This window comes from Aquimarina addita, from assembly GCF_039539305.1.
In the GTDB taxonomy this organism is placed as follows: Bacteria; Bacteroidota; Bacteroidia; order Flavobacteriales; family Flavobacteriaceae; genus Aquimarina; species Aquimarina addita.
This window is the reverse complement of record NZ_BAABCW010000003.1, coordinates 346,029-399,824: the sequence shown is the minus strand read 5'-3', so window position 1 is coordinate 399,824 and position 53,796 is coordinate 346,029. Positions and strand designations below refer to the sequence as shown.

Below are 53,796 nucleotides of genomic sequence, written 5' to 3'. Positions count from 1 at the left end.
ACGTACTACTAATAAAGACTCAAGGTGGTTATAGCATCGGGGCTCACCTCTTACCATTCCGAACAGAGAAGTTAAGCCCGTTAGCGCCAATGGTACTACAATCGTGGGAGAGTAGGTCGCCGCCTTCCTTAAACCCTTCATAAAATATTATGAAGGGTTTTTTTATATCCGAAAATTAAAAAAATAAAATTATTCACTTTTTTATGACGAATCAAACTCAATAACTAACTTAATCAATGAAGAATCACTCTGAATATTCCATTTATTATGAATTTGTTAGCAAAAACAGGAAATTAATTTTGATAAAATAACCCCAGGTTACTGACTAAAAGCTTTACTTTGATAAACGACACAAAAAATCAGGAAATATTATGAGGAAGACGTTGGTATATTTTATGGTAGCTATGATTATTGTTTTTTGTCTTTTTTACGCGTATACAAGCTACAATGAAGTAAGTAGAGGAGAGCAAGCTCCGAATTTTAAGGCAGAATTAATAGATGGTACACCATTTCAACTGTCGGATTTACAAGGGAAATATGTATTACTTGATTTTTGGGGATCCTGGTGTCCTCCATGTCGCAAAGCAAACCCAAAATTAGTTGCACTTCATCAAAAATATCCTGATAAATTGACAATAGTTACTGTAGCTTTAGAGAAGGATTCTACATCTTGGAGAAAAGCTGCGGATAAAGACGGGTTTACTTGGAAAAATCAAATTGTAGATCAGAATAAATTCGTTATGTTATCTTCTATCGCCAGAATGTATAGCGTACGGGGAATTCCTTCAAAATTTTTGATCTCTCCTAAAGGTATGTTGATGGAGAAGTATTCATTTGCACAAATTGATAGTGTGCTTTCTATAAAATAAAGAGAAAGATAACGATTTAGATGGTTTGATGTATTATGAATTATCGCATCTTTTTTTTAAATTTATTATTTTCAGTAATTTATTATTTTTGCAAACTTAAATTATCTATCAATAAAAAGAATCAGTTATAAGAATTTAAAAATTAAAAAAATATTATAGATTATTTGTGTCAGTGTGTAAATTATAATTATAAAGATTGAGTTATTCTACGAAACAATTTTTTAGACTTTTGGGTAATGCTATTTTATTTTGGTCAATTGCATTATGCTTATTTATTGTGATTCGATACTATGCTCTTGGTGATGAAGAGGGTCTTGATAATTCTGTTGTAGAAATTCAGGATTGGCTAAAAATAGGAATTATTTATGGTACAATCATAGGATTTTTTTATACTATTATTGAGTTTTTATTTGATAATTATCTTTCTAAAAGATTACCGTTATGGGTTGTTCTTGTTCAGAAATCTATTATTTACCTGGTTGTTTTGATTTTGTCTACAAGTCATGTTTTTGAGCTTATGGAAACAGAATTGGAATTAAATTATTTACATGAAGGGTATTGGTGGTTTTCTAGTAAAATTTTTTGGATTATAGTTACATATTTTATCATAGCTTCTTTGATATTTTCTTTTATTAAGATTGCAAATGAAAAATTTGGCAGAGGTGTTTTTGTAAAACTTTTATTAGGAACCTATAGAAAACCAAGAGAAGAACAACGAATTTTTATGTTTCTAGATTTACAATCATCGACTGCGATCGCTGAGAAACTTGGACATTTTAGATACAGCGAATTAATTCAAGACTGTTTTTTTGATTTAAATAGAGTTTTAGGTGCTTATGATGCAGATGTTTATCAATATGTTGGTGATGAGGCTGTATTACATTGGCCATATAAAAGCGGTGTTAAGAACCTGAGATGTATTAAAATATTTTTTGCTTTTGAAAAAAGGCTGATTCGAAATAAAAAGCGCTACATAGCTAAATATGGTTTATTGCCAAAATTTAAGGCAGGTGTGCATGGTGGTAAACTTATTGCTACTGAAGTTGGAACCGTCAAAAAGGAAATAGCATTCCATGGTGATGTAATTAATACAACGGCCAGAATACAGGAAAAATGTAATACCTATGGAGAGTTACTGCTTATTTCAGAAAGTTTGTTACACGCTTTAAAGTTAAAATCTCGTTTTGAGGTAAAATCAATGGGTAGTATCAACCTTAAAGGTAAAGAAGAAGATGTAACTTTATATTCGATAAAAAAGATAAAGATAAAATAAATTATAATTAAGCGTTAAGGAATAAAGAGACACTAAGCACTAGAAATATGGATCTGATGTTCTAATTGCGATAGATATCTATTTTGAAATAACAGAATCTAAAAAGACCCAAATGCAAATAGCGATTTGGGTCTTTCCTTTATTATATAATTATTTTGTAAAATAATTAATCTTTAAAAACGCTTCTTGAAATTACAATTTTCTGTATTTCGCTGGTTCCTTCATAAATCTGAGTGATTTTAGCATCTCTCATCAATCGCTCTACATGATATTCCTTCACAAAACCATTGCCTCCGTGGACTTGAACAGCTTCTACAGAAACCTCCATGGCAACTTGTGATGCGTATAATTTTGCCATTGCTCCAGATAAATCGTAATTTTCGTCATTATCTTTGTCCATAGCGGCTTTATATACTAACATTCTTGCTGCTTCAATTTGAGTGTGCATATCAGCAATTTTAAAAGCAATCGCTTGATGATTCATAATTTCGGTTCCAAATGCTTTTCGAACTTTAGCGTAATCTTTGGCTAGTTCGTAAGCTCCTGCAGCAATGCCCAATGCTTGAGCAGCTATTCCAATTCGACCTCCTGCTAGAGTTTTCATAGCAAATTTAAAGCCAAAACCATCTTCGCCAATTCGGTTTTCTTTAGGTACTTTGACATCATTAAAAATAAGAGAATGAGTGTCACTTCCTCTAATCCCCAATTTATCTTCTTTTGGACCAATTTCGAAACCTTCCCAGCCTTTTTCTACGATAAAAGCATTAATTCCTCTGTGTTTTTTTTCTTTATCGGTTTGAGCGATGACCAGATAATAATCTGCTGTACCTCCATTAGTGATCCAGTTCTTAGTGCCATTAATCACATAATGATCCCCTTTGTCTATTGCGGTAGTTTTTTGTGAAGTAGCATCACTTCCCGCTTCTGGTTCTGATAAACAGAAAGCTCCAATAGATTCGCCATTAGTAAGTTTAGAAAGATACTTAGCTTTTTGTTCTGGGGTACCATAGGTATCAAGACCCCAGCATACTAATGAGTTGTTTACAGATACAATGACAGAGGAAGAGGCGTCAATTTTAGATAATTCTTCCATCACTAATACATAAGATAAGGTATCCATACCTCCGCCACCATATTCTGGAGAAGCCATCATTCCTAAAAAACCAAGTTCTCCCATTTTTTTTACTTGTTCTTTTGGGAATTCTTGTTTGTTATCTCTTTCTATTACTCCAGGAAGTAATTCTGCTTTGGCAAAATCGCGAGCAGCATCGCGTATCATTAGTTGTTCTTCGGATAATGTAAAGTCCATATTAATTGTTATTTACTGTGCGTGCATAACACGCGTTTTGTATGTTTTGATGAAAATAAATTGTAAAATCACCTTAAATTTTGATGATTTTACAAATATACGCTATAAAAATATAGTTTTAATGTTTTTTTAATTTTTTGATGTTTTGATTTTTGTAACGTATAATCTAAATATGTTAATTTTTTGTTTTTCTCCGGTTAGGCCCAAAATGAATATATTAAATTTGAGCTCATAAATTTCTTTAATTTCAGGGCTAGCCCTATTTAGTTTTTTATATTTGTGAAGTTACTTTTTGATATAAACTCAGTTTACTAAAAATGATATTTTAATGAGACAGCACTAACTCCTTTATGGAGGTCTATTTTTAATTATAAAATCAGTATTGGGATTTGATCCTAATAATAAGTTGTTGTTTACATAAAATATAATTTTAAAAATGAAAGAATTATTAAAGAAATACGAAGATAAAGCACCCGAAATAGTTTTTAACTGGAGAGATTCTGAAACTGAGGCTGAGGGCTGGACTGTAATCAATTCATTGAGGGGTGGTGCAGCTGGAGGAGGAACCAGAATGAGAAAAGGTTTGGATATGAATGAGGTTTTATCGTTGGCAAAAACGATGGAAGTTAAATTTACAGTTTCTGGACCTGAAATAGGAGGGGCAAAATCGGGTATTAATTTTGACCCTTCGGATCCTAGAAAAAAAGGAGTGTTGGAACGCTGGTATAAAGCAGTTTCTCCGTTATTAAAAAGTTATTACGGAACGGGAGGCGATCTTAATGTAGATGAAATCCATGAAGTGATACCGATCACCGAGGATTGCGGAGTTTGGCATCCTCAAGAAGGGGTTTTTAATGGTCATTTTCAACCATCGGAAGCAGATAAAATAAATAGGATTGGGCAATTGCGTCAAGGAGTGATTAAAGTATTGGAAAACACAATGTTTTCACCTGATGTAGCTAGTAAATATACAGTTGCTGATATGATTACGGGGTACGGTGTAGCGGAAGCAGTACGGCACTATTATGATTTATATGGAGGTCATATAAAAGGAAAAAGGGCAGTAGTGCAAGGATTCGGAAACGTAGGGTCAGCTGCCGCTTATTACCTTTCTGAAATGGGAGTGAAAATTGTGGGTATTATTGACCATGCAGGTGGGTTGATTAATGAAGAAGGCTTTTCTTTTGAACAAATAAAAGAATTATATCTCTCTAAAAAAGGAAATAAATTATTTAGTAAAGAACTAATTCCTTTTGAAGAACTGAATGAAAAAATATGGGCATTACAAACAGAAGTATTTGTACCTTGTGCAGCATCTCGATTAATTACAAAAGATCAAATTACCCAAATGATCAATTCAGGATTAGAGGTAATTTCTTGTGGTGCTAATGTGCCTTTTGCGGATAAGGAAATATTCTTTGGTTCAATTATGGAATATACAGATGCAAAAGTGAGTTTAATTCCGGATTTTATTTCTAATTGTGGTATGGCAAGAGTATTTGCCTATTTTATGGAGCGTAGGGTGCAAATGACGGATGAAGCTATTTTTAAAGATACTTCACAGACCATTAAAAATGCTTTAGAAAAAATTCATAATAAAGATTATTCTAAGACAAATATAAGTAAAACAGCGTTTGAAATAGCTTTTAAACAATTGGTATAATTATACAAATCAGCTAAAACCAAAAAACAATTATGTTCAAATATTTTTTAGGCAATAGTCCTACTTGGTTCAAATCCGTAATGATCGGATTCCTAATTTTTAATGTATTTTCTTATTTTGCTCTGGGTCCTATGGTCACTGCCTGGATTTTTATTGCTGAATTTATTTTCACATTAGCTATGGCATTAAAATGCTATCCTTTACAATCTGGAGGGTTATTAGCGATACAAATATTAGCATTAGGTCTCACAAGCGCATTTCCTACTCCCGCATTTGATAGTAATCATAATCCGATCTTGGACGCAAATGGAGAAGCAAAGCTCAGCGGAGTGTATGTGGAGGTGGCTCAGAATCTGGAGGTTGTATTACTATTAGTATTTATGGTTGCAGGAATTTATTTTATGAAACCATTGCTAATGTTTATTTTTAGTAAGGTTTTTACCAAAATAAAGTCAAAATTAGTTTTATCTCTATTATTTGTCTTTCTATCTGCATTACTGTCTGCATTTTTAGATGCACTAACGGTTACTGCCGTTCTAATAAGTGTAGCAGTTGGTTTTTATGGTGTATATCATAAAATTCATTCTATGGATTCATCAGATTATGACAAGGATGGTACACTTGATAGAAAAGAACTAAGTGGAGAGACCTTAGAGCAGTTTAGAAGTTTTTTGAGAAGTCTGATTATGCATGGTGTAGTAGGTACTGCCTTGGGTGGTGTTTGCACGTTAGTAGGGGAACCTCAGAATTTACTTATTGGAGAGCGAATGGGATGGGATTTTATACAATTTTTCATTAAAATGGCTCCTATTACAATACCTGTGTTATTTGCGGGGATGTTAACTACTGTTGTTCTGGAAATGACAGGTACATTTGGTTTTGGAGCAAAATTACCAGAAGTAGCGAGAAGAATTATAGAAAGTTATACAGAGGAAGAAGATGCTAAGAGATCTAAACAAGCTACCTATGGATTAATAGTACAGGCGGTTTCTGCTATTTTATTAATTATAGGGTTGGCACTTCATATTGCACCGGTGGGTTTTGTAGGATTAGGGTTGATTATTATTCAAACCGCTTTTATGGGAATTACTGATGAACATCATTTGGGACCAGCATTTGAAGAAGCGTTACCATTTACCGGGCTTTTAGTAGTCTTTTTTGTAATTGTAGCTATGATTCATGATCAACATTTATTTTCCCCGATTATTCATTGGGCATTACAATTTGATCCATCACAACAGCCATCTATCTTTTATCTGGCAAATGGTATACTTTCTATGATAAGTGATAATGTTTTTGTTGCAACCGTGTATATTGGAGAAGTAAAGCAAGCTTTTGATGCAGGAGAAATAACAAGAGATCAGTTTGAAAAACTGGCGATAGCAATCAATACAGGGACTAACTTACCAAGTGTTGCGACACCTAATGGTCAGGCAGCATTTTTATTTTTGCTAACATCATCATTAGCACCGTTGATTGATTTATCTTATGGTAGAATGGTAAAAATGGCACTTCCGTATACAATAGTGTTAGGAGGTATTGGTTTATTAGGAATAATTTATATCTTATAAAGCCCCATCTGAAACATACTTAACCTGTATAATTAACGTTAGTATAGTACATACTGAAAATAATAAGAATATCTATGACTCATTTATTACTGCTTAGTGCTTTTGTTCAAAACACTAAAGAACTTCCTCCAGAAACAGAGGAGCCTGCTTTATCAATAATCGATTTGTTATTAAGTGGAGGACCCGCTGGAGTCTCTATTATCGCAATTCTTTTTGTATTACTTTTTGTAGCAGTCTACATTTATTTTGAGCGTATTTTTGCAATCAAAGCTGCTTCAAAGATCGATGAAAGCTTTATGGATCAAATTAGAGATCACGTAGCCAGTGGTAAAATAGAAGCTGCAAAAATTTTATGTGCGCAGACTAATAATCCAGTATCAAGGTTGACAGAAAAAGGAATTTCTAGAATTGGTAGCCAGTTAGATGATATTAATACGGCAATAGAGAATGCGGGTAGATTAGAGGTATATAAATTAGAGAAAAATGTAAGTGTTTTGGCAACGGTTGCTGGTGCTGCACCTATGATTGGTTTCTTAGGTACCGTAATTGGTATGATCTTAGCGTTTCATAATTTAGCGTCCAGTTCAGGAAGTGCAGATATGGGGTCATTAGCAGAGGGTATTTATACGGCAATGACTACTACTGTTGCAGGGCTAGTGGTAGGAATTATCGCGTATATTGGATATAATCATTTGGTAGTTCGTACGGATAAAGTTGTGCATCAAATGGAAGCTACCGCTGTGGATTTCCTTGACCTGTTAAACGAACCGGCTTAGTATGAATTTAAGAGGAAGAAATAAGGTAAGTCCTGAGTTTAGCATGTCTTCAATGACAGATATTGTGTTTTTATTGTTAGTGTTTTTTTTATTGACATCGCCTACAATTACTCCAGAGGCGCTTGATTTGATTTTACCTAAAGCAAAGGGAAAAAGCTCAAGTGTTCAGAATATATCTGTAAGCATTACTAATAAGTTACAATATTACATAGATGATGAGCGTATAACTCAGAGTACATTAGAGTCAACCTTAAAATCCAGACTTGCTGGACAGAAAGAACCAACGATTATTTTAAGAGCAGAAGAAGGAGTGCCGATTGAGAAAGCGGTCAGTGTTATGGATATCGCAAATAGAAATAAATTCAAGGTCATTTTGGCAGTAAAACCCGAATAATGAATGCTAAAGTTAGATACAAAACATAAAAAGAAATCTTTTATACTCACCACAATATTACATGTGTTGATTATACTACTATTGTTTTTTCTTGGGTTAAGTCAGATCGATCCTCTGGAAGAAGGAGGGATTTCAGTTAATTTTGGAACAACAATAACTGGGTCAGGTGATTTACAGCCTGAGGAAGCTATCCAATCCTCTCCAAAAGAAACAACCCCAGAACAACCAAAAGAAAATATACCAGAACCAGAACTGGAAAACCCTGAAATTACTGATAAGGTAATCACTCAGGATATGCAAGATGCGCTAGCGATAGAAGAAAAACCCAAAAAAAAGCCAAAGGAAGAGGTAGAGAAACCGAAGGAAAAGCCTAAAGATAAACCAAAAGAGCAGAAGCCTGTAGAAAAACCAGTAGAGAAACCTGTTGAAAAGGTAGAAGAAAAAAAGCCTGATCCTAAACCTGATAAATCTACATTGGATATCCTAGATAGTTTTTCTAATGGTCCTAAGAGTGATGGTACTACACAAGGAGGAGAAGGAGATGACACACAAGCTGGAGATAAAGGAAATCCGAATGGAAATCCTTATGCTACTAGTTATTATGGGCAACCAGGTACGGGTGGTAAAAATGGAATCGGTTATGGGCTGAATGGAAGAGGAAGACCTTCAAATTCCAGTGTACAACAAAATTGTAATGAATCTGGGATTGTAGTGGTAAAAATAGTAGTAGATAGACAAGGGAAAGTAATTCAAGCCACTCCTGGTGTAAAAGGTACTACAAACAGTGCTTCTTGTCTTTTGGATCCGGCTAAGAAAACGGCACTGACATTTAAATGGAAACCAGATTCTAAGGCACCTACCAGACAAATAGGATTTGTAGAAATCAAATTTGGATTAGGAGAATAAAATCATGAATTACAGGGAAACGCTGGATTGGATGTTTGCTCAATTACCCATGTATCAGCGTGAGGGGAAAAGCGCATATAAAGCGGACTTGTCTAATACATTTCATCTAGCTTCTTACTTAGGGAACCCAGAAAAGGCTTTTAGGAGTATTCATGTAGCTGGAACTAATGGAAAAGGTTCTACAAGTCATATGTTAGCTTCAATATTTCAAGAGGCAGGATATGTGGTGGGTCTATATACTTCACCACATCTTAAAGACTTTAGAGAACGTATCCGTATCAATGGGCAAGAAATTCCGGAAGGCTATATCATTGATTTTATAAAAAAGCATAAAGAATTCTTTGAAAAATCTCGCCTATCTTTTTTTGAGATGACGGTAGGGTTAGCATTTCAATATTTTGTAGCATCAAAAGTAGACATTGCGATTATTGAAGTAGGGCTAGGAGGAAGGTTAGATTCTACTAATATTATTACTCCAGAAATTTCAATAATCACTAATATTGGAATGGATCATACTCAGTTTTTAGGAACTACCTTGGCACAAATAGCATCAGAAAAAGCAGGTATTATTAAACAAAATATTCCTGTAGTTATTGGAAGAACAACTCCTGAAACCAAAGTTGTTTTTAAGGAAAAAGCGAATGAAAAAGAAAGTGATTTGTTTTTTGCGGAGGAATTTAATGGCTTGCTGTATAGTACAGATCTAAAGGGAATGTATCAAAAAGAAAACATCAGAACGGTAATGACTGCTTGCCGCGTTTTGAAAAAAAATGGATGGAGAATTGAAGAAAAATCCGTTAGAAAGGGGCTGAATAATGTTGTTAGCAATACAAAACTGTTAGGTAGGTGGCAAATTCTAAAGCAACATCCCAAAGTAATTTGTGATACTGCACATAATGTGGATGGATTAACACAAGTTATGAATCAACTTTTAGAAGAGAAGTTTGAAATATTACATATTGTTCTGGGGGTTGTCAATGATAAAGATTTGAAGACTATTTTACCATTATTTCCTTCTGAAGGAATCTATTATTTCTCTAAACCTGATAATAAACGAGGATTAGATCCAAAAATTTTACATAAAGAAGCATTAAATTTTGGACTAAAAGGAGATTGCTATAATTCAATTAAAAAGGCGTATCAAGCTGCGTTACAGAGTGCTACTGATAAAGATGTGATTTATGTGGGTGGTAGTACTTTTGTGGTAGCAGAAATAATTTAATTTTTCTTTGAAATTCTTTTGGTAGACTGTAAAACTGTCTTATATTTGCATCCGCAATCAGGAATAAGATTGATTGTTATAGTAGGGCGCTTAGCTCAGTTGGTTCAGAGCACTTGGTTTACACCCAAGGGGTCAGGGGTTCGAATCCCTTAGCGCCCACAGAAAAATCCTAAAGTTTTAAACTTTAGGATTTTTTATTTTTTTCTGTTTAAACACAACTTTCAAGAATGATTCATTATGAATACTATGAGATATATGCAGATGTGTAATGAATTACGCTTTTTGCAATATATTGTTGGGTATTTCATTTTCTTGATCTTGTTTGATTGATTCCAGAAAATTAATAAAAATGGTTAAATCTTCTTCTTCAAGTATTGTTTTGAGCATTTTAACCGTTTGTCTTTTACCTGTATTGTCTATATAATCGATTAATATTTTTTTGTTTTCAATTCTAATTATTTGAAAATTTTGATTCTTTATTAATTTTGCTGATCCGGCAACACCAAGTTTTATTTCAAAATGTTTCGGAAAAATCTTAATTATCTTATGAGTACTGTTTAGTGCAACCATAGTTAATTTTAGTACAGCCAATACTAGAAATAGTATGATTACTTTTTTTAGGATAATAAGTCCGGCTATAAATAGGAGCAACATCAATCCTGTTAAAAAGTACCCTTGGTTTTGAAGTTTTTTACTAAGTCCAAATGATCTAATTGCTTCCATATTCTTGTTCTATAAATTTTTGTTCTTTTACTTCATTCATTGCTTTTTTGACTCCTACTACACCTACTAGTCCGATAGGAACAAAAAGGATACAACCAACAATATATAAAATACCTCCAATTTTTATTTTATTAATAGACATCAAAATAAATCCTATTACGCTTATAGCAACTGATATTAATGAAGGTATGGCGAGAATACTATATCTGTCTGAACTAAACATGAAGAGCGTTATAAAGCTGTTTATTATAAGTCCTAATATTAGAAGAGGTAAATTATTTTTCATCTTTTTTGTTTTGATTATTAATTCTTAGCTAAGATATCTATGGTTTCTTATATATAAAATACTAAAAATAGAAACGCTCTAAATTGATCGATATTCGATTTGATTTTTAAGTTATCTGTAGTTAAGGTAGAATATGGAATTACGAGGTTACTTTTTGGATTTACCTAGAATTGCATAGTGGTGGCAGTAATTGAATTGTTTAAGATTTAGATAACTAAATTACGAATTGCATGATCAGTATAAGAATTACGGATAGTATTATTGCAGGCTCGAACATCTTTCTTGTTCAGTTTAATCAATAGAATTTCTCGAGACTAAGCCTCGAGTATAGTGCATAGAATCAGTATAAAGGAGTCTTGTTTCCTAATTCTTGTAGCGCAGCGGTCTTGTTTTTGACACCTCGCATCCTTTGGTTGAGGCGCTTAATTTCTGTAATAACACATTACATCTCATGTTACTACAGAGAAGCGGTACGAAGTGTATTTACTATACTAGGATTTTTGAGATATATGATGTTTTTACAGTATATACCTGTTGTTGCACTCAATCTGGTTTATGTGTATTAACAACTAATTATTATTGTATTAGGAGCTAAAACTAAGAGATGAACCCAACTAAATGTATTAGCTGTTTTGGTTTTTAAAAATCAGGAACCTGTGATTTAAAAATTTATATATTATAGCAATTCTAAAATGCGTTCTAGTTTCATGCCTCTGGATCCTTTTATGAAAATAGCTTGTTTTTCTGTCTGTGGAGACCAGTGGTTAGCTAAACCTTCGTAGGAATTGAATTTTTTAATACGAGCGTCGTCGGATTTAGTTGCGTAGAAATTGTGACCGATTAAATAAATAGTGTCAAAAGAGAGGCTTAAAGCTTGGTCTACTATTTTCTGGTGTTCCTTTTCTGATTCGTGGCCTAGTTCAAACATATCGCCTAAGAAAACGGTTTTAGAATCATATTGTTGTTGTTCAAAATTATCTAAAGCCACACTTATGCTTGATGGATTGGCATTATAAGCATCTAAGATGATTGTGTATTGATTTTTGTTGATAATCTGAGAACGATTGTTCTCTGGAATATAGGACTCTATAGCTGTTTTGATATTTTTTTCTTCGATTTTAAAGTAATTACCAATCGCGATTGCAGCAGCTACATTTGTGAAGTTATAGGATCCAATTAAGTTACTTTCTATTATTTTATTTTTATATAAAACAGATACCATTGGATTCGATTTCAATAATTTTATAGTAACATCACTTTCGTCTTTTTGGGAAAATGTATATTTTTTTATAGCTGCAGCTGCTTTAGAAAGTTTTTGATCTTCAGCATTTAAAAAAATGAGGTTATTATTCTTTCTTAAATGTTCATAGAGCTCTGTCTTTCCTTTTAAAACTCCTTCTATTCCTCCAAAACCTTCTAGATGTGCTTTTCCTATGTTGGTAATATACCCATAATCAGGATTAGTTATATCAGATAAAAAGGCAATTTCTTTAATATGATTTGCACCCATTTCTATAATCCCCATTTGTGTGTGTTCACTCATGGATAGTAATGTTAGTGGCACACCAATATGGTTATTCAGATTTCCTTTTGTGGCAACTGTGTTAAATTTAGTAGATAATACGCAATTAATAAGTTCTTTTGTGGTTGTTTTTCCATTACTGCCTGTGAGTGCAACTATAGGTATTCCTAATTGTTTTCTGTGATAGGAGGCTAATTCCTGCAGGGCGCTTAATGCATCGTTCACAAAGATATGCCTTTCTGATTCATCATATTTTTTTTCATCTACTATCGCATAGGCAGCTCCTTTTTTTAAAGCTTGACTAGCATATTCATTTCCATTGAAATTAGTTCCTTTCAGGGCAAAGAATAAGTTGTCCTTTTTCAAGCTACGGGTATCTGTACAAACTCCGCTACTTTTCAAAAACAATTGATATATCTGATTAATTTTCATCGAGTATAAGGTATTAAAAAGCCCTAACAGTTCTGCTAGGGCTTTTTTTATAACGAATTTTGAAAACCTTTATTAATTAGTCGGTTTATTATGTTTTGGTGTTTTCTTGTTTTTAGCTTTTTCTCCAACTCTGGACATTGCATTTCTAAAACCTATGTAATCTGTTGACATATCCTGAGGGAAAAATCTTCTTTGAGCAGGATCTAACCAGTATGCTCTATCTTTCCAAGAGCCTCCTTTATAAACTCTTACTTCTTCACTTACGATAGTACTTCTTTTACTAGATTCATCGTAACGTCTATCTAACTTAGTACTGTCTTCTTCGTTTGGCTCTACACTATGAACCGGAGAATTGTACATTCTTCTGTTTGGAATACTACTATCCTGAAAACCTTCATAATATCTGGAAGAACTTTTATCACCATCTCTAAAGTTACGATTATCACTTTGAGTAAAGTTTGTTCGTAAATATGTTTCATTTTCATCTACAGGAGTCTGTAAAATCCCTCCTGGTAATACTCTTGCTACAATTTTTCCATTACTTAACGTATCGTATATAATAGAATCTGTAGTTACTATTTTTACAGTTCCGTCAGGATTAATAGCATTTTTAGTATATACATTTCCTCTGTAGTAGTTAAAATCGTTGTATTCATCATCAACAATAGGTCTGTATACATCAGCTACCCATTCTGCAACATTACCAGCCATATCATATAAACCATAATCATTAGCCTCGTAAGTTCCTACAGGGGCAGTGATATCTGCACCATCATCACTCCATCCAGCGATACCACCATAATCACCATCACTTTGCTTAAAATTTGCTAATTGATCACCACGTGTTCTTCTTTTTCCAGAACGCGTGTACTGACCATCCCATGGATATTTTTTTCTTCCTCTATAGATATTGTAACTTCTTAGTTCTACAAGTGCAAGCGCAGCATATTCCCACTCTACTTCAGTTGGAAGCCTATACTTTGGCAATAATAGTCCATCTTTACGTTGGATGTATAAACCTGTAGAATCATTTCTTTTTTCGTATTGCTCAGATGCTCTACCACCTCTCGTAGCTTCATCGTTACCTCCATACGTTTGTGAAGGAGCATTTAAATAAGTTTCAGTATCAAATGTGCTCTCTGCAGAAACGTCTTCAAAAGGAGCATTTTCTTTAATAACCCTTTCTTCTTCTAATATTCTTTCATTAGTACGATTGGTTCTCCAATTACTAAATTCTACTGCCTGAATCCAGTTTACACCTACTACAGGATACTGCATATATGCAGGGTGACGTAAATAGTTATTAGTCATCATTTCATTGAAGCCTAATCTGTTTCTCCAAACCAAAGTGTCAGGAAGTGCTCCATGATATATATTCTTGTATTTTGGCTCGGTAGGAGGATATACTCTTTTTAACCAATCTAAATATTCCAAATACATAATATTGGTAACTTCGGTTTCATCCATATAAAATGATTGAACGTGCTGTTGATTAGGAGTATTGTTCCAATCATGCATTACATCATCTTGTACACGACCCATAGTGAAGGTTCCTCCTTCTATAAAGGCTAAACCTGGTCCGGTCTCTTGTTCCTTGTAATTTGTGTTTACCTGAAATCCACCATCTTTGGAATTATACTTCCAACCAGTGGCTCTGGAGCTGCTGCCATAATCAGTCTTGTTACAACTAAAAAGTAAAGTACTTATGGTAAGAACCAGTAGCAACTTATAAACTAACGCGTTTTTCATAATCTTAAATTCGTTAAAGTAGATATTAGGGATCGCAATATAATAATTAACGTTAAATTTACCCTAATATTTTTAAAATAATATCAAATCATAAAAAAAAAGTGATTTTATGATTGACTTTGGTTTAACGTATTATTTTTGTGTTTATTATTATTAGGTGCTAAAAACTAAAATTAACAGCGTACTAAAAGTGTGTGAATCCCGTTATATGCTATGATGAAGAAAATTATAATTTTATTTTTACTTTTAATTTCGAAGCTGGTTTCGGCACAATCCAAGCAAAACGTTGTCATTACTTGGAAGGATATACAAATTAATACAACTACTACTACTGCAATAATTCCTGGTTTTGATGAAGAAAATTTTGAATATCGTGAGGATTTGGGCGTCATTTTTACCAAACGATGGGAAGAATCAGGCGATATTAATCCATCTACTGCAAAAATCACCAATGTCGTTTATGAAAATGTCTCCAGATCACAATTAAAGAGTTTGAGAATTGATCAAATTCCTGAAAACACAAATTATAAAATAAAATCTTCTCAATCCAGAACAAAGAAATATGGTTTTATTAGTCTTAGTCCTATTATAAAAAACGGGAATACCATCAGAAGGATTGTGTCATTTGATATAGAATATCAAAATGTGAGTAGAAAATCAATAGTTCAAAAACAAGCAATTAGTAGTTCTGTATTGTCTTCTGGAGATTGGTATCGATTCTATGTTAGTAAAACGGGTGTTTTTAAAATAACACCTTCTTTTTTGAATAGTTTAGGGATGGATGTTTCTTCGGTGAACCCTGCAACTATTAAAATTTATGGTAATGGTGGACAAATGTTACCACTTACCAATCAGGATAATACAGAGTTTGATCTTAGGGAAAATGCTATTACTGTTGTAGGTGGAGAAGATGGGAGTTTTTCTGGGGACGATCATATATTATTTTATGGAGAAGGAACCGAAGGGTTTGGGTATAATGACGAAAATATGACAAATATTAATTTGTATGCTGACAAGTCCTATTATTATATCACGGCTGGTGGAGTAAATGGTCGAAGAATATCAAGTTATGTAGAGCCTTCGGGCGCTGCATCTACTCAGATAAATTCATTTACAGAATACCAATTTTATGAAGTAGATGAATATAATTTGTTAAATGTAGGGAGGCGTTGGTTTGGTGATCGTTTTGATATCGAGTCGGATCGAAGTTATGAATTTGATTTCCCAAATTTAGTTACTACTGAACCTGTAGAATTAAATGTAGTAGCTGTAGCAACATCTAGTTCTGTTTCTACAATGAATATTGCGCTTAATGGATCACAAAGAGGGACATTAAGTTTTTCTGCAATAGCAGGAAATACTTTGGGCTCAGAGAGAAGTTTTACCGAAGAGATATCTTCTGCTTCTAGTAAAATTGTTGTTGGGCTTACCTATAATAATAATGGTAATCCATCTGCTCAAGGATATTTAGATTTTGTTAGTGTAAAGGCAAAAAGAAGGTTGATAGGAACAGGTAATCAAATTTCTTTTTTTTATGAAGATGCTGCAATATTAGATGGCATAGGTGGATATACAATTTCTGATGCAGCTTCTATTTCTCAAGTATGGGATATTACTAATCCCTCAATGATTTCCAGAATTGTGAGTAATAATGCTGCTACTATTACTTTTAAAGCAATCTTAGGGGAGTCAAGAAAATATGTGGCCGTAGTGCCAGATGATTATTATGAACCATCATCAGATGCTATTACGAGAGTAGAAAATCAAGATATCAAAGGGACTATTTTTCTAAATTCTCAAGGGCAATTTGAAGATGTTGATTATGTAATTGTAACTAATAATGAATTGTTTCAAGCAGCAAATAAGTTGGCAGATCATCATAGGCAGGTTAATAGTTATAATGTAAAGGTGGTAGCGTTAGATCAAATTTATAATGAGTTTTCCAGTGGAAAACAAGATATTGTAGCTATCCGAAATTTGATAAAGTATGTATATGACAATGCATCAGATCCTTCTAAAAGATTAAAGTATCTATGTCTTTTTGGAGATGGATCGGTGGATTATAAGGATAGAGTGAGTACGGGTGGGTGCGAAAACAGCAATATTGTACCGGTTTTTGAAAGTTTAAATAGCTTCTCACTAGTGAGTTCCTTTGCGACCGATGATTTTTATGGTGCTATGGACGCTGAAGAAGGGTTAATGGGTGCTGGTGATCAACTGGATATTGCAGTAGGAAGGGTTTTAGCAGATACACCACAATTGGCGGATGCAATGGTTTCCAAAATTATAAATTATGATGATGAGCAGGCTTTTGGGAGGTGGAGAAACTCTGTGTTGTTAATAGCAGATGATGTAGATGAAGATTGGGAAGAAACCATTCAGCTTACTCTGGATGAATTAGGAAATGATCTTAATGAGAGAAAGCCTTTTGTGAATCTCAATAAAATTTATGCAGATGCATTTGATCAGGAGTCTTCAGCATCAGGAAATAGATATCCTGAAGTGAATGAGGCTATTACCAGCGCTATAGAAACAGGAGCTCTCCTTGTTAATTATTTTGGGCATGGAGGAGAAGATGGATTGGCAAAGGAATTTATCTTTAATAAATCGGATGTCATAGAATTAGAAAATTCTAGTAAGTTACCTGTGATGATTACTGTGACCTGCGAGTTTACTAAATTTGATAACCCTTGCAGAGAAACTGCTGGAGAGTTAATGTATTGGAATACAGAGGGCGGGGTAGTAGGTTTAGTGAGTACAACAAGAGAGATTTTTGTAAGAGTTGGTATTACGGTCAATGATCGATTATCTGAGTTTTTATTTCCTGAAGGTGATACGTATCCTTCAGTAGCAGATGCTGTTAGGTTGATGAAGAATTCTTATACTGATAGTAGTAGGAGGGTTGTTTTCTTTTTTGGAGATCCGGCTATGAAGCTAGCGATTCCTGAGCCAAATATTCGTCTCACAGCAATTAATGATCAACCTTTGTCTCAGCCATTAGATACATTAAAGGCATTAAGCAGGATTACAATGGCAGGTGAAGTAGTGAATGCTTCTGGGACACTGATCTCTGATTACAATGGAGTTTTGGAAACTACGATTTATGATAAGAAGATTGATAAGGTGACATTAGCTAATGATGGTACCGTAAATAGTGAAGGTGATATTATTAGGCTTAATTTTGAAGCCTTGGGGGCAACTATATTCAGAGGTAAAGCATCAGTGACAAATGGTGTTTTTGATTTAGAATTTGTAGTGCCTAAAGATATTGGTATTCCTGTGGATACCGGGCGGATTAGTTTTTATGCATCTAGAAATGGTGTGTTAGAAAATCAAACAGGAGCAGATGAAACAATTTTGGTAGGAGGATTAAATGAAAATGCTCCAGAGGATCTTGTTGGTCCTGAGATACAATTGTTTATGAATGATGAAAGTTTTGTGTCTGGCGGAGTAACTGATGCTTCTCCTATTTTGATCGCAAAATTACAGGATGAGAACGGTATCAATACAGCAAGTGGAATTGGTCATGATATCTCTGCAGTATTAGATGGAGATGAATCAAATCCATTTATTTTAAACGATTTTTATGAAACAGAAATTGATGATTTTACCAGAGGGGTCGTTAATTTTAAATTTAAAGATTTAGAACCTGGATTACATACATTGTTATTTAAAGGGTGGGATGTGTATAATAATTCTGCTACTCAGGAAATACAGTTTGTAGTTGCAGAAGCTGGTGGTTTTAGTTTAAGCAATGTGCTTAATTATCCTAATCCATTTGTTAGTCATACGGAGTTCTGGTTCGAGCACTCCAGTTCAGCAAATGATCTTTTAGAGGTGCAGGTACAAGTTTTTACTGTATCAGGAAAAGTGATTTGGACAAAAAACCAAACGCTCTCGGGGAAAACAGCGTATAAGGAGGATATTCTCTGGGATGGAAAGGATGATTTTGGAGATAAATTAGGAAAAGGAGTGTATGTATATAAGATTTCTGTAAAATCAACGTTAAGTAATGAGCGAGTTGAAAAATTTGAAAAACTTGTAATATTGTAAAACTAAATAACTTTATATTTGTCTAAATCAATTTTCAATATGAGAAAGATCATCATGCTTGGGGCGGTGTTTTTGTCACTTTATAGTGGTAAGGTACAGGCACAAGAACAAAACAGGGCTATAACTACAGCTACACCATTTTTATTAATTGCAGCAGATGCCAGAGCAGCGGGTATAGGTGATCAGGGGGTGGCGACATCAGCAGATGCATTTTCACAGCAATGGAATCCGGCTAAATATGCGTTTTCATCTAAGCAACAAGGGGTGGGAGTGAATTATACTCCATACTTGAGTAGCTTAGTTAATGATATTTTTTTAGGAAATGTTAACTATTATAATCGTTTTAATGAAAGAAGTGCGGTGGCTGCGAGTTTTAGGTACTTTAGCCTTGGTGAGATAGAATTTAGACAAGGAGCGGATGATGAAGGAAACATACAGAAACCAAATGAATTAACGTTTGATGTGTCATATGCATTACAGTTAAGTCCTGTTTTTTCTATGGGTATTGCTGGTCGCTATCTACGTTCTGATTTACGATTACAGAATGCAGACAATGACGCTAGTGCTGGTACTAGTTTTGGCGTTGATGTAGCTGCGTTTTATAGAAGTGAAGAAATTGCGTATAATTCTTTTAACGGAAGATGGAGAGCAGGGGTTAATATCTCTAATATTGGACCAAAAATGAAATATGATGATGCTGGGCAAGAGAGTTTTATTCCTACGATCTTTAGAGCAGGAGTTGGTTTTGATTTTATGTTAGATGAGTATAATAAAATAACACCTTCTTTAGAATTTGCAAAATTATTAGTGCCAACACCGTTAGATCCAGATGTTAATGGAGATGGTGATATTACAGCTGAAGAACAAAACGATGCTAATGAGGAATATGAGAACATTGGTGCATTTGGGGCTATATTTTCTTCTTGGGGAGATGCGCCAGATGGTTTTAGTGAAGAGCTTCAGGAATTTACCTGGTCGTTAGGAACAGAGTATATGTACCGTGATGTATTTGCTTTTAGAGCAGGATATTTCAACGAGAGTGAAGAAAAAGGAGCACGTAAGTTTGTTTCTCTTGGAGCTGGGTTTAAGTATACCATTGTTAATATAGATATTTCTTACTTATTTTCTACCTCTGCAGTAAGAAGTCCATTAGAAGGAACACTTCGTTTTGGTTTATCATTTAATTTTGGTGAAGACTACTACGACAGATAGCGTTTTATTAAGATATGAAATACAGAAAAAAGTATCAGGCGATAATGTTTGATACTTTTTTTGTTTGTGCTACATTGGGATTAATTTTAGAATAAATATCACAGAATCTTAGCTGCTACATTTTACAATTAAAAAGTTAATAACAGTATCTTGTTTCTAGACTTTGATTTTAATAGGCAATGTTTTGGTTTTTTAAGGAATAAGAAGAAAAAAAACGGTTGAGAGGTTTTGGAGAGGGCAGGAAATAGCTTTTGGTGGTTTTTTAAATTATAGTAAAGAATGAAGGAATTAAAAATTACATCAACATTACAGATTTATGATGCATTTGAAGAGTTGCCAGAAGATATTCAGCAATTAATGCGACAATCCTTTGAGATCAGAGATAAAGCATATGCACCTTATTCAGAGTTTCTTGTGGGAGCTGCTATATTGCTAGAGAATGGAGAAATCATTCTTGGTAATAATCAGGAAAATGCATGTTATCCTTCTGGTTTATGTGCAGAACGAACAGCGATTTACTATGCTGGAGCAAATTTTCCAAATGTTCCAGTTTTAAAAATGGCATTATCTGCAAAATCATTAAAACATTCTTTGTTAACACCTACGCCTCCATGTGGTGCTTGCAGGCAAGCTATTGCGGAGTATGAAATAAAGCAGAAGGCTCCTATTGAAATCTTTTTTATGGGAGAAACAGGAAAAGTGGTGAAATCTTGTTCTTTAGCCAATTTATTGCCGCTAATTTTTGATAATTCATATTTATAACGTTTTCGTAAATTTTTATCACTAAACTCCTTTCTCTTTACTAATGAATATATTATTTTTGTTTTTCGCTTAATTGAGAAATTAACAATAAAATTCTATAATTTTTAGAAGCGTTGGCAACAAAGCTGGCTTAATTTTGAAATATCATTACAATTCTAGATGAAAAAAGTTACTAAAGAAGTTTACCTGAAGTGGTATGAGGATATGCTTTTCTGGAGAAAGTTTGAAGACAAACTTGCACAAGTATATATCCAGCAAAAAGTAAGAGGTTTTTTACATTTATATAACGGTCAGGAAGCTATTTTAGCCGGAGCGTTACACGCGATGGATTTAACTAAGGATCGAATGATTACTGCATACCGTAATCACGTACAACCTATCGGTATGGGAGTTGATCCCAGAAGAGTAATGGCAGAATTGTACGGTAAGGGTACTGGTACTTCTCAGGGAATGGGAGGTTCTATGCATATTTTTTCTAAAGAGCACAGGTTCTATGGAGGTCATGGTATTGTAGGAGGTCAGATTCCTCTAGGAGCAGGATTGGCTTTTGCAGATAAATATGCAAAACGAGATAATGTTACATTAACTTTTATGGGAGATGGAGCTACACGTCAGGGATCTCTACATGAAACATTTAACTTGGCAATGCTATGGAATTTACCAGTTGTTTTCTGTGTAGAGAATAATGGATATGCGATGGGAACTTCTGTAGAGCGAACTGCTAATCATACTGATATCCATTTATTAGGAGAAGGTTATAAAATGCCTAATTCTGCTGTAAATGCAATGGATCCGATAGCAGTCGCTGAGGCTTTTGATGTAGCAATTAATAGAGCACGTACAGGTGGAGGTCCCACCTTTTTAGAATTAAAGACCTATCGATATAGAGGACATTCTATGAGTGATGCTCAAAAGTATCGTACTAAAGATGAGGTAGCAGAATATCAAAAAATTGATCCTATTACACAAGTTCTTGATGTGATCAAAGATAAGAAGTATGCTACGGATGAAGAAATAGCAGTTATAGATAAAAGAGTAAAAGATAAAGTTTCAGAATGTCAGAAATTCGCTGAAGATTCTCCGTTTCCGGAAAAGAATTTGATGTATGACGTTGTATATGAACAAGAGGACTATCCATTTTTATCACATAAACCACAATAGATTATGGCAACAGTAATTAATATGCCGCGATTGAGCGACACCATGGAAGAAGGCGTTGTCGCGAAGTGGCTTGTTAAAAAAGGAGATACGATTAGTGAAGGAGACATTCTTGCAGAGATCGAAACTGATAAAGCAACCATGGAGTTTGAGTCTTTTTATGATGGAGTGTTACTTCACATTGGGATTGAAGAAGGAGAAACTGCTCCTGTAGATCAGCTTCTTGCTATTATTGGAGAAGAAGGAGAAGATATTTCGGGATTATTAAATGGTAGTGAAGCTTCAAAAACAGAGGCTCCAAAAGAAGAGAAATTAGAAAAAGCAACGGAGGATTCCTCTACGAGTACCCAAGCAGAAATACCAGAAGGAGTTACTGTGATTACCATGCCTCGTCTTAGTGATACTATGGAAGAAGGTACGGTAGCTACCTGGCTTAAAAAAGTAGGTGACGCTGTAGAAGAAGGAGATATCCTTGCAGAGATCGAAACTGATAAAGCAACAATGGAGTTTGAATCTTTCTACACAGGTACATTGTTGCATATTGGTATTGAAGAAGGACAAACTGCACCTGTTGATCAATTATTAGCTATCATAGGTCCTGCAGGAACAGATGTTTCTGGTATTAAAGAAGGTGGTGTTCCAAAAGCTGCATCAACTACTGAGGTTAAAAAAGAAACAAATTCAAAAGAATCTGCACCTGAGACATCTAAGGAATCTTCAAATCAGAATGCATCAGGAGGCAGAATATTTGCTTCACCACTTGCTAAAAAAATTGCTGCAGATAAAGGGATAGATTTATCACAGGTTAAAGGTACAGGTGAGAATGGACGTATTACTAAAAAGGATATAGAATCATTTACACCGGCTGCTGCGAGTAAGCCAACTCTAGCAAAAACTGAGAATACTGCGCCTTCAGTACAGGTGTATACTCCTGCTGGAGAAGAAAGTTTTGAAGAGGTGAAAAATTCGCAAATGCGTAAAGCGATTGCTAAAAGTCTTTCAGGATCAAAATTTAGTGCACCACATTATTATTTGACCATAGAGGTTAATATGGGTGATGCTATGGCATCTCGTAAAACTATTAATGCAATACCAGATACTAAAGTTTCATTTAATGATATGGTAGTAAAAGCATGCGCAATGGCACTACGTAAACATCCACAAGTGAATACACAATGGACTGATACTGCAATGAAGTATGCTAAGCACATTGCTATTGGGGTAGCTGTTGCGGTTCCTGATGGTTTGGTAGTACCAGTATTACCTTTTACAGATCAGATGTCACTTACGCAAATAGGAGCTAATGTAAGGGATCTTGCCGGTAAAGCAAGAAATAAAAAATTAACTCCGCAAGAAATGAGTGGTAGTACTTTTACTGTATCTAACCTTGGTATGTTTGGTATACAAGAATTTACATCAATTATTAATCAACCTAATTCTGCTATTCTATCTGTCGGTGCAATTGTAGAAAAACCAGTGGTTAAAGATGGTCAGGTAGTGGTAGGAAATACTATGAAAGTAACACTTGCTTGTGATCACAGGACAGTTGATGGTGCCACAGGAGCACAGTTCTTACAGACATTAAAACAATATCTTGAGAATCCAGTGACTATGCTGGCATAAGCTGGAAGTATTCATTTATTTTACAAATGAATATTGAAAAGCTTTATAATATTTTACAAAATCCCACGCTTACGGTGGGATTTTTTATTTTTAATGAATTCCTAAGTAATAATTAAACTATAAAAGTTATATCTCCATCTTTATTTTGGTTAATTAGGGAGCCTGCATTATGTAATAGATATAAAATGAATAAAAGAATACATAATCTTAAATCAAAAGTAATTTCTGATAAAACATTCTTGCTTAAAGAATATGTTTTTGATTATACTTATGATGAATGTTTTGAAACAGAAAAACATCTGCGTGAGGTATACGATCACGGCGATGGTGCTTCTGTTTTGTTATATAATTTGATAAAGAATACTGTGATTTTAACCAGACAATTTAGATTGCCTACCTTGTTGAATGGTAATACATCTGGTATGAATATTGAAGTTTGTGCGGGTTCTCTGGATGGGGATAGTCCAGAAAAATGCGCTATCAAGGAAGTGCTAGAAGAAACTGGCTATGCTGTACAGAAAGTAGAAAAGGTTTTTGATTGTTATGTTTCTCCTGCAATAATGACAGAAATAGCGTATTTATTTATTGGAGAATATGCAGATGATATGAAAATTAATGATGGAGGTGGCCTTAAGGAAGAACAGGAACATATAGAAGTGTTAGAGTTAAATTTTGATAAGGCATTTGATATGATTGCAGTTGGTGAAATAAAAGATGCTCGTACGATTATGTTATTGCAACATCTTAAAATAAAAGGAATTATGGATACTTGATATGAAAGTTATAGTTTGTTGATAAGTTACTGGTGAATAAACGTTTTTAAGTATCTTTATCAAGATTTAAAACCAATTGAAGATCATAGATTATCGGTCTAAATTTTTATAACAAGTAACCGAAAAGAATCTTACGAGTTTTATTTATTCTGTTTTCGTTATAAAGAAGCTATTATAGTTAACTTAAGTAAGATCAATAACTAATAAAGTATAAAGACTAATTAATAAACAAATGAAACATATTTTTTTAATTGCAATTTCTATTTTATTTATAAACTTTAAGCAACCTGTAGCAGCTCAACAAAATAAAAAGATGGGAGTGCCAGATGAAGCTGGTGTGTATCCAAAAGGAACTATTACAAAAGCAGATGTCGAGGAGGTAGTTACTTTTTTGGCTAGTGACGCATTAGAAGGTCGAGATACAGGAAGTAAAGGGTTAAAAAAAGCAGCTGAGTTTGTAGAGGCTAAGTTTAGTGAATATGGTGTTATTCCATACTTTGATTCGTACCTTAATACATTTGATGCTAAAGGAACTGAAACTTTTAATGTGATTGGGTACCTGAAAGGAACAGATCCAGTATTATCAAGTGAATTAATAGTTATAGGAGCACATTTAGATCATATAGGAACCGCAACGCCTGTAAATGGAGATGTTATTGCTAATGGAGCAAATGATAATGCTGCTGGTAGTGCTGCGGTAATTTTATTAGCGAAACATTTTGCGAGTTTAAAAAGTAATAAGAGAAGTATACTGTTTATTTTATTTGGCGCAGAAGAAAAAGGGTTATTAGGATCTAAGCATATCGCTAAGGTTTTAAAAGAGAAAAATGTGAATTTGTATACCATGGTCAATTTTGAAATGATAGGTGTTCCATTACAAGATAAAAGTTATAAAGCATATATTACAGGATACGAAAAATCGAATATGGCTGAAAAAATGAATGCTTATGCAGGAAGTAAGCTCATAGGTTTTTTGCCAAAAGCAAAGGAGTTTCAATTGTTTACGAGAAGTGATAATTATTCTTTTTTTAAAGAGTTTCAGATTCCTGCTCAAACTATTTCTACTTTTGATTTCACCAATTATGATTATTATCATCACGTAGATGACGAAAGTTCAGAGATGAACTTTGAATTTATGTCGGAGCTTATTAACGAGTGCGTTCCCGTGATAACAAGCATGTCTAATACAGAGATCAAGGAAATTAAATTAAATTAGTATTGATTATTTATGAATAGTAAAAATGTAATTGTTACGGGAGCTAGTAGGGGTATTGGGTATGAATTAGCGCAATTATTAGCAGATGAAGGACATCAAGTGTTAGCGTTATCCAGAAATGAAAAGCCAATAAAGGCACTGAATCATAAAAATATTCATACATTTTCATTTGATATCTGTGATCCATCTGATCTGGAGACACTGGTCTCGTTTATTGATGCCTCCTGGAAATGTGTGGATGTCTTAATAAATAATGCAGGTAGGTTGCTAAATAAACCGTTTGAAGAAACAACTTTACAGGAAGTCGAATCAGTATATCGAGTTAATGTATTTGGTGTGGCAGAACTAACCCGTAAATTATTGCCATATATGGTATCCGGGACGCATGTAGTAACGATTAGTAGTATGGGCGGAATACAAGGCAGTATGAAGTTTCCCGGTTTATCCGCATATAGTTCTAGTAAAGGTGCTGTAATTACATTAAGTGAGTTATTAGCAGAAGAGTATAAAGAAAAAGGAATTGCTTTTAATGTTCTGGCATTGGGCGCAGTACAAACAGAAATGCTTGAAGAAGCTTTTCCTGGATATCAGGCATCACTGACTGCGGTAGAAATGGCGACTTATATTAAGAACTTTTCACTTACAGCTCATAAATTTTATAATGGTAAAGTATTACAGGTATCTAATAGCACCCCATAATATTCAAAAGAATAATAGATTCTCTATGTAATTATAGATCCGATTCACCATTATTTTTCTTACCTATAGAATTAGAATAATTAGTACATTCTGTATTAATCTGAACTAACAGATTATAAATATATTTAGTTCAAAAAACGATGAAGGTAATAAGGGAAAAAATCTACATCTAAAATGTAGTCTTTTTCCTTCTTTTTAGATTCTGGATATATTATATGTAAATAATTGATAATCAGTATTTTATTTTTAATCTATATCTTTTTTAACTTTTTATTAGTATTTAATTAGGTTTACATGTCATTTTATCGATATATTTGATCTTTTTAACGATCAAATTTATCAAGAATTATGAAAAAATTAGTACTTATTGCGTGTGTAGCGCTTTTTGGATTTAGTGCAAACGCACAAGTAAAATTAGGATTTGGATTTGGATATGCAGTTCCTTCTGGAGATATTGCAGATTTTACAGATGGTGGTCTTTCAGCACATTTTGAGTTAGGATATGGAGTAACAGATAATATTGATGTTTCTCTTCTTTATCACGGCGAATTTCTTGCCGGTGGTAGTACAGATGTATCTGGGCAAACAGTATCCTTTGGAGCTGTAGCTATAGGAAGTTATATGCTTAACGGGCGCTACTTTTTTACAGATACTAAATTCAGACCTTATGGTAGTCTTGGGTTAGGTCTTGCTAGTGTTGGATCTGTATCTATAGAAGATGATGGTGATGAAACAGAGGCTAGCGAGGGTACCTCAAACTTTGCTTTCCGTCCTGCTTTAGGTTTTAAATATGGTATTCTTAATATGAATGCTGCTTATTTAAGTGCTGGTAAATCTGGAGAAGCTTCTATAGCAGATATTACATTAAATATTGGCCTTCTATTTACTTTTGGAGGTAACTAAAATTTTTACTTTACATCAAATACATTAGTATTGAACTATAAATTGTTTGATGCTTATAAAACAGAAAAGACCATTCGAAAGGATGGTCTTTTTTTTGTCCTGTAAAATAATCTTTATTACAATATAGGTGTATACCTTATTAAAATGCTAAACACAATAAAAATGATAAGAAATCATATAAAAGTGGCTGATTGATATTAATGTAGCAGTAGAATTTTAAATCCTGACTTTACTTTTGTTAATAGCACGTCATCTAATTAATAGCAGGAGCTAAATATATGATCTAATTTAGATTAGAATCTTTTAATTTAAGGTATTTGTAAAATTGTTCAACTGTTAGCACATCTTTTAATTCTTCATTCTGAAAATAAATGAGATTACTTAAAGTTTTCGTCTTTTCTTTTATAGGTAAGTCTGATTGAATGATTCTATTAGCTTTGATTGAATAGTCAATGATTGATTTCTGAACAACTTTGCTTGTGTAATTTGTTAGGTTTAGCTCCTTTTGAAGTTCTGTTGCGCGCTTGATTGCTAATTCTGTGATAGCATCTTTTTCATTTTCTTCAACTGTTTTAGAAGCTTTTTCATCAATTTTTTCCTGTTCTTTTTCAGAAACTTCTACTTGAGTTTGAGCAATACTACCACTAGTAAAAATAAAGAGGATTACTAAAAGTGTAAAGTTTCTCATAACATTGAGTTTGTAAACAGACTGAATAAAATTACAAAATAAAAAATATCAATAGTGGATTAAGAATGTCTTGAACACTAATATTTTTAGATTAAAACTATTTATAAACGATATATAGGGACGTTTTATTGTTGTTAGATCAGTAAAATCAACCAAAAGTTCCTTTTGGAACTAGGAGCTTACCTCTCTGTACTATTACAATATACTAAATTTTAAAAATAAGAAAAAAAACTTAGTTGTTTTTAAACGTGATTTTAGAAGTCTTAAATAAAACCTCATCAATACGAACCGTAGAAGTTGTTATATATGAGGTGATAGTGTCAGTTTGCGTATTGGAAAAACGGACTTTAGTTATCAGTTTTATTACAGAATCCGACATTGTTTTGGGAGGTCCTATAAATTCCACCTGCAAAACTTCTTTTGCTTCAGTAGTTTTAAATAATTTTTCTATCTCATTTTTAGGGTTAAATTCCGGATGCTTTTTTGCTAGTATCTGTTTGTCAAGATAATCTTGTAATTTTTCTGTAATTACTAATGAGTAAGAGGCTTCCAGAGCTTCAAATACTTCTTCCTCTTTATTATCAAGGATAGTTTCGGTAGGAATAGCCATTTCCATACTTTTTTTAGATACTGGATTTGCACAACTAACAATGATCAAGGACGCTATGAAATAAATGATCTTTTTCATGATTTTACCCTGAATTTAAGTTTAACAATTAATCCTTTAGACCATTCTGATTCAATAATTTCTATACCCTTTAAGCTTTTAGTGGGCGTAGTTAATTTATTAATAAACTCTTCTTTAGAATATATTTCTATACCCAGTCCAGACGGTAATAGTTGAAAGATAGTCGCTTGGGTATCTATCATTCTGGATAATTCATTTCTTCTGTTTTTCCAGTCTGCCACTTTACCATTAGCATAATAATGAAGCATTAATGCATAATCATCCGTATGAACCTTTATATGCTCATTCATTACGGAAGGAGTTGTCCTAAAAATAGTATCTGTTTTGTAGTATGGCGATTTAATAATAAAATGTATAAAATCATCTTCTGTAGTCCAACTAAAACACCCTAAACTATCACTCTTAGCATAAGAAGGAGATTGTTTGTTATTAAGAATAATAATATTAATAGGTGTATTGGTAATAGCTTGATTTCTATCCTGATCTATAAAACAAAAAGTATAGGTATTGCTCGTGGGGATTAGAAAATAAGCAGATGTTATCACAATGATACCCACCAGTAGAAAAATCATCCACTTAGAAATACGAGATTTTTTGTCATCTTTTATTTTTGATGTATGATTCGTTTTAAAATTATTCCAATCTGTATAACCGCAGTATTGAGATAACATATTAAGAATATCAATACGTGGTAGCTTAACTGTTGTGTTCTTAAAATAATTATAAAACGATTTTTCACTAATATTACCTTTTACCCGTTGATGAAGATCCTCTTTAAATAAGGTAATATCTTGTCCTTTCCATTGAGAAATATCGGTACTTGAAGCCACATTTTCTTTTAAAAACTGTTTAGAAACGGCTTTTTTAAGCAGTGTAAATGATATGTTCTCTTTTGATTCTATGATTATATATTTTTGATAATCAGTTAGTTGTTTTTTGTAAAATAGTTTACAAGTATTTTACAAGTCCTCTACAATAGTACGTGTCGCTCTGATACTATGTTTGTTTCAGAATAACAATATAAAGACTATAGAAATGAAAACAAAGATGATTAAAAAAATTGGAGTATTATCAGTAAGCTTATTCTTTTTAGGAATGAGTTCTTGTGATCAATATCCTAAACGGATGCATTCTATCCAGGAAAATATCGTTTTAAAAGAATCAACAACTTTTGATCAAAGTGATGAATTGATACAAATACCTGATGACAATTCTGAATCTTATAAAGAGATTGTAGAAAATAGATTTGAAAATGTGTCATTATCACCATTATCTACATTTTCTATTGATGTAGATAAAGCATCTTATAGCAACATCAGAAGAATGATTAATAATGGACAAGACATTCCTGAAGATGCAGTGAAGATTGAAGAAATGATTAATTATTTTACATACCAATATGAACAACCATTAGATGAACATCCTTTTGCAATTCATACAGAATCAGGAACAACTCCTTGGAATCAAGAAACGCAATTAGTAAAAATAGGAATCAAAGGAAAAGAAATTCCTACGGACAATATTCCGGCTTCTAATTTGGTTTTTTTAATTGATGCTTCTGGATCTATGGAAGATGAAAATAAATTACCATTATTAAAAAAGGCATTTAAGCTTTTAGTATCTCAATTAAGAAAAAAAGATAAAGTATCTATAGTAGTGTATGCAGGTGCAGCAGGTGTTGTTCTAAAACCTACTAGCGGTGATAATAAAGAAAAAATTATAGAAGCTCTGGAACAATTAGGAGCTGGAGGTTCTACTGCTGGTGGAAAAGGAATTAAACTAGCCTATAAGTTAGCAGAAAAAAACTTTGTGAGAAATGGAAATAATAGAGTAATTCTGGCAACCGACGGAGATTTTAATGCAGGTGCGAGTAGTGATAAGGCTATGGAGAAGCTTATAGAAGAAAAAAGAGAATCCGGGGTGTTTCTCACTTGTCTTGGTTTCGGGATGGGTAATTATAAGGACAGTAAAATGGAAACACTGGCGGATAAAGGGAATGGAAACTATGCTTATATTGATAGTATGCAAGAAGCACAAAGAGTATTGGTTACTGAATTTGGTGGTACTATGTTTACAATCGCAAAAGATGTTAAAATACAGGTAGAGTTTAATCCAATGAAGATAAAGGGGTATCGTTTACTAGGGTACGAAAATCGATTATTGAATGATGAAGATTTTATGGATGATACTAAGGATGCAGGAGAATTGGGAAGTGGTCATACTGTGACAGCGTTATATGAGGTTATACCGGTGGGTGTAGATAGTAAATATCTTAAAAATGTAGCAGAACTAAAATATACTGATCAGAAGATTCAAGATAACTTTGGAAATGAATTACTAACTGTAAAATTTCGATATAAAAAACCTGTAGAAACTGAAAGTATAGAAATGACTCATATATGTGAGGCAAGTAAAGAAGAATCGATGTCTACAGATCTTAAGTTTGCTGCTTCTGTAGCATGGTTTGGTATGCAGTTAAGAAATTCTGAATACATCAAAAATACAAACTTACAGGAAGTGATAGCATTAGCTAAAAATAACAAAGGGATAGATGATCAAGGGTATAGAGCAGAGTTTGTTAGATTAATGGAAACCTACAATAGTATCAACTAAATAAGCTTACTGTGAATTTTGATATTGAAATCTTTAATAAGCGTATCTTGTAGATGCGCTTATTTTTGTATTTTGCGCTGGTGAAAGATATATTGGCAAGATACATCCCGGAGCGAGCTGTGACGTCAGCATTCGATTTAATAGTGCATTACAAAGTGCATCTGAAAATTGTAAACGAAAGGGTTACTCGTCATGGAGATTATCGAAAACTCCCTAATGGAGGACATCAGATTACTGTTAATGCTTCATTAAATACCTATCGTTTTCTGATAACACTGATTCATGAGATTGCGCATCTGGTAGCTTTTGAGAAGTATGGGCGTCATATAAAACCACACGGAATAGAATGGAAGCAAACGTTTCAACAATTAATGCTACCATATATTAATCCTGATATTTTTCCTTCTAAATTATTACCGTTAATTGCAAGACATTTTAAAAATCCAAGAGCCAGTAGTGATACTGATGAAAAATTAGCCTTAGCCTTAAAACAATTTGATCCTGAGAACGATAAAAATTATATATTTGAATTACCCTTAGGAAGCAGGTTTAGATTATATAATGGAAAGATTTTTCAAAGGGGAAATAAGCGTATTAAGAGATATGAATGTCTGGAGCTAAACACGGGTAAAGTATACCTGTTTAATCCTAATGCTGAGGTTGAATTATTAAATTAACTATGAACAAAAATTATTACGCCATATTGATGGCAGGTGGTGTAGGATCAAGATTCTGGCCAGTAAGTACAACAGAATTTCCTAAGCAGTTTCACGATATGCTAGGTACTGGTGAAACACTCATCCAGAGAACCTTTAGTCGATTGGCTAAAAGCGTTCCAACAGAAAATATTTTTATTTTAACAAATGAGCGTTATAATGATTTAGTGTTGTCACAACTGCCAGAAGCAAAACAGCGTCAGGTAGTCACAGAACCTGCAATGAGAAATACAGCACCTTGTATTCTGTATGCAGCATTAAAAATTCAAAAAGAAAATCCGGATGCTGTTATGGTGGTCGCTCCTAGTGATCATTGGATAGAAGATGAAGATGCTTTTAGTAATAACCTTAATCAGTGTTTTGAAGCGTGTACAGAAAAAGATATATTAATGACTTTAGGAATTCAGCCAGCTTTCCCTAATACTGGATATGGATATATTCAATATGACAAAGGAGCTAATGGAATCAAAAAAGTAGCTCAGTTTACTGAGAAACCTGATTATAATACTGCTAAACAATTTATTAGTGAAGGTAATTATCTCTGGAATGCTGGAATTTTTATATGGAGTGTGAATAGTATTGTAAAGGCCTTCACAGAATTTCAAGAAGAAATGACCAATTTGTTCGCTAAAGGTGTGTCTTTGTATAATACGAATAAGGAAAGTGAATTTATCACAGCAAATTATCCTTTGGCAGAAAATGTATCTATTGATTATGCGATTTTAGAAAAAGCAACAAATGTATTTGTGCTTCCAGCTACTTTTGATTGGAATGACTTAGGAACTTGGGGATCTTTATATGATAAATTAGATAAAACAGCTACAAAAAATGCAGTAGTTAATGCCCGAGTTTTAGCTGTGGAGGCTACGGGTAATATGATCCGTACCGCTACAGATAAAATTGTCGTAGTTGATGGATTAGAAGATTATATTATAGTGGATAAAGAAGAAGTATTATTGATTTATCCTAAAAAGAAAGAACAAGACATAAAGAAGGTTCTCAAAAAAGTTAAAGATACATACGGTGAAAAATACGGATAATTATGGCAGAGAACACTCAGAATCCCGGTGAACAAAATCAAGATAAAAAAGTAGAAGAACACAAAGAGACAGTTAAAAAAGATGCAAAAGGTCTTTTTACCAGTGTTATTACCTTTTTAAGGGAACTATTAGATATTCGTTCTGATACAGATAGAGATAAGACGATCGAGGATGTTAAAAATGACATTCCGTTTAAGGGTCACAATGCGTGGATTCTTATTTTTTCCGTATTTGTGGCTTCTATTGGTCTTAATGTCAGCTCTACCGCAGTAGTAATAGGAGCGATGTTAATCTCACCTTTAATGGGACCAATTGTAGGAGTAGGTCTGTCTATTGCTATTAATGATATAGATACTCTAAGAAGATCTCTGGTTAATCTGGGAGTGATGGTAGGTTTAAGTTTGATCACTGCTACTATTTATTTTGTCATCTCTCCTCTTACAGAACTGACCCCTGAGTTAGCCTCTCGGACAGCGCCCACAATACTAGATGTCTTTGTGGCTATCTCTGGAGGATTGGCATTAGTAATTGCTAAAACTAAAAAGGGAACCATGCCTAATGCTATAGCAGGAGTTGCTATTGCTACTGCGTTAATGCCGCCATTGTGTACTGCAGGATATGGTATAGCTGTATGGAAACCATTGTTCTTTCTGGGCGCTATGTATTTATTTTGTATCAATGCGATTTTTATAGCTTTGTCTACCTTTATCGTAGCAAAATTATTGCGCTTTCCTATGATTAGGTATGCTAATTCTGCTAAGCGAAAGTTTGTAGCGAGAATAGCTTCTTTTGTTGCAATATTGGCTATGATACCAGCTACATATACCTTTTATTCAGCGCTAAATCGAAGTAAAGCGGAACAAGATTATAAGAATTTTATGGCAAATGAGATTGATAATAATGAAAATCTTATTCTTAGAAAACCCTTTTATGACTACGAAAATAAATCAATTCGATTGTATTTTGATGGAGAGATAGCGGATGCTACCGTTAGTGATTTACAAAATGAACTTAAAAAATATGAAGAAATAAAAGGATTTACATTAAAAGTAAGTGGTAATAAAGCCAGAGGTTTAGAACAGATATCTAAAGCAAATGATCGATATATTGTAGAATTAAATCGTATGGAAAGAGAAAATGAAGCTTATATAACCGAAATAGATGCGCTAAAAGAAAAGCTGGTAGAAATGAATAATCAATTGTCTGCTGCTAATAAAACAGGTACTTTTAATGTGTTGACATATAGTGCTATCGCAAAAGATGCTAAAATTAAATTTCCGGACCTTTCAGAACTTGGGTATGGACAGGTATTACAATCCAATTTTGTAAAAATAGACACCCTAAAAGTTATCTATCCAACCTGGAAGTTTAAAGTGGTGGATAGTGTGAATGCTAAAAGAAATAATAACTTAAGAGGATGGATTACAAAAGAATTAAAAGTAGATACCTTGCTTATACGATAATACTTGATGATTTTTAGAATTTTATTAATTGTATTAGTAATAGGAGGCATTTATCTTTTTGTAAAAAACATGCTTGGTACTACTGACTTTAAGAAATGCGGTAAATGTGATGGTAGAGGCTACTGGATTGCTATGAGAGGAGAAAGAGATAAGTGTGATGTTTGTAAAGGAGCAGGTAAAGTGTCAAGAAAAATTTAAAGAAGAATTGATTTTATGTTAATCGTTATGATCCTATGAAAAGAATCGTGGTATGCCGTTTGAAATTATATGATTTTAACGTAACAATTAGATATGGGGCTCTTTTTTTTGTCATCTTTCTTTTTTTAAATGGTTCCTGTTCTTCTCAAAAGAAACAATCAGATTCAGGAACAGACAATATAAAGGAAGATTTTAGTTCCCAATCTATAGAAACACAGGTTTCTGATGTAGATATGGATACAATATCGTTAATCAATATAACTACTTATAGGGGAGCCTGGTTCGAAATTGAATTTCCTGCTTCATTTATTACAACTCCATCATCACCTGTAATTACAACTGATACTTATACATTTATAGAAACGGATGAAGCTACATTTGAGTCCAGAAATGGAGATGTAACTTTTTTTGTGTTTTCACCTCAATGGGGAGGTAATCCAATATCATATTTGAAAATTATAAAGGACGAAGAGATTATTGTAGATAAAACCGAAAAGGATAAAGATACCCCTCCTAATACATATCGATGGGTTACTGTAAAGAACAGTAAAGAAGGATATCAGCGTTCTTTTTATTCTAAAAAGACTGCGTCCACTCATCTTGTCTTTGGTATAAAGTATAACAATCAAGAGGCTTACAATCTTTATAAGAATGCTTATATAGATTTTAAAAAATCATTAATTCAATATGCAGATTAAACACTTTTTAATATTGAATAGGTATTGAAAAGGGAAAGAGATTGTTATATAAAATATGTTTCATTAGAATTTATTGTTATTTATAGTTAGTATTTTCTTAGAAAAAGAAACTAAGTGAAAGAAAAAAGAAACGTTAATAACTTTAAATTAGTTGTTAACGTTTCTTTTCTTGCCATTATTATGGTTAAATTAGTGGATACTTCATTTAAATTTTTTAGTAAAAATAGCCTAAATGAATACTATTGCTACATTATTCGAAAAGGAGAGGATTTCATTTGATAAGCTTCATAAAGATTATGATCCTATGTTAAAGATAGTTAAGGAGCTTATAGGTGTAATTCCTAATTGTGATCAGACGTTAGAAATATGGCCAACTGGGTTTCGTACCTATAATTTGATAGTTCCTAATTTGTTAAATTTACCAGCGTCACTTATGGGTGGTACATCCCTTAAATCGATTGTGGGTTTAGGAATGTATGCTTCAAGTAATGCTGCAGAATGTCCATATTGTACAGCACATACCTGTTCTTATGCTATGCGAAGAGGGTTAGATGCAGAAAAAATAAAGGGGCATCGGACTCCAAAAGAAGTAAGCGTCGTGACTCTGGCAGAAGCTCTTTCCAGAGTTCCATGCGAGCTAAAAAAAGAACACTGTGTGGAGTTATCCAGTCATTTTTCTTCTTATGAAGTACGCTGGATTCTTATGGGCATTGGTATGATGGGTTTTCTCAATAAGTATATGGATGTAATGGGAATTCCCTTAGAGGATGAAGCAATTGCGGATACGGGCAATTTATTAGTCGGAACGGGCTGGACACCTGAGCATATTGTAGCGTATCACTATGAGACTCCGGAAAGTTTTGTAAAACCCAAGGCAGATAATTTGGGAACTTTTTTACGAGTCTTTCTTCAAGCACCTGGAGCCATTCGATTAGAAAGCAAATGGGTAAAAGGAGTTCCAAAAAAATATCCTGAAGCTGGTGAATATTTAAAGAAACATACAGGGTATTCATTTCCTATGATAGCTTATTTTAAAGCAGCACGGCTAATTAGAGCAATCACCACTGTGCTAAGGGATAATCTAGATAATAATACAACAAAAATAGGATTAGGAACAAAATGTCTTGCGGGTTTATTGTTTTCTACAACAGTTCAGAATAAAAAATTGATAGAGGAAGCTACTATTTTGGTTAATTATCATATGCCGAATATAACTACTGAAGTTCTAATAAAAATTCAGGATGTAGCCTTAAAAGAAATAGTGTATACTGCTAATACCTGTAAACAATTGATTACTGATATTGTTAATACAACTGGTCTTTCTAAGAGACAAGCTGGGTTTATAGTTCTTGCTAAAGCATCATCAAGTAGTCCAGCAATAATAAATAATGTTGTTTTGCAAGAAGTTGTTTCTTTATGTAAGGCAGAAGAGGTGGTGGAGTTAATTGTTTGGATTTCAATACAGCAGATGTTATATCGTTTGTATACATATTATGAGATTTCGGGTAATTTATAGTGTCAATCTTATTCTTTATTCATATTAAAACAAGAGTTGTGTGATGCTATTTTATAACCCTTTTAACTGAGCATTACGAACTTTCTTAAATAAATTAGATGAGTATACAAAGTCTGTAACAGCTTCATTATCTGTTTTGAAAATCTGAGATTTATCACCTTCCCATTCCAGATTTCCGTAGCGAAGAAAAATAATTTTTTCGCCAATCTCCATTACTGAGTTCATATCATGAGTATTAATCACTGTTGTAATATCATATTCTTCTGTAATTTCTTGAATGAGATTGTCAATAACGGTAGCTGTTTTAGGGTCTAATCCAGAATTGGGTTCGTCGCAGAATAAATAATTTGGTCTGGTTACGATAGCACGTGCTATCGCCACTCGCTTTTGCATTCCACCACTAATTTCTGAGGGTAGTTTTTTATTTGCGTTTATCAGTTGTACGCGATCAATTACCGTATTAGCTCTATCAAGCATCTCTGCCTTTTTTTGTTTGGTAAACATACGTAGTGGAAACATAATATTTTCTTCTACTGTCATAGAATCAAACAAGGCACTCCCTTGAAAAACCATTCCCATACTTTCTCTAAGGCCTCTCTGCTCTTCTTCATCCAACTCAGAATACACCTTGCCATCATAAATAATAGAGCCCTTTTCGGGAGCAAAAAGACCTAGCAAACATTTTAGGAATACAGTTTTACCACTACCACTAGTACCAATTATGAGGTTGGTTTTTCCTCGTTTAAAAGAAGTGGTAATTCCCTTTAAAATTTCTTCTCCATTAAAACCTTTATGTAAATTTTTAACTTCGATCATTAGCTTAATAATAGTTGAGTGAGTATATAATTACTGATGATGATGACTACTGTCGTCCAGACGAACGCTGAAGTACTTGCTTTACCTACCTCAAGTGCACCACCACGCATATAGTATCCATGAAAAGAAGGTATTGTAGCTAATAGAAAAGCAAATAAAAATGTTTTTAGAAACGCATATACTAAGTGATATGGAATAAACTCTTCTTGCAACCCTGTAATAAATTCACTACTAGAGACAAATCCTCCATAAACTCCTGCGACATATCCTCCAAAAATTCCAATAAACATAGCAATAGCAATTATAAATGGATACATAAGCATAGCTACGATCTTAGGAAAAACCAAATAATTTAGAGAATTGATTCCCATTACTTCTAATGCATCTATTTGCTCTGTCACTCTCATGGTTCCAATACTGGATGTTATAAATGAACCTACTTTTCCTGCCATAATTACTGAAAGAAACGTGGGAGCAAATTCTAAGATCACCGACTGTCTGGAAGCAAAAGCAATTAATTTTTTTGGGATCAGTGGATTTGTAAGGTTTAATGCCGTCTGTATTGCTACTACAGCTCCTATAAAAAACGCTAAAAATATAATAATGCCTACAGAACCAATGACAAGGTCATTTATCTCCTTGAAGATCAGACTTCTTAAAACAGAGCCCTTAGTCATTCTACTAAAAGTATTCTTCAACATTAAAAAATAACGACCAATATCGTCCAGATAAAACATAGGCTCTTTTATTAAGTAAAGGCTAAAATAGAAAAAAAAACCCCGACAGCATTTAACCTTTTATTAAAGTTTTACATTTGTATTCAATGTATTTTAGCGATTTAAACATAAATATAATGACAAAAAGATTATTCTTTATTTTTTCAATGATTGTATTGACCTCACATTGTTGGTCATTACAAGCGCAATCTAAGGCAGGTTCCAATATAGTTTCCAAACAAAAAGAAATAAGTGTTTCACCTAAATTAGTGGTCGGTATTGTTATTGATCAGATGCGTTATGATTATTTAACTCGCTTTTATAATCGATTTGGTAAAGGAGGTTTTAAGAGAATGATGGATGAGGGGTTTAACTGTAAGAATAATCACTTTAATTATGTACCTACCTATACCGGTCCAGGTCATGCATCTATTTTTACCGGAACTACACCACAAAATCATGGAATCATTTCTAATTATTGGTATGATAAGTTTAGCAAAGCAGAAGTATATTGTGCAAGTGATCCATCGGTGAGTGCGGTGGGTTCAGAAAGTGAATTAGAACGAATGTCTCCACGTCGTATGAAAACTACTACCGTAGCAGACCAAAACAGATTACACACACAATTAAAAGGTAAAACCATTGGGATAGCTATTAAAGACAGAGGAGCAATATTACCAGCAGGTCATACGGCTAATGGAGCATATTGGTTTAGGGGTAAGGATGAAGGTAAATGGATTACAAGTACTTATTATAGAGATGAATTACCGGATTGGGTAAAAAAGTTTAATGATACAGATCAGGCAGAATCTTATTTAAAAATATGGAATACATTATATGATATAAAGACTTATACAGCAAGCGGTCCTGATCTGAATGATTTTGAGAGTGGATATAAAGGTAAAGAAGGGGCTACTTTCCCATATGATCTGGCAGCATTAAAGGATAAAAACGCAGGTTATGACATCATCAAGGGATCAGCATATGGGAATAGCTTGACAGCAGATTTTGCCATTGCATCATTGGATGGAGAGCAATTAGGTGCAGATTCAGTTACTGATTTTCTAACAGTAAGTTTCTCCAGTACGGATTATGTAGGACATAATTTTGGCGTTAATTCTATAGAAATAGAAGATACCTACATCCGATTAGATAAAGATTTAGAACGGTTGTTTAAAGCATTGGATCTTAAAGTGGGTAAAGGAAATTACACTATGTTTCTTACCGCTGATCATGGGGCAGTCCATGTGCCAGCCTATCTGAAATCATTAAAAATACCAGCTGGATATTTTGATACGGATCTATTTTCTGAGAACGTGAAAACTTTTGTAAAAAATAGTTATCAGATAGAAGGGTTAATTGAAGAGATAGCAAATGATCAGGTGTTTTTTGATTATGATGTATTAGCTAAAAATAAAATAACACCAGAAAAACTAGAAAATAGTATAGCACAATTTATATTAAAATATGATCAGATAGACAAGGTGTTAACCAGAACACAGCTAACCTCTGGAGAATATAGTCATGGTCTTGCAGCACTAATCCAAAAAGGATATAATCAGAAAAGAAGTGGTGATGTGGTATATGCTTTTGATCCTGCTACTGTTACCTATCATTTAAAGGGTTCTACTCATGGTAGTGGATTAAGTTATGATACACACGCTCCTTTATTATTTTTTGGAAAAGGAATAAAAAAAGGAAGCACTACCCAAAAGACGGAAACCCAGGATATAGCTCCAACAATTTCCGCCTTACTAGGAATTGCATTTCCTAATGGTGCTACGGGTGATGTATTATCGTTTGTGCTAGAATAGGCAAGTTTTTTCAGTTTTAAGTCAAGCATTTAGGTGTTGTTTGTAATTTGAATTAGATCGAAAAATATCACAAGACATTTAAAATGTGAATTTAATAATTTGCTAAAATGTTCTCGTAAACTCTTCATAAAAGAGAAGTTTTGGCTAATCTCCTGTGAGGGAGAGATTGGGTAAGGATGTCTATTATGTTTCATCTATGATAATGAAATACGTAACTCATCGATTCTTCAATTCCTTTATTCCTTTAATAAATTGATTTGTAATGATTTCGTGGTCAAAATGCGTTCCGTTTTTTACAATGAGTTTACCTTGTGCAATAGTGCCCCATTGCGTCCGATTGTCTGAGGCATAGATAATAGTACCTGTTAAATTATCGATAGAAGAGGTAGCAATCAGAGGTGCGGTGGCGTCGATAATACAAGCATTCAATGGTTGTCCAACTTCAAAAAAAGAAGTAGTATAATTGTTCATCGCTTTTCTTCCGGTCAGGGTTGCCATTTCTATGGCATACATTCCTGCATCCAATTGTTTATTAGAGAAGTATGTATTTCGTTTGTGAGAGGTTACTCGCTGTCCGTAATCTAAAATTCTTAGTTCTTCTAATGGATTTAGACCAATATGGCTATCTGTTCCTATACTCCAATTGCCACCTGCTTTCTGATAATTTTTAAGTGGAAATAATCCGTCTCCCAAATTTCCTTCGGTACTGGGGCAAAGAATAACATTAGCTTTGCTTTTTGCTAAGCGGATGGTCTCATCTTTGCTAATATGAGTTGCATGCACCAGATGAAATCGATCATTGAGATCCAGATGATCCAATAACCAGTCTACAGGTCTTCTGTTTACATATTTGATACACTCTTCAATTTCTTTTAATTGTTCAGCCACATGAATATGAAATGGGATATCCTGTGGACCGGATTTTGTAATTTTTATAATATCCGTAGGTTCTACTGCACGCATAGAATGCACACCAATACCGAAAGTTGCCTGTTCATAATAGCTACAGGCTTTGACACTTGCTTCTACTAATTTGAGATAATCGTCTACGGTAGGAGAAATAAATCTTCGTTGTCTTTGATTAGGAGCGAGTCCAAAACCTCCTTTTTGATAGAAAATCGGTACGAGTGTAATAGCAATTCCTGCTGTTTTGGCAGCAGCAACGAGTCTGCTTCCCATTTCAGAGAGATCAGTATATGGGTTACCTTGTTGATCGTGATGTACATAATGAAATTCGGCTACATTCGTATACCCATGGCGAGCCATTTCTGAGTATAGCATAGTAGCGATAGTTTCCATTTGATCTGGATTTATCGATAATGCCAGTTGATACATGGCTTCTCTCCAACCCCAGAAATCATCTTGATTGGCAGCTTCCTGATGCTTTTCTGCAAGTCCAGCCATAGCGTATTGAAATGCATGAGAATGTGTGTTCTGAAACCCTGGGATAGCATAGCCATTGATGTTTTCTATGCTGTCAACATTAGAAGTGCTATCATAAATTTTAGTAATAATACCTTTATCATTTATAGATATGCAGGTGTTCTCTCTCCAACCGTTATTTTGTAAGATGCCTTTAAAAGAATATGTTTTCATGAGCACGTTTTCATGGTTCGAATTAAATGTTGTAGCGTGTCTTGCAGGACTTCCTGAACCTCGCTGGCACGTTTTGTATTATACGTAATCTCATTATCATCCATATACAGGATTTTATTCATTTCTAATTGTAGCGCATGTACGTTTTGTGCTGGTTTTCCAAAATACCGGGTGATATGACCTCCTTTAAACGGAGTATTATGGGCAACTTCAAATTTCTTAGATCTTAATTTCTCTAATGCAGTTAATATTAATTGAGGGTGTGCAGTTTTTTGGTCATTATTTCCTAAAATCATATCCGGGAATGGTTTTTTCTGTATTGTGCTGACCAAGTGTCGAATAGAATGTGCGTCCCATAACAATACCTTTCCGAATTTTTTTTTAAGGTCAGCGATCAAGGTTTCAATCTGTCGGTAATAAGGCCAATAATAGAGATCTAATCTTCGTTGTATTTCTATTGGATCAGGCTCTGACGATGATGAGGTATAGATGTTATTTCCATAAAAATCAGTAATTGGTGTGATTGCAGTAATGAGCCTGTTATCAGTATAAAGAGGAATACTTTTTGGATCACGATTAAGATCAATTACCCATCTGCTTAAATTTGCTTTGATTATAGTAATCCCAAGAGAGGGGGCAAACTCATACAATTTATGCACATACCAATCGGTGTCATCCAGATGATTGCGCATTTTTTTTTTATAGTAATGCTTTATTTCTACAGGAAATTGAGTTCCCGCATGTGGAATACTGATAAGTATCGGAACCTTGGGGACTGTAGCTTCTGTAATTTTAAATAGGTTCATGTTGTTTTTTTAGATATTTCAGTCTAACTCTAATTTTTCTATTACAGAATCTTCCACTATTGAAGGAACTGTAACTTTCAATTCCGGGGTTCTTTTCATTTCTCGTTGAACGGCAAATAATGCTTCTTTATTTCGCGCCCAACTTCTGCGAGAAATACCGTTATTAACATCATAAAAAAGCATGTTTTTTAATTTTCGCAAAGCATCTTCTGATCCATCTAAAACTAATCCAAAACCTCCATTGATAACTTCTCCCCATCCTACTCCTCCACCATTGTGGATGGAAACCCAAGTAGCACCTCTAAAACTATCTCCGATCACGTTATGAATTGCCATATCTGCAGTGAATTTACTACCGTCATATATATTACTGGTTTCTCTGTATGGAGAATCTGTACCACTAACATCGTGGTGATCTCTTCCTAATATTACAGGAGCTTTAATATCACCGGATTTGATCGCTTTATTAAATGCCTCGGCAATCTTTGTTCGTCCTTCTGCATCTGCATAAAGAATTCTGGCTTGAGAGCCTACCACCAGATTGTTTACTTTTGCTTCTTTTATCCAAATGATATTATCCTGTAATTGTTGTTGAATCTCTGAGGGAGCTGATTTTTTTATAAGCAACATCACTTTCATAGCAATACGGTCTGTAGTTTCTAGATCTTCAGCTTTACCCGACGCACAAACCCATCTAAAGGGACCAAACCCATAATCAAAGCACATAGGTCCCAAAATATCCTGAATGTAGGACGGGTATTTAAAATCAATCCTATTTGCAGCCATTACTTTTGCCCCTGCTCGCGAAGCTTCTAGTAAGAATGCATTACCATAATCAAAGAAATAGGTGCCTCTTGCAGTATGCTTGTTGATTGCCTCAGCGTGCCTGCATAAGGATTGTTTGACTTTAGTTTTAAAAGCTTCGGGATCGTTAATTAATAATTGATTGGATTCGGTATAACTTAAGTCTACAGGGTAATAGCCACCGGACCAGGGATTGTGTAGTGAGGTTTGATCAGATCCAAGATGTACATAGATGTTTTCTTCATAAAAACGTTCCCATACCTCTACTATATTTCCTTGAAATGCAATAGAAACAACTTCAGTATTTGTTATTGCTTTTTGAACTCTTGCGATCAATTCATCTAAGGTGTCAATAATTTCATCTACCCAACCTTGCTTGTATCTTTTGATAGCTGCTTTTGGATTTACTTCAGCACAAACGGTAATGCAACCTGCTATATTTCCAGCTTTAGGTTGTGCTCCGCTCATTCCTCCAAGACCTGAGGTTAAAAAAATTTTACCAGCAGAACTTTCAGTGGACTTAAGTACTTTTCTAAAAGCATTCATGACCGTTATGGTTGTACCATGTACGATGCCTTGTGGTCCTATATACATATAACTGCCTGCAGTCATTTGACCATATTGTGTAACACCTAGTGCGTTATATTTTTCCCAATCATCAGGCTTAGAATAGTTAGGAATCATCATACCATTAGTGATAACGACTCTGGGAGCTTCCTGTGATGAAGGAAATAATCCCATAGGATGCCCTGAATACATATGTAATGTTTGAGAATGAGTCATACTAGCGAGGTAGGACATAGTTATCAGATACTGCGCCCAATTCTGAAAAACAGCACCATTCCCTCCATAGGTTATGAGTTCATAGGGATGTTGAGCCACAGCAGGATCAAGGTTATTCTGAATCATCAACATAATTCCTGCTGCTTGTATTGTCTGAGCAGGATAGTCTTCTACAGGTCGTGCATACATATCATATTCTGGAATAAATCGATACATATAGATACGTCCGTAAGTGTGTAATTCTTCTAAAAACTCTTTAGAAAGTTCTTCATGCCAAGCAATTGGGAAATATCTTAATGCATTTCTAATTGCTAACTTTTTTTCACTTGTCGTTAAGATTTGCTTTCGTTTTGGAGCGCGACTAATCGAAGCGTTTAATTCCTTTTTTAGAGGTAACTGCTTAGGAAGTCCCGCAAGAATTTGTTCTTTAAAAGTCATTTTTTATTGGGTTAAAGCCACACAAATTTTTAAAATCTATATATTTTATGAATCGTCTTCTCAACTTAGAAGAAAGATGATTTCATACTAATTTAACTAACGATTTATTAAATACTATGAATGCTCAGCATAGACCAACTCTCCTTTTTTCCATACTTGCGATGGAAGTATTTTTCCCTGATGGTAGCATATTTCATTATAATGATCTGTTGGGAATAAATTAAAATCGGCTAACATTCCGGGTAGTAATTGACCGCGATCCTTTAGGTTAAGTGCAGCGGCAGCTCTAAAGGTAATACCCGCTAAAACTTCTATGTTTGTTAGTTTTTCAAAAGTTCCTAAAATACAAGCTTGAGTTAATAAATCCCCCATAGGAGCTGAACCCGGATTCCAATCACTGGCAATTGCTAAAGCTCCTCCTGCATCCAGAATTTTTCTGGCTGGAGCAAAATTACATCCTAACCCTATAGATGCTCCCGGCAATGCAACCGCTATAACATTGCTTGCGGCTAGCCTCTCAATTTCATAATCTGTACTAGCCTCCAGATGATCCGCACTGATAGCATTGAAGGTAATCGCTACTTCGCTACCACTTGTGCTAAATTGATCTGCGTGTACAGTGATATCAAAGCCCATTGCTTTTGCTTGTTTAAAATAGGGTTGAATATCTGTAGCAGAAAATGCACTCTGTTCTATAAAAGCATCTATACGATTGGTCAGGTTTTCTGTTTGCAATATTGGAAAAAGAGTAGTTGCTATTTCATGTAAATAGGATGCTTTTGTACCTTTATAATCATTAGGAAGCATATGAGCTGCAAGGCAGGTAGCGATTAAATCTGCTTCAGTGATTTGATTTGCATTGCGTATGGCTCTTAACATTTTTAATTCTTCTGTTACAGAGAGTCCATAACCACTTTTTACTTCTATGGTGGTGATACCATTTCTTACTAAACTATTGGCTCTTTTAATAATAGAATATTGTAACTCTTCAAAAGAAGCTTTTCTTGTGTTTGTGACTGTATCCCAAATTCCGCCACCATTTTCTGCGATTTCTAAATAAGATTTACCAGCATTGCGCATTGCATAATCAGTAGCTCTGGAGCCAGCAAAGCAAATATGAGTGTGAGCATCTATAAATCCGGGTAAGCAAACATATTCCGTGTCTAGGGTTATATTTTCAGCATTTAATTTTTCTCCTTTTGGTAATAATGCTTCATAAATACCTACTTCATAAATATTTGATCCTTTGATCAAAATTCCAGCTTGTTTTATAGTCTGCGCTTCCTTGCCAACTAAAGTACCTTGTAGCGGTAGATCTGCCATAGTAATAAGTTGTGTAATAGGGCCGATGAGTTTATAGTGTTCCATATGTTTTAATGAATTGTTAGTTTGATAAAGTATGATTTTATCAAAATGTTACAATATTCAGACCTGATTGGTTTTTAAAATCTTTTAGGTCGTTAATTGCCCTTAGGCATCAGGATTTTAGAGCTAATAAGATTCAAATTCATCTAAAAATTCAATGTCTAGTGCTAATTTCTCTTTTTTAATAACTTCTTCAACTACTTTGATAATTGTTTGATTCTTAATCATCTCGATTCCCTTCTCGATATCAATTGCAAAGACTCTGTCTTTAGTAGCAAAGGAAACATTAGCTCTTACAGTTTTATATATTTCTTCCAGTATTTTACCTGATTTCATTGGTTTCCTGAATTCAAAAGCTTGTGCTGCTGTTAATAATTCAATCGCTAATATTTTTTCTACATTTTCAATCACCGTTAGTGCTTTTCTTGCTCCTATAGACCCCATACTTACGTGATCTTCTTGTCCCAATGAAGTAGGTATGCTATCTGCGCTTGATGGAAAGCACAAGCCTTTATTTTCACTAGCCAATGCAGCAGTGGTATATTGCAAAATCATATATCCCGAGTTAATCCCAGTATGTTTCATTAATAATTTAGGTACTCCTGTGTTGCCTTCTAAAGAAAGATATATTCTGCGATCCGAAATATTACCTAATTCTGAAGCTGCAATGCAGGCATAATCTAACGCAATAGCCAATGGCTGTCCGTGAAAATTGCCACCACTAATTGTTAATTCTTCATCAATGATTATTGGATTGTCTGTTACAGCATTTAATTCTACTTCCAGCAATTCTTTGAGATGTAACCACGCATTTCTGGAAGCGCCGTGAACTTGAGGAATACAACGCAAAGAGTAGGGATCCTGTACCCGATTACAATCAATATGATCTTCATTGATTTCTGATCCTTTTAAGAATGCTCTGACTCTGGAGGCTACATGAATATTGCCTTTAAAGGGGCGAAGTTCGTGTAATTCTTTATAAAAGGGTTTTACAGATCCTTGTAGTCCCTCAATCATCATAGTACCAATAATATCAGCCTGAGAAAGACAATTATATAGTTTAGCAATTACCTGTACTGCATGAGCGGCTATAAATTGTGTCCCGTTTATTAATGCCAGCCCTTCTTTGGGACCTAATGTTATGGCTTGTAATCCTTTTTTTTGAAATAATGTCTCTGTGGATATAGTATATCCTTGGTATTCAACTTTACCCAATCCAATTAATGGTAAAAACAGATGAGATAAGGGAGCCAGATCACCTGATGCACCTACAGAACCTTGACACGGAACTACTGGGATAGCATTATTATCGATGTGCCATAGTATTCTGTCAAGTGTGGTTTCTGCTATACCAGAATACCCTTTGCACAAAGATTGTAATTTTAGGATCAGCATCAATTTGGCTATTTCTTCAGCAATAGGTTCTCCAACGCCTACGCTATGACTTTGTAAAATATTAGTTTGAAGAACTTTGGTTTCCTCTTTGGAAATTTTTGTAGTGCATAAAGGACCAAAACCAGTGTTAATTCCGTACACTGCTTCTCCTTTATCTACAATATGCACTACGGCTTTCCTGTTTTTTCTAATTTTGATACGGGAAGCTTCAGAAATAATTCCCGGGATTTCTCCACGAGCTATTTGTAGTGCTATTCCGGCAGTGAGATGACCTTCACCAAATAAAAAATGTTTTATTGTTTTTGACATTTTATGGTAGGCTTGTGTGTTTACAAAATTAATGGATATATTTAATAATTATAAATACTAAATAAGTCAATTATTAATAACTATGGGTTATCAATTAGAATTACGTCACTTTTCCTATTTTCTTGCGGTAGCTGAGGAATTACATTTTAGAAAAGCAGCAGAGCGTTTATATATTTCTCAACCTGGATTGAGCAGGCAAATCAAACAAATGGAGGAAATTATAGGGACAGCATTATTCATTCGTACTAAAAGGAAGGTGGAGTTAACTGCTGCCGGGCAATATCTAAAAAGAGAAGTAGCGTATCTGTTTAATCATATCGATTTTACTGTAAAGCAAACGAGTCTAATAGCAAAAGGATATGAGGGCGAAATACGGATTGGTTTTTTGGGTTCTGCTATGCAAACGGTCGTCCCTGATCTTTTGATCAGAATGAATCAAGAGTTCCCTAATATCCATGCCAGCTTAGATGAGATGTCTAATTATCACCAGGTCGAAGCGATAGAAAAAGATAAGCTGGATATTGGTTTTGTAAGGTTAGCAAGAGTACCCGAGGGTTTAAAAATGCAAACGGTATTGACAGATAATTTTTCTCTGGTATTGCCCGAGAATCATTTATTACATAATTCTAATTTTAAAAGTATTGATCAGGTGTCTGAGGAAGATTTTATTTTGTTCTCATCAGATTATAGTAATGTGTATTATGATATGATTATGAGTATATGTGAAGACAAGGGTTTTACACCAAAGGTTTCTCATAAATCGGTACACGCCCAAACTATTTTTAAATTGGTAGAAAGTGGTTTGGGAGTAGCTATTGTACCTACATCTTTGCAACACGGATTTGATCTGAGAGTTAAATTTTTAGAAATACCTAACATACCTCAAAAAACTACACTTTCTGTTATCTGGAAAGAAGATAATCGTAATCCGGCATTACAGCAGGTTAGAAAATTTTGGTAATTTTAATTAATTATTTCCAGTATTCCACTGATCATCGCTAATATTCCAAATCCCAATAATATATAACTCCACAATTTCATTGAAATATAAAAAAAGTGGTTATTCATATATATTCTTTTTCTCCATCTATGATTATATAATCTTCACTTGTAACATAGGTCCAAATGGCTGAGATAATGAGTCCTAAACCCATAACGATTTGAGAGTCGTAATTTAAGGCTGATACTAAAGCTATATAATGCTTTAATATTCTATTTAAAAGAGTAGTTACTATTAAGGAAACTCCTATATATACTGGTACTAATATCCCGCTGTTATTATAAATTATAATCATCTTTTTATAAAGTCTTTTTTTGTTTTTTTTAAGCGGAATCTTGTTTTTTTCAATCTTTTCCCTTAAGCATCTTAGTAGGAAGTATTAAAAATAAATTTAGCAATAAAAAAAACAGCCACGTAGTAATGGCTGTTTTGTCGTTAAATATTTTAAATAAACCAGAAAGTATTAAAAGCTTACATTATTTAGTAGGTACATATCCTGCATATTTTGCTTTGTATTCTAGTGGTTTATCGGTTTTTACGATCTGTACATTAGCACCGGTTCGCTTTCCAAAGGTTTCGATGCGTCCAGCATTGATTAGACTGATATTATCGATAGTACTTACTGCCCATCCCGGATCTTCATATTTTAATGCTCTTCCGCCTCTTCCAGAATTGATGAATAACAAGTTGTCAATATGTAGTTTTTGTACTCCCCATAGCAACACCACACTTCCTAAATCTTTATTATTGGTATCAATAAAAGTAGAATTAGTTAAACGTAAATAAGGTCCTGTAGTACTCTCATCATTACCCATTCTTAGTAGCACAAGAGCGTTCCCCATTACTTTTTGGAAATGACAGTTATCGATTTCTACATACTCTGCATTATATCTTCCTCTGTCTTCATTTTCTCCATCAAGGCTAATAGCATTACCAGAAATATTAAAGAATTTACAGTTTTTAAATGATAAAGTATCTGCATAGGTATTTTTGGCTGCTCTAAATGCTGTTTTACGACTGGCGTCAAAGTTTTTGAACATACATGAATTCACCTTTAACTTATAATGAGCGATCATAGGTTTTGATGAGGTAGTAATACCTGCATAGGCAATTCCGTTTTCGGATCTTCCATCAAAGGTAACTCCACTGATATTTAGATTTCCTCCATTTTCAATCACAATAAGTGGTTTTTGTTTTTCGTTTTTTTCGTATTTAAAAAACGTAGTATCAACATTTTTAGGAGCAGTAATGGTAAGAGATTTGGTCAGTTCTAAAGGTTCTTTAAAAACATAAGTTCCAGGCTTTAGATTAATTATATCTCCTGAGTTTGCCTTTTTTACAGCATCCAATAATTCATCATTGCTGGCAACTTCGATTGTCTTAGCATTTCCACCAACCATCTCATAATATTTTGGTTGAGGGGTATACCAGTTTGGTCCTACATCTTTTTTTGTCACCGGGAGTGTAGGCTTGTAATTCTCATTTTTATACAATCCATCAGCAGGATCTTTAGTAAAAGAAATTGATGCTTTTGTAAAACCTTTTCTGGTAAATCCAGCGTCTGCAGTCACTACTTCATTATTAGTAAAAGTAAAAGTGCTAAAATCAGAAATCCCTTCAAAAACTTGTTTTCTCTCCGGGTAGTAAAAGGTGTTGTCTGTGAAACGAATATCTCTAGGAGGATCTGTTCTTTCATTATCAGCTCCTACACCAAATTGAATATGGTCACACTTTAGGAATTTATTACCTACGATATCAGTATCTTCTGCTCTATGGTATCTATTGATCAAAGAGTTAGGTACTCCGTTCATTACGGGTAACGCTCCAAAAAAACGTTTCCCTTTTAATTCCTGAAAATGATTATTCTTAATAGTATGTCCATTATTAATAACACGAACTCCACCGGTACCGGGTTTGTTATTACCTATAAAAAAGTTGTTTTCTATGAGGTTGCGATTTCCATGCCTTAGCGCTAAGACACCTGCTGATTCAAAAAACACATTGTTACGCGCAATATTATCACTAGACTTTAGAGAAACGATTTCTACCTCTCCATCACATTGTTCGAAATAATTGTTTTCTATCACAGTTCTTGAAGGGCTAAGAGAATATGTAGAAACACCTACGCGTAAAGTCTCTCCTCCATTAGATCCTAGATTAGGTCTGTATCCAAAATGATTATGATCAATTCTGTGATTGTTTTCTAAGCTATTTTTGTTGTTTAATTTTACGACAAGTGTTACTCCAGCATTTAATTTTCCTCCAAAATAGCTATGATCTACTCGGTTATTTTTACCGTGTACATGAATCCACTCAGATTTGTCAAACCTGTTTTTAGGATTAAAATGATCGATTGCAATCTCAGTAAGCCTACAGTTTTCTGCTAGTTTTCCGTCATCTGTCTTAAAAATAATTAAAGCATCTTCTTCTGTGAAACCATCATTAAAAACAAGTCCTTGAATTACTAAATGTTTTCCGCCAATTTTTAAAGAGGTGTTACCCGAGAGAATTACTTTCCCATTTTCCTCTGCTTTGATTGTTATAGGAGCCTCTTTTGTGCCTTCTGCAGTAAAAACAAAATGTGCATCTGTCCAGGTACCATTACCAAGAATAATTTCATCTCCGGGTTTTGCTGCTGCAATTGCCTTGTTGAACGCTTCGATATCACTTACGATACCAGAGCTATCTGCTTGTTTTTCATCGGTTGTTTTCTTACAAGAACTTACCATTAATATTACAACTAGTAGATAATTGTAAAGGTTACTTTTTTTCATGTTTACTTATTGAAATGTTTGTATTGATTATTGCCATTGCTCAATAAAAATTGTACAATGCTTTTTTTAATGGATACCTGTAAGTTGTGCGCGCGCAATTTAGGTGTAATTTTTATAATAACCAAGCTATTCGTGTAAGTGGATCAACTCAATTTTTGTTTAATTTTTTTCCAACGTAGCTTACGTATAAACTTGCCTTCAGACTTCGTAACCAGAAAGGGTTGTTTTTCTTTCCTCGCCTTTATATAACCTATAATATAATCATAGATTAGTTGTGGCTTTTTCTTAAGTAAGGCTAGTTTTATAGAGGCAATAAGAGTAATTATAAAACCGTAGCGTATTCGATAGAATGCCTCTCCTTGTTTATATTTTGCTTTTGGGTTATAGGTATTTCCTGTGGGTTTCAGATGTTTTACTTGTAAGGTTGTATCTGTCTTAATTTCCCAATGATGATATTGTGCTAGTAATTCATCTAAAGTGTCCCATCCCATATGGGGTTTCAACCCACCAATGTCTAAAAAACAGGTTTTACGATATGCTTTTAAAGCACCACGTATATGATCTTTATTAGTTAGGTTTTCTAATATCCACTTCTGATCTTTTTGTATATAGCAAAACCCACCAGCCATTCCTACTTTTTTGGAAGTGCTAAAATGAGTGATTATTTGTTCCAGATAGTTATTGGGGAAAATGAGATCCGCATCAAATTTGCAAATAATATCATAATTGGTATCCAGTGTATTATATCCTTGATAAAAAGCATTGATCACCTTACTACCTGGCATATGATCTGTAGATGAATTCGTGTTTACTAAAGATATAAAATCGTATTTTTCTGTAAACTGCGTAACTATATTTTTTGTTTGATCTGTAGAGTTATCATTGACAACTACTATTTTTTTAGGCAGTATTGTTTGAGTAACCAGCGAATTTAATGTGCCAGTGATAAGCTGTTCCTCATTATGTGCTGGTATAACAATATAAATATCCACTTGATGAATTCTTATTTTAGGTTAAGGGTGCAAGTTTTAGTTCGTGTTTAAAACATCCTACAGTATACCGTATAATTTTTTATAGTTTTGAGATTTTTCATCTTCTCTCTGCATATATGATATAGTATCTGGGAGTAAAATATCGTAATAAAGGACGGAAACCAATTTTTTTGATAGGATGAGTCCATTTTTTTCGTGCTTTAATTTCCCAACCTGCTTTTTCCAGTAACCAGTCGAATTGCCAATCCTCAAATTCGTGATAATGACGATCCCATGGATCGGTTTTACTTCTATATGCAGAGGAGAACCATAATCTAAGAGGTATAGAAGCTACTAATTTAGTAGCCGTAATATCACTTAATACATTAAAAGGAGCGATAAGATGTTCAAAAATTTCGAAAGCCGTTACTACCTCTGCGTCAGTAATGCGAACTGCTTCAGTTTCTAAATCTAGATCTTCGCCAGAGGTATTATTTACAGTATATCCTTCTTTCTCTAAGAACTCTACAAAAGGATTGCGAACCCCCAGATCTAAAATAGAGGCAGGAGCAGGAACATGTGCTCTAATAAATTCTAATGTTTCTTTATAGCGTTTATGAGGAAAAGTTCCTTCGTACATGAATGAATGGATTACTGTTTGATCTACTTTATACCTTGTAAAAATATACAAATACTCAGAGTAGTTTCTTTATAGATGAGATTTTTTTTATTTCATCTCAATATTCATACAAAAAGGCATTGATGTTCATTCCTGCTCCCACGCTGGCAAAAAGCAGTATATCTCCGGATTGAAAAGATTGGCCGTGCACCTTACCTTTTATAATGAGATCATAGAGAGTAGGTATGGTTGCAACACTACTGTTTCCTAATTTTTGAATAGTCATAGGCATAATACCTTCTGGTACTGCCATATCATAGAGTTCATAAAATCGTGTTACAATAGCATCATCCATTTTTTCATTTGCCTGATGGATGAGTATTTTCTTAATATTCTTAATGGGGATAGCTCCTTTATCCAGACAAGCTTTCATAGCTTTTGGCACTTGGCTAAGCGCAAATTCATATATTTTTCGACCATACATTTTTATATACATGTTAGTATCTTCTGATGTATGATGATAGGTTTTTCCAAAAAACAAAAAATTAGCTTCTTCCAGTGTATATGATGCACTTATAGAAGAAATGATTCCGCCACCGTTTTCTGTGTTTTCAACGATTGCTGCACCTGCTCCGTCCGCGTAAATCATAGAGTCGCGATCATAGGGATCTGTTACTCTTGATAAAGTTTCTGCTCCAATTATAAGGCATTTTGACGCCATACCACTCTTAATAAACGAATAGGCTTGTGTCATTCCTTCTATCCAGCCGGGACATCCAAATAATACATCATAAGCAACACAAAAAGGATTTTTAATTTTTAGTTTGTGTTTTACTCTGGAAGCAATACTAGGTACAGCGTCTCCTTGTGTAGAAT

The 53,796-nt window shown here is 34.0% G+C and carries 45 protein-coding genes, 1 tRNA gene and 1 rRNA gene (1 of these 47 cut by a window edge); 28 read left to right on the top strand and 19 right to left on the bottom strand.

Features of this window, described 5'->3' with window-relative positions:
* The first annotated feature begins 20 nt into the window (after positions 1-20).
* From rrf to ABD816_RS06625, 3 genes are all read left to right on the top strand, one after another.
* Positions 21-128: ribosomal RNA gene (gene rrf, locus ABD816_RS06635) — 5S ribosomal RNA — on the top strand.
* Between the two features lie 243 nt (positions 129-371).
* Positions 372-869 carry a TlpA family protein disulfide reductase gene (locus tag ABD816_RS06630; RefSeq protein WP_344925781.1) on the top strand — a complete coding sequence of 166 codons (498 nt, stop codon included), beginning with the start codon at positions 372-374 and terminating at the stop codon, positions 867-869.
* 196 nt (positions 870-1,065) lie between these two features.
* A complete protein-coding gene (locus ABD816_RS06625; protein WP_344925779.1) occupies positions 1,066-2,142 on the top strand; it encodes an adenylate/guanylate cyclase domain-containing protein in 1,077 nt (358 codons plus the stop codon).
* 166 nt (positions 2,143-2,308) lie between these two features.
* Here ABD816_RS06625 and ABD816_RS06620 read toward each other — a convergent pair whose 3' ends face one another.
* The gene (locus ABD816_RS06620; protein WP_344925778.1) at positions 2,309-3,451 is read right to left on the bottom strand and encodes an acyl-CoA dehydrogenase; all 1,143 of its coding nucleotides are present in this window, start codon (positions 3,449-3,451) and stop codon (positions 2,309-2,311) included.
* A 436-nt stretch (positions 3,452-3,887) separates the two neighbouring features.
* Here ABD816_RS06620 and ABD816_RS06615 point away from each other — a divergent pair, with 436 nt between their 5' ends.
* The 7 genes from ABD816_RS06615 to ABD816_RS06585 all read left to right on the top strand — a co-directional run bounded on the left by ABD816_RS06615 (position 3,888) and on the right by ABD816_RS06585 (position 10,142).
* Entirely contained in the window at positions 3,888-5,114 is a 1,227-nt protein-coding gene (locus tag ABD816_RS06615; protein ID WP_344925777.1) for a Glu/Leu/Phe/Val dehydrogenase dimerization domain-containing protein, read from the top strand.
* Between the two features lie 32 nt (positions 5,115-5,146).
* A complete protein-coding gene (gene nhaB, locus ABD816_RS06610) occupies positions 5,147-6,685 on the top strand; it encodes a sodium/proton antiporter NhaB (protein ID WP_344925775.1) in 1,539 nt (512 codons plus the stop codon).
* Between the two features lie 74 nt (positions 6,686-6,759).
* Entirely contained in the window at positions 6,760-7,461 is a 702-nt protein-coding gene (locus ABD816_RS06605) for a MotA/TolQ/ExbB proton channel family protein (protein WP_344925773.1), read from the top strand.
* A 1-nt stretch (position 7,462) separates the two neighbouring features.
* Positions 7,463-7,855: an ExbD/TolR family protein gene (locus ABD816_RS06600; RefSeq protein WP_344925771.1), complete on the top strand. Its 393-nt coding sequence runs from the start codon at positions 7,463-7,465 to the stop codon at positions 7,853-7,855.
* Between the two features lie 3 nt (positions 7,856-7,858).
* A complete protein-coding gene (locus ABD816_RS06595; RefSeq protein ID WP_344925769.1) occupies positions 7,859-8,761 on the top strand; it encodes an energy transducer TonB in 903 nt (300 codons plus the stop codon).
* 4 nt (positions 8,762-8,765) lie between these two features.
* Positions 8,766-9,983 (top strand): bifunctional folylpolyglutamate synthase/dihydrofolate synthase, encoded by a 1,218-nt coding sequence (locus ABD816_RS06590; protein WP_344925767.1) that lies wholly within the window; start codon positions 8,766-8,768, stop codon positions 9,981-9,983.
* A gap of 84 nt (positions 9,984-10,067) precedes the next feature.
* Positions 10,068-10,142: transfer RNA gene (locus ABD816_RS06585), tRNA-Val, on the top strand.
* A gap of 114 nt (positions 10,143-10,256) precedes the next feature.
* On the opposite strand, the gene ABD816_RS06580 is transcribed toward ABD816_RS06585, so the two are convergent.
* From ABD816_RS06580 to gldJ, 4 genes are all read right to left on the bottom strand, one after another.
* Positions 10,257-10,706, bottom strand: coding sequence for a hypothetical protein (locus ABD816_RS06580; protein WP_344925765.1), 450 nt, complete (start codon positions 10,704-10,706; stop codon positions 10,257-10,259).
* A complete protein-coding gene (locus tag ABD816_RS06575; protein WP_344925763.1) occupies positions 10,693-10,929 on the bottom strand; it encodes a hypothetical protein in 237 nt (78 codons plus the stop codon). Before ABD816_RS06575 ends, ABD816_RS06580 begins: the two co-directional genes overlap by 14 nt.
* A gap of 739 nt (positions 10,930-11,668) precedes the next feature.
* Positions 11,669-12,946 (bottom strand): UDP-N-acetylmuramoyl-tripeptide--D-alanyl-D-alanine ligase, encoded by a 1,278-nt coding sequence (locus ABD816_RS06570; protein WP_344925761.1) that lies wholly within the window; start codon positions 12,944-12,946, stop codon positions 11,669-11,671.
* A gap of 72 nt (positions 12,947-13,018) precedes the next feature.
* A complete protein-coding gene (gene gldJ / locus ABD816_RS06565) occupies positions 13,019-14,695 on the bottom strand; it encodes a gliding motility lipoprotein GldJ (RefSeq protein WP_344925760.1) in 1,677 nt (558 codons plus the stop codon).
* Between the two features lie 213 nt (positions 14,696-14,908).
* On the opposite strand from gldJ, the gene porU reads away from it, so the two are divergent.
* The 9 genes from porU (at position 14,909) to ABD816_RS06520 (ending at position 27,094) form a co-directional block, all read left to right on the top strand.
* Positions 14,909-18,748 carry a type IX secretion system sortase PorU gene (gene porU, locus ABD816_RS06560; protein ID WP_344925759.1) on the top strand — a complete coding sequence of 1,280 codons (3,840 nt, stop codon included), beginning with the start codon at positions 14,909-14,911 and terminating at the stop codon, positions 18,746-18,748.
* A 39-nt stretch (positions 18,749-18,787) separates the two neighbouring features.
* Positions 18,788-19,960 carry a type IX secretion system outer membrane channel protein PorV gene (gene porV, locus ABD816_RS06555; RefSeq protein ID WP_344925758.1) on the top strand — a complete coding sequence of 391 codons (1,173 nt, stop codon included), beginning with the start codon at positions 18,788-18,790 and terminating at the stop codon, positions 19,958-19,960.
* A gap of 279 nt (positions 19,961-20,239) precedes the next feature.
* A complete protein-coding gene (locus ABD816_RS06550) occupies positions 20,240-20,722 on the top strand; it encodes a cytidine deaminase (protein WP_344925757.1) in 483 nt (160 codons plus the stop codon).
* Positions 20,723-20,881: 159 nt separating this feature from the next.
* The gene (pdhA, locus tag ABD816_RS06545) at positions 20,882-21,883 is read left to right on the top strand and encodes a pyruvate dehydrogenase (acetyl-transferring) E1 component subunit alpha (protein WP_344925755.1); all 1,002 of its coding nucleotides are present in this window, start codon (positions 20,882-20,884) and stop codon (positions 21,881-21,883) included.
* Positions 21,884-21,886: 3 nt separating this feature from the next.
* On the top strand, positions 21,887-23,503 hold the full coding sequence (locus ABD816_RS06540) for a pyruvate dehydrogenase complex dihydrolipoamide acetyltransferase (RefSeq protein WP_344925753.1): 1,617 nt from the start codon (positions 21,887-21,889) through the stop codon (positions 23,501-23,503).
* A gap of 185 nt (positions 23,504-23,688) precedes the next feature.
* Entirely contained in the window at positions 23,689-24,276 is a 588-nt protein-coding gene (locus ABD816_RS06535) for an NUDIX domain-containing protein (protein ID WP_344925751.1), read from the top strand.
* Positions 24,277-24,508: 232 nt separating this feature from the next.
* Complete coding sequence (locus tag ABD816_RS06530; protein WP_344925749.1) at positions 24,509-25,492, top strand: M20/M25/M40 family metallo-hydrolase; 984 nt, start codon at positions 24,509-24,511, stop codon at positions 25,490-25,492.
* A 12-nt stretch (positions 25,493-25,504) separates the two neighbouring features.
* Entirely contained in the window at positions 25,505-26,191 is a 687-nt protein-coding gene (locus ABD816_RS06525) for an SDR family NAD(P)-dependent oxidoreductase (RefSeq protein WP_344925747.1), read from the top strand.
* A gap of 348 nt (positions 26,192-26,539) precedes the next feature.
* Positions 26,540-27,094 carry an outer membrane beta-barrel protein gene (locus ABD816_RS06520; RefSeq protein WP_344925745.1) on the top strand — a complete coding sequence of 185 codons (555 nt, stop codon included), beginning with the start codon at positions 26,540-26,542 and terminating at the stop codon, positions 27,092-27,094.
* Positions 27,095-27,377: 283 nt separating this feature from the next.
* Here the strand turns inward: ABD816_RS06520 and ABD816_RS06515 are convergent, their stop codons facing one another.
* The 3 genes from ABD816_RS06515 to ABD816_RS06505 form a co-directional block, all read right to left on the bottom strand.
* Positions 27,378-27,782 carry a hypothetical protein gene (locus tag ABD816_RS06515; RefSeq protein WP_344925743.1) on the bottom strand — a complete coding sequence of 135 codons (405 nt, stop codon included), beginning with the start codon at positions 27,780-27,782 and terminating at the stop codon, positions 27,378-27,380.
* Positions 27,783-28,014: 232 nt separating this feature from the next.
* Positions 28,015-28,470: a hypothetical protein gene (locus ABD816_RS06510; RefSeq protein WP_344925741.1), complete on the bottom strand. Its 456-nt coding sequence runs from the start codon at positions 28,468-28,470 to the stop codon at positions 28,015-28,017.
* Positions 28,467-29,300, bottom strand: coding sequence for a hypothetical protein (locus tag ABD816_RS06505; RefSeq protein ID WP_344925739.1), 834 nt, complete (start codon positions 29,298-29,300; stop codon positions 28,467-28,469). Before ABD816_RS06505 ends, ABD816_RS06510 begins: the two co-directional genes overlap by 4 nt.
* Positions 29,301-29,505: 205 nt before the next feature.
* Here ABD816_RS06505 and ABD816_RS06500 point away from each other — a divergent pair, with 205 nt between their 5' ends.
* The 7 genes from ABD816_RS06500 to ABD816_RS06470 all read left to right on the top strand — a co-directional run bounded on the left by ABD816_RS06500 (position 29,506) and on the right by ABD816_RS06470 (position 36,714).
* Positions 29,506-31,083 (top strand): vWA domain-containing protein, encoded by a 1,578-nt coding sequence (locus tag ABD816_RS06500; RefSeq protein WP_344925737.1) that lies wholly within the window; start codon positions 29,506-29,508, stop codon positions 31,081-31,083.
* Between the two features lie 53 nt (positions 31,084-31,136).
* Positions 31,137-31,760 carry a SprT-like domain-containing protein gene (locus ABD816_RS06495; RefSeq protein WP_425549108.1) on the top strand — a complete coding sequence of 208 codons (624 nt, stop codon included), beginning with the start codon at positions 31,137-31,139 and terminating at the stop codon, positions 31,758-31,760.
* Positions 31,761-31,762: 2 nt separating this feature from the next.
* A complete protein-coding gene (locus tag ABD816_RS06490; RefSeq protein ID WP_344925735.1) occupies positions 31,763-32,839 on the top strand; it encodes a mannose-1-phosphate guanylyltransferase in 1,077 nt (358 codons plus the stop codon).
* A gap of 2 nt (positions 32,840-32,841) precedes the next feature.
* Positions 32,842-34,302, top strand: a complete 1,461-nt coding sequence (locus tag ABD816_RS06485; RefSeq protein WP_344925733.1) for a DUF389 domain-containing protein — start codon at positions 32,842-32,844, stop codon at positions 34,300-34,302.
* A 69-nt stretch (positions 34,303-34,371) separates the two neighbouring features.
* The gene (locus ABD816_RS06480; protein ID WP_344925731.1) at positions 34,372-34,500 is read left to right on the top strand and encodes a hypothetical protein; all 129 of its coding nucleotides are present in this window, start codon (positions 34,372-34,374) and stop codon (positions 34,498-34,500) included.
* A 35-nt stretch (positions 34,501-34,535) separates the two neighbouring features.
* A complete protein-coding gene (locus ABD816_RS06475; protein ID WP_344925730.1) occupies positions 34,536-35,198 on the top strand; it encodes a hypothetical protein in 663 nt (220 codons plus the stop codon).
* A 232-nt stretch (positions 35,199-35,430) separates the two neighbouring features.
* Positions 35,431-36,714, top strand: coding sequence for a carboxymuconolactone decarboxylase family protein (locus tag ABD816_RS06470; protein WP_344925728.1), 1,284 nt, complete (start codon positions 35,431-35,433; stop codon positions 36,712-36,714).
* Positions 36,715-36,765: 51 nt separating this feature from the next.
* On the opposite strand, the gene ABD816_RS06465 is transcribed toward ABD816_RS06470, so the two are convergent.
* A complete protein-coding gene (locus ABD816_RS06465) occupies positions 36,766-37,530 on the bottom strand; it encodes an ABC transporter ATP-binding protein (protein ID WP_344925727.1) in 765 nt (254 codons plus the stop codon).
* Positions 37,530-38,267, bottom strand: coding sequence for an MlaE family ABC transporter permease (locus ABD816_RS06460; protein ID WP_344925725.1), 738 nt, complete (start codon positions 38,265-38,267; stop codon positions 37,530-37,532). Before ABD816_RS06460 ends, ABD816_RS06465 begins: the two co-directional genes overlap by 1 nt.
* Before the next feature lie 116 nt (positions 38,268-38,383).
* Between ABD816_RS06460 and pafA the strand changes: the two genes are divergently transcribed.
* Positions 38,384-40,060, top strand: a complete 1,677-nt coding sequence (pafA, locus tag ABD816_RS06455; protein ID WP_344925723.1) for an alkaline phosphatase PafA — start codon at positions 38,384-38,386, stop codon at positions 40,058-40,060.
* A 216-nt stretch (positions 40,061-40,276) separates the two neighbouring features.
* On the opposite strand, the gene hutF is transcribed toward pafA, so the two are convergent.
* From hutF to hutH, 5 genes are all read right to left on the bottom strand, one after another.
* On the bottom strand, positions 40,277-41,656 hold the full coding sequence (gene hutF / locus ABD816_RS06450) for a formimidoylglutamate deiminase (RefSeq protein WP_344925722.1): 1,380 nt from the start codon (positions 41,654-41,656) through the stop codon (positions 40,277-40,279).
* Positions 41,653-42,462 (bottom strand): N-formylglutamate amidohydrolase, encoded by an 810-nt coding sequence (locus ABD816_RS06445; protein ID WP_344925721.1) that lies wholly within the window; start codon positions 42,460-42,462, stop codon positions 41,653-41,655. The genes hutF and ABD816_RS06445 overlap by 4 nt, the downstream gene beginning before the upstream one ends.
* A gap of 18 nt (positions 42,463-42,480) precedes the next feature.
* A complete protein-coding gene (locus ABD816_RS06440) occupies positions 42,481-44,487 on the bottom strand; it encodes a urocanate hydratase (RefSeq protein WP_344925718.1) in 2,007 nt (668 codons plus the stop codon).
* A 114-nt stretch (positions 44,488-44,601) separates the two neighbouring features.
* Complete coding sequence (gene hutI / locus ABD816_RS06435) at positions 44,602-45,855, bottom strand: imidazolonepropionase (RefSeq protein ID WP_344925716.1); 1,254 nt, start codon at positions 45,853-45,855, stop codon at positions 44,602-44,604.
* 123 nt (positions 45,856-45,978) lie between these two features.
* Positions 45,979-47,556 carry a histidine ammonia-lyase gene (hutH, locus tag ABD816_RS06430; RefSeq protein WP_344925714.1) on the bottom strand — a complete coding sequence of 526 codons (1,578 nt, stop codon included), beginning with the start codon at positions 47,554-47,556 and terminating at the stop codon, positions 45,979-45,981.
* 82 nt (positions 47,557-47,638) lie between these two features.
* Between hutH and ABD816_RS06425 the strand changes: the two genes are divergently transcribed.
* Positions 47,639-48,517: a LysR family transcriptional regulator gene (locus ABD816_RS06425; protein WP_344925712.1), complete on the top strand. Its 879-nt coding sequence runs from the start codon at positions 47,639-47,641 to the stop codon at positions 48,515-48,517.
* 515 nt (positions 48,518-49,032) lie between these two features.
* Here ABD816_RS06425 and ABD816_RS06420 read toward each other — a convergent pair.
* The 4 genes from ABD816_RS06420 to ABD816_RS06405 all read right to left on the bottom strand — a co-directional run.
* Positions 49,033-51,330 carry a chondroitinase-B domain-containing protein gene (locus tag ABD816_RS06420; RefSeq protein ID WP_344925711.1) on the bottom strand — a complete coding sequence of 766 codons (2,298 nt, stop codon included), beginning with the start codon at positions 51,328-51,330 and terminating at the stop codon, positions 49,033-49,035.
* 143 nt (positions 51,331-51,473) lie between these two features.
* Positions 51,474-52,322 carry a glycosyltransferase family 2 protein gene (locus ABD816_RS06415; RefSeq protein WP_344925710.1) on the bottom strand — a complete coding sequence of 283 codons (849 nt, stop codon included), beginning with the start codon at positions 52,320-52,322 and terminating at the stop codon, positions 51,474-51,476.
* Between the two features lie 97 nt (positions 52,323-52,419).
* Positions 52,420-52,941, bottom strand: a complete 522-nt coding sequence (locus ABD816_RS06410) for a class I SAM-dependent methyltransferase (protein WP_344925708.1) — start codon at positions 52,939-52,941, stop codon at positions 52,420-52,422.
* A gap of 97 nt (positions 52,942-53,038) precedes the next feature.
* Positions 53,039-53,796, bottom strand: partial view of a 3-oxoacyl-ACP synthase III family protein gene (locus ABD816_RS06405; protein WP_344925707.1) — the 3' portion only. Its footprint extends 301 nt past the window's final position; 758 of the gene's 1,059 nt are visible here — the last part of the coding sequence; the start codon falls outside the window, past its right edge; its stop codon occupies positions 53,039-53,041.

Bases quoted from the DNA above. Each gene is read 5' to 3' on its own strand.
- ABD816_RS06630 (WP_344925781.1), top strand. From the start codon at position 372: ATGAGGAAGACGTTGGTATATTTTATGGTAGCTATGATTATTGTTTTT.
- ABD816_RS06620 (WP_344925778.1), bottom strand. From the start codon at position 3,451: ATGGACTTTACATTATCCGAAGAACAACTAATGATACGCGATGCTGCT.
- ABD816_RS06615 (WP_344925777.1), top strand. From the start codon at position 3,888: ATGAAAGAATTATTAAAGAAATACGAAGATAAAGCACCCGAAATAGTT.
- nhaB (WP_344925775.1), top strand. From the start codon at position 5,147: ATGTTCAAATATTTTTTAGGCAATAGTCCTACTTGGTTCAAATCCGTA.
- ABD816_RS06605 (WP_344925773.1), top strand. From the start codon at position 6,760: ATGACTCATTTATTACTGCTTAGTGCTTTTGTTCAAAACACTAAAGAA.
- ABD816_RS06600 (WP_344925771.1), top strand. From the start codon at position 7,463: ATGAATTTAAGAGGAAGAAATAAGGTAAGTCCTGAGTTTAGCATGTCT.
- ABD816_RS06595 (WP_344925769.1), top strand. From the start codon at position 7,859: ATGCTAAAGTTAGATACAAAACATAAAAAGAAATCTTTTATACTCACC.
- ABD816_RS06590 (WP_344925767.1), top strand. From the start codon at position 8,766: ATGAATTACAGGGAAACGCTGGATTGGATGTTTGCTCAATTACCCATG.
- ABD816_RS06580 (WP_344925765.1), bottom strand. From the start codon at position 10,706: ATGGAAGCAATTAGATCATTTGGACTTAGTAAAAAACTTCAAAACCAA.
- ABD816_RS06575 (WP_344925763.1), bottom strand. From the start codon at position 10,929: ATGTTTAGTTCAGACAGATATAGTATTCTCGCCATACCTTCATTAATA.
- ABD816_RS06570 (WP_344925761.1), bottom strand. From the start codon at position 12,946: ATGAAAATTAATCAGATATATCAATTGTTTTTGAAAAGTAGCGGAGTT.
- gldJ (WP_344925760.1), bottom strand. From the start codon at position 14,695: ATGAAAAACGCGTTAGTTTATAAGTTGCTACTGGTTCTTACCATAAGT.
- porU (WP_344925759.1), top strand. From the start codon at position 14,909: ATGATGAAGAAAATTATAATTTTATTTTTACTTTTAATTTCGAAGCTG.
- porV (WP_344925758.1), top strand. From the start codon at position 18,788: ATGAGAAAGATCATCATGCTTGGGGCGGTGTTTTTGTCACTTTATAGT.
- ABD816_RS06550 (WP_344925757.1), top strand. From the start codon at position 20,240: ATGAAGGAATTAAAAATTACATCAACATTACAGATTTATGATGCATTT.
- pdhA (WP_344925755.1), top strand. From the start codon at position 20,882: ATGAAAAAAGTTACTAAAGAAGTTTACCTGAAGTGGTATGAGGATATG.
- ABD816_RS06540 (WP_344925753.1), top strand. From the start codon at position 21,887: ATGGCAACAGTAATTAATATGCCGCGATTGAGCGACACCATGGAAGAA.
- ABD816_RS06535 (WP_344925751.1), top strand. From the start codon at position 23,689: ATGAATAAAAGAATACATAATCTTAAATCAAAAGTAATTTCTGATAAA.
- ABD816_RS06530 (WP_344925749.1), top strand. From the start codon at position 24,509: ATGAAACATATTTTTTTAATTGCAATTTCTATTTTATTTATAAACTTT.
- ABD816_RS06525 (WP_344925747.1), top strand. From the start codon at position 25,505: ATGAATAGTAAAAATGTAATTGTTACGGGAGCTAGTAGGGGTATTGGG.
- ABD816_RS06520 (WP_344925745.1), top strand. From the start codon at position 26,540: ATGAAAAAATTAGTACTTATTGCGTGTGTAGCGCTTTTTGGATTTAGT.
- ABD816_RS06515 (WP_344925743.1), bottom strand. From the start codon at position 27,782: ATGAGAAACTTTACACTTTTAGTAATCCTCTTTATTTTTACTAGTGGT.
- ABD816_RS06510 (WP_344925741.1), bottom strand. From the start codon at position 28,470: ATGAAAAAGATCATTTATTTCATAGCGTCCTTGATCATTGTTAGTTGT.
- ABD816_RS06500 (WP_344925737.1), top strand. From the start codon at position 29,506: ATGAAAACAAAGATGATTAAAAAAATTGGAGTATTATCAGTAAGCTTA.
- ABD816_RS06495 (WP_425549108.1), top strand. From the start codon at position 31,137: ATGCGCTTATTTTTGTATTTTGCGCTGGTGAAAGATATATTGGCAAGA.
- ABD816_RS06490 (WP_344925735.1), top strand. From the start codon at position 31,763: ATGAACAAAAATTATTACGCCATATTGATGGCAGGTGGTGTAGGATCA.
- ABD816_RS06485 (WP_344925733.1), top strand. From the start codon at position 32,842: ATGGCAGAGAACACTCAGAATCCCGGTGAACAAAATCAAGATAAAAAA.
- ABD816_RS06480 (WP_344925731.1), top strand. From the start codon at position 34,372: ATGCTTGGTACTACTGACTTTAAGAAATGCGGTAAATGTGATGGTAGA.
- ABD816_RS06475 (WP_344925730.1), top strand. From the start codon at position 34,536: ATGAAAAGAATCGTGGTATGCCGTTTGAAATTATATGATTTTAACGTA.
- ABD816_RS06470 (WP_344925728.1), top strand. From the start codon at position 35,431: ATGAATACTATTGCTACATTATTCGAAAAGGAGAGGATTTCATTTGAT.
- ABD816_RS06465 (WP_344925727.1), bottom strand. From the start codon at position 37,530: ATGATCGAAGTTAAAAATTTACATAAAGGTTTTAATGGAGAAGAAATT.
- ABD816_RS06460 (WP_344925725.1), bottom strand. From the start codon at position 38,267: ATGTTTTATCTGGACGATATTGGTCGTTATTTTTTAATGTTGAAGAAT.
- pafA (WP_344925723.1), top strand. From the start codon at position 38,384: ATGACAAAAAGATTATTCTTTATTTTTTCAATGATTGTATTGACCTCA.
- hutF (WP_344925722.1), bottom strand. From the start codon at position 41,656: ATGAAAACATATTCTTTTAAAGGCATCTTACAAAATAACGGTTGGAGA.
- ABD816_RS06445 (WP_344925721.1), bottom strand. From the start codon at position 42,462: ATGAACCTATTTAAAATTACAGAAGCTACAGTCCCCAAGGTTCCGATA.
- ABD816_RS06440 (WP_344925718.1), bottom strand. From the start codon at position 44,487: ATGACTTTTAAAGAACAAATTCTTGCGGGACTTCCTAAGCAGTTACCT.
- hutI (WP_344925716.1), bottom strand. From the start codon at position 45,855: ATGGAACACTATAAACTCATCGGCCCTATTACACAACTTATTACTATG.
- hutH (WP_344925714.1), bottom strand. From the start codon at position 47,556: ATGTCAAAAACAATAAAACATTTTTTATTTGGTGAAGGTCATCTCACT.
- ABD816_RS06425 (WP_344925712.1), top strand. From the start codon at position 47,639: ATGGGTTATCAATTAGAATTACGTCACTTTTCCTATTTTCTTGCGGTA.
- ABD816_RS06420 (WP_344925711.1), bottom strand. From the start codon at position 51,330: ATGAAAAAAAGTAACCTTTACAATTATCTACTAGTTGTAATATTAATG.
- ABD816_RS06410 (WP_344925708.1), bottom strand. From the start codon at position 52,941: ATGTACGAAGGAACTTTTCCTCATAAACGCTATAAAGAAACATTAGAA.